Origin of the sequence: uncultured Merdimmobilis sp. (genome assembly GCF_902471145.1) — a bacterium.
Taxonomy (GTDB): Bacteria; Bacillota; Clostridia; order Oscillospirales; family Ruminococcaceae; genus Merdimmobilis; species Merdimmobilis hominis.
Window position 1 is genome coordinate 113,935 of sequence record NZ_CABRJC010000002.1, and the last position, 56,884, is coordinate 170,818.

At 57.4% G+C, this 56,884-nt stretch carries 53 protein-coding genes, 1 pseudogene and 1 other annotated feature (2 of these 55 running past the window's edge); of the genes and pseudogenes, 39 read left to right on the forward strand and 15 right to left on the reverse strand.

Features of this window, described 5'->3' with window-relative positions; translation table 11 throughout:
* From RDQ42_RS01935 to RDQ42_RS01945, 3 genes and pseudogenes are all read left to right on the forward strand, one after another.
* Positions 1 to 358 carry the 3' portion of a spore maturation protein gene (locus tag RDQ42_RS01935; RefSeq protein WP_231358694.1) on the forward strand. It extends 170 nt beyond the left edge of the window, so 358 of the gene's 528 nt are visible here — the last part of the coding sequence; the start codon falls outside the window, past its left edge; the stop codon is at positions 356 to 358.
* Positions 359 to 459: 101 nt separating this feature from the next.
* Positions 460 to 1,008 carry a GNAT family N-acetyltransferase gene (locus RDQ42_RS01940; protein ID WP_231358695.1) on the forward strand — a complete coding sequence of 183 codons (549 nt, stop codon included), beginning with the start codon at positions 460 to 462 and terminating at the stop codon, positions 1,006 to 1,008.
* Between the two features lie 17 nt (positions 1,009 to 1,025).
* Positions 1,026 to 2,110: pseudogene (locus RDQ42_RS01945) on the forward strand (hypothetical protein).
* 72 nt (positions 2,111 to 2,182) lie between these two features.
* Here the strand turns inward: RDQ42_RS01945 and RDQ42_RS01950 are convergent.
* The 4 genes from RDQ42_RS01950 to RDQ42_RS01965 form a co-directional block, all read right to left on the reverse strand.
* Positions 2,183 to 2,716 carry a hypothetical protein gene (locus RDQ42_RS01950; protein ID WP_054331991.1) on the reverse strand — a complete coding sequence of 178 codons (534 nt, stop codon included), beginning with the start codon at positions 2,714 to 2,716 and terminating at the stop codon, positions 2,183 to 2,185.
* A gap of 221 nt (positions 2,717 to 2,937) precedes the next feature.
* The gene (locus tag RDQ42_RS01955; protein ID WP_231358697.1) at positions 2,938 to 3,828 is read right to left on the reverse strand and encodes a DUF975 family protein; all 891 of its coding nucleotides are present in this window, start codon (positions 3,826 to 3,828) and stop codon (positions 2,938 to 2,940) included.
* A 16-nt stretch (positions 3,829 to 3,844) separates the two neighbouring features.
* Positions 3,845 to 4,039: a cob(I)yrinic acid a,c-diamide adenosyltransferase gene (locus RDQ42_RS01960; protein ID WP_231358698.1), complete on the reverse strand. Its 195-nt coding sequence runs from the start codon at positions 4,037 to 4,039 to the stop codon at positions 3,845 to 3,847.
* Positions 4,032 to 4,709: a histidine phosphatase family protein gene (locus tag RDQ42_RS01965; RefSeq protein WP_143117163.1), complete on the reverse strand. Its 678-nt coding sequence runs from the start codon at positions 4,707 to 4,709 to the stop codon at positions 4,032 to 4,034. The genes RDQ42_RS01960 and RDQ42_RS01965 overlap by 8 nt, the downstream gene beginning before the upstream one ends.
* A gap of 342 nt (positions 4,710 to 5,051) precedes the next feature.
* Between RDQ42_RS01965 and RDQ42_RS01970 the strand changes: the two genes are divergently transcribed.
* From RDQ42_RS01970 to rplL, 9 genes are all read left to right on the forward strand, one after another.
* Positions 5,052 to 5,744, forward strand: coding sequence for a helix-turn-helix domain-containing protein (locus RDQ42_RS01970; RefSeq protein WP_054331987.1), 693 nt, complete (start codon positions 5,052 to 5,054; stop codon positions 5,742 to 5,744).
* A 264-nt stretch (positions 5,745 to 6,008) separates the two neighbouring features.
* Entirely contained in the window at positions 6,009 to 6,530 is a 522-nt protein-coding gene (locus tag RDQ42_RS01975) for a nitroreductase family protein (RefSeq protein ID WP_231358699.1), read from the forward strand.
* Positions 6,531 to 6,603: 73 nt separating this feature from the next.
* Entirely contained in the window at positions 6,604 to 7,914 is a 1,311-nt protein-coding gene (locus RDQ42_RS01980; protein WP_195254501.1) for a hypothetical protein, read from the forward strand.
* A 25-nt stretch (positions 7,915 to 7,939) separates the two neighbouring features.
* Entirely contained in the window at positions 7,940 to 8,632 is a 693-nt protein-coding gene (locus RDQ42_RS01985) for a response regulator transcription factor (RefSeq protein ID WP_071427414.1), read from the forward strand.
* 36 nt (positions 8,633 to 8,668) lie between these two features.
* Positions 8,669 to 10,132 (forward strand): HAMP domain-containing sensor histidine kinase, encoded by a 1,464-nt coding sequence (locus tag RDQ42_RS01990; RefSeq protein WP_071427413.1) that lies wholly within the window; start codon positions 8,669 to 8,671, stop codon positions 10,130 to 10,132.
* 94 nt (positions 10,133 to 10,226) lie between these two features.
* Positions 10,227 to 11,165 (forward strand): DUF1385 domain-containing protein, encoded by a 939-nt coding sequence (locus RDQ42_RS01995; protein WP_054332061.1) that lies wholly within the window; start codon positions 10,227 to 10,229, stop codon positions 11,163 to 11,165.
* Between the two features lie 51 nt (positions 11,166 to 11,216).
* Entirely contained in the window at positions 11,217 to 12,143 is a 927-nt protein-coding gene (gene prmC, locus RDQ42_RS02000) for a peptide chain release factor N(5)-glutamine methyltransferase (RefSeq protein ID WP_083386406.1), read from the forward strand.
* A gap of 81 nt (positions 12,144 to 12,224) precedes the next feature.
* Positions 12,225 to 12,391, forward strand: a sequence feature (ribosomal protein L10 leader region).
* Positions 12,392 to 12,414: 23 nt separating this feature from the next.
* A complete protein-coding gene (gene rplJ, locus RDQ42_RS02005) occupies positions 12,415 to 12,936 on the forward strand; it encodes a 50S ribosomal protein L10 (RefSeq protein ID WP_054331981.1) in 522 nt (173 codons plus the stop codon).
* Between the two features lie 99 nt (positions 12,937 to 13,035).
* Positions 13,036 to 13,410: a 50S ribosomal protein L7/L12 gene (gene rplL / locus RDQ42_RS02010; protein WP_054331980.1), complete on the forward strand. Its 375-nt coding sequence runs from the start codon at positions 13,036 to 13,038 to the stop codon at positions 13,408 to 13,410.
* A gap of 219 nt (positions 13,411 to 13,629) precedes the next feature.
* On the opposite strand, the gene RDQ42_RS02015 is transcribed toward rplL, so the two are convergent.
* From RDQ42_RS02015 to RDQ42_RS02025, 3 genes are all read right to left on the reverse strand, one after another.
* Entirely contained in the window at positions 13,630 to 15,015 is a 1,386-nt protein-coding gene (locus RDQ42_RS02015) for an ABC transporter substrate-binding protein (RefSeq protein ID WP_054331979.1), read from the reverse strand.
* A 61-nt stretch (positions 15,016 to 15,076) separates the two neighbouring features.
* Positions 15,077 to 15,901 (reverse strand): carbohydrate ABC transporter permease, encoded by an 825-nt coding sequence (locus RDQ42_RS02020; RefSeq protein ID WP_054331978.1) that lies wholly within the window; start codon positions 15,899 to 15,901, stop codon positions 15,077 to 15,079.
* Complete coding sequence (locus RDQ42_RS02025; protein WP_082398648.1) at positions 15,901 to 16,818, reverse strand: carbohydrate ABC transporter permease; 918 nt, start codon at positions 16,816 to 16,818, stop codon at positions 15,901 to 15,903. Before RDQ42_RS02025 ends, RDQ42_RS02020 begins: the two co-directional genes overlap by 1 nt.
* Positions 16,819 to 17,680: 862 nt before the next feature.
* On the opposite strand from RDQ42_RS02025, the gene hrcA reads away from it, so the two are divergent.
* The 10 genes from hrcA (at position 17,681) to RDQ42_RS02075 (ending at position 26,854) form a co-directional block, all read left to right on the forward strand.
* Positions 17,681 to 18,706 (forward strand): heat-inducible transcriptional repressor HrcA, encoded by a 1,026-nt coding sequence (gene hrcA / locus RDQ42_RS02030; protein ID WP_231358701.1) that lies wholly within the window; start codon positions 17,681 to 17,683, stop codon positions 18,704 to 18,706.
* 19 nt (positions 18,707 to 18,725) lie between these two features.
* Positions 18,726 to 19,259 carry a nucleotide exchange factor GrpE gene (gene grpE, locus RDQ42_RS02035; protein WP_308588186.1) on the forward strand — a complete coding sequence of 178 codons (534 nt, stop codon included), beginning with the start codon at positions 18,726 to 18,728 and terminating at the stop codon, positions 19,257 to 19,259.
* Positions 19,260 to 19,316: 57 nt separating this feature from the next.
* Positions 19,317 to 21,173, forward strand: a complete 1,857-nt coding sequence (dnaK, locus tag RDQ42_RS02040) for a molecular chaperone DnaK (protein ID WP_071427411.1) — start codon at positions 19,317 to 19,319, stop codon at positions 21,171 to 21,173.
* Positions 21,174 to 21,372: 199 nt separating this feature from the next.
* Complete coding sequence (gene dnaJ, locus RDQ42_RS02045; RefSeq protein ID WP_054331974.1) at positions 21,373 to 22,542, forward strand: molecular chaperone DnaJ; 1,170 nt, start codon at positions 21,373 to 21,375, stop codon at positions 22,540 to 22,542.
* 155 nt (positions 22,543 to 22,697) lie between these two features.
* A complete protein-coding gene (locus RDQ42_RS02050; RefSeq protein ID WP_054331973.1) occupies positions 22,698 to 23,288 on the forward strand; it encodes a DUF3841 domain-containing protein in 591 nt (196 codons plus the stop codon).
* The gene (locus RDQ42_RS02055; RefSeq protein ID WP_231358703.1) at positions 23,231 to 23,806 is read left to right on the forward strand and encodes a DUF3841 domain-containing protein; all 576 of its coding nucleotides are present in this window, start codon (positions 23,231 to 23,233) and stop codon (positions 23,804 to 23,806) included. Before RDQ42_RS02050 ends, RDQ42_RS02055 begins: the two co-directional genes overlap by 58 nt.
* A 60-nt stretch (positions 23,807 to 23,866) precedes the next feature.
* A complete protein-coding gene (gene prmA / locus RDQ42_RS02060; RefSeq protein WP_054331972.1) occupies positions 23,867 to 24,817 on the forward strand; it encodes a 50S ribosomal protein L11 methyltransferase in 951 nt (316 codons plus the stop codon).
* Between the two features lie 4 nt (positions 24,818 to 24,821).
* Positions 24,822 to 25,544, forward strand: a complete 723-nt coding sequence (locus RDQ42_RS02065; protein ID WP_071427409.1) for a 16S rRNA (uracil(1498)-N(3))-methyltransferase — start codon at positions 24,822 to 24,824, stop codon at positions 25,542 to 25,544.
* Positions 25,525 to 26,082 carry a hypothetical protein gene (locus tag RDQ42_RS02070; protein ID WP_231358704.1) on the forward strand — a complete coding sequence of 186 codons (558 nt, stop codon included), beginning with the start codon at positions 25,525 to 25,527 and terminating at the stop codon, positions 26,080 to 26,082. The genes RDQ42_RS02065 and RDQ42_RS02070 overlap by 20 nt, the downstream gene beginning before the upstream one ends.
* A gap of 73 nt (positions 26,083 to 26,155) precedes the next feature.
* Positions 26,156 to 26,854 carry a response regulator transcription factor gene (locus RDQ42_RS02075; protein WP_071428414.1) on the forward strand — a complete coding sequence of 233 codons (699 nt, stop codon included), beginning with the start codon at positions 26,156 to 26,158 and terminating at the stop codon, positions 26,852 to 26,854.
* A 142-nt stretch (positions 26,855 to 26,996) separates the two neighbouring features.
* On the opposite strand, the gene spoIID is transcribed toward RDQ42_RS02075, so the two are convergent.
* The gene (gene spoIID, locus RDQ42_RS02080; protein WP_231358706.1) at positions 26,997 to 28,043 is read right to left on the reverse strand and encodes a stage II sporulation protein D; all 1,047 of its coding nucleotides are present in this window, start codon (positions 28,041 to 28,043) and stop codon (positions 26,997 to 26,999) included.
* 108 nt (positions 28,044 to 28,151) lie between these two features.
* On the opposite strand from spoIID, the gene RDQ42_RS02085 reads away from it, so the two are divergent.
* Positions 28,152 to 28,985 carry a hypothetical protein gene (locus RDQ42_RS02085; RefSeq protein ID WP_054331969.1) on the forward strand — a complete coding sequence of 278 codons (834 nt, stop codon included), beginning with the start codon at positions 28,152 to 28,154 and terminating at the stop codon, positions 28,983 to 28,985.
* Positions 28,986 to 29,089: 104 nt separating this feature from the next.
* Here the strand turns inward: RDQ42_RS02085 and RDQ42_RS02090 are convergent, their stop codons facing one another.
* Together RDQ42_RS02090 and RDQ42_RS02095 are read right to left on the reverse strand one after the other, a co-directional pair.
* Positions 29,090 to 29,887, reverse strand: a complete 798-nt coding sequence (locus tag RDQ42_RS02090) for an SDR family NAD(P)-dependent oxidoreductase (RefSeq protein WP_231358707.1) — start codon at positions 29,885 to 29,887, stop codon at positions 29,090 to 29,092.
* A 154-nt stretch (positions 29,888 to 30,041) separates the two neighbouring features.
* Positions 30,042 to 30,758 carry a hypothetical protein gene (locus tag RDQ42_RS02095; protein WP_231358708.1) on the reverse strand — a complete coding sequence of 239 codons (717 nt, stop codon included), beginning with the start codon at positions 30,756 to 30,758 and terminating at the stop codon, positions 30,042 to 30,044.
* 233 nt (positions 30,759 to 30,991) lie between these two features.
* On the opposite strand from RDQ42_RS02095, the gene RDQ42_RS02100 reads away from it, so the two are divergent.
* From RDQ42_RS02100 to RDQ42_RS02110, 3 genes are all read left to right on the forward strand, one after another.
* Positions 30,992 to 32,182, forward strand: coding sequence for a PLP-dependent aminotransferase family protein (locus tag RDQ42_RS02100; protein ID WP_231358709.1), 1,191 nt, complete (start codon positions 30,992 to 30,994; stop codon positions 32,180 to 32,182).
* Between the two features lie 58 nt (positions 32,183 to 32,240).
* Positions 32,241 to 33,260 (forward strand): tryptophan--tRNA ligase, encoded by a 1,020-nt coding sequence (gene trpS / locus RDQ42_RS02105; protein WP_231358710.1) that lies wholly within the window; start codon positions 32,241 to 32,243, stop codon positions 33,258 to 33,260.
* 160 nt (positions 33,261 to 33,420) lie between these two features.
* Positions 33,421 to 34,137, forward strand: coding sequence for a hypothetical protein (locus RDQ42_RS02110; protein WP_231358711.1), 717 nt, complete (start codon positions 33,421 to 33,423; stop codon positions 34,135 to 34,137).
* A gap of 55 nt (positions 34,138 to 34,192) precedes the next feature.
* Here RDQ42_RS02110 and gltX read toward each other — a convergent pair whose 3' ends face one another.
* Positions 34,193 to 35,656: a glutamate--tRNA ligase gene (gene gltX, locus RDQ42_RS02115; protein ID WP_231358712.1), complete on the reverse strand. Its 1,464-nt coding sequence runs from the start codon at positions 35,654 to 35,656 to the stop codon at positions 34,193 to 34,195.
* 354 nt (positions 35,657 to 36,010) lie between these two features.
* Here gltX and RDQ42_RS02120 point away from each other — a divergent pair, with 354 nt between their 5' ends.
* Positions 36,011 to 38,332 carry a SpoIIE family protein phosphatase gene (locus RDQ42_RS02120; protein ID WP_054331963.1) on the forward strand — a complete coding sequence of 774 codons (2,322 nt, stop codon included), beginning with the start codon at positions 36,011 to 36,013 and terminating at the stop codon, positions 38,330 to 38,332.
* Between the two features lie 183 nt (positions 38,333 to 38,515).
* On the opposite strand, the gene RDQ42_RS02125 is transcribed toward RDQ42_RS02120, so the two are convergent.
* The gene (locus RDQ42_RS02125; protein ID WP_054331962.1) at positions 38,516 to 39,841 is read right to left on the reverse strand and encodes a D-alanyl-D-alanine carboxypeptidase family protein; all 1,326 of its coding nucleotides are present in this window, start codon (positions 39,839 to 39,841) and stop codon (positions 38,516 to 38,518) included.
* A gap of 306 nt (positions 39,842 to 40,147) precedes the next feature.
* Between RDQ42_RS02125 and RDQ42_RS02130 the strand changes: the two genes are divergently transcribed.
* Entirely contained in the window at positions 40,148 to 40,816 is a 669-nt protein-coding gene (locus RDQ42_RS02130) for a metallophosphoesterase family protein (protein ID WP_054331961.1), read from the forward strand.
* Positions 40,817 to 40,945: 129 nt separating this feature from the next.
* Here RDQ42_RS02130 and RDQ42_RS02135 read toward each other — a convergent pair whose 3' ends face one another.
* Complete coding sequence (locus RDQ42_RS02135) at positions 40,946 to 44,656, reverse strand: phosphoribosylformylglycinamidine synthase (RefSeq protein ID WP_308588189.1); 3,711 nt, start codon at positions 44,654 to 44,656, stop codon at positions 40,946 to 40,948.
* Positions 44,657 to 44,745: 89 nt separating this feature from the next.
* On the reverse strand, positions 44,746 to 46,032 hold the full coding sequence (gene mtaB, locus RDQ42_RS02140) for a tRNA (N(6)-L-threonylcarbamoyladenosine(37)-C(2))-methylthiotransferase MtaB (RefSeq protein ID WP_054332059.1): 1,287 nt from the start codon (positions 46,030 to 46,032) through the stop codon (positions 44,746 to 44,748).
* 441 nt (positions 46,033 to 46,473) lie between these two features.
* Between mtaB and RDQ42_RS02145 the strand changes: the two genes are divergently transcribed.
* From RDQ42_RS02145 to RDQ42_RS02195, 11 genes are all read left to right on the forward strand, one after another.
* Entirely contained in the window at positions 46,474 to 47,634 is a 1,161-nt protein-coding gene (locus RDQ42_RS02145) for a D-alanyl-D-alanine carboxypeptidase family protein (RefSeq protein WP_054331960.1), read from the forward strand.
* 106 nt (positions 47,635 to 47,740) lie between these two features.
* The gene (locus RDQ42_RS02150) at positions 47,741 to 49,075 is read left to right on the forward strand and encodes a glucose-6-phosphate isomerase (RefSeq protein ID WP_308588191.1); all 1,335 of its coding nucleotides are present in this window, start codon (positions 47,741 to 47,743) and stop codon (positions 49,073 to 49,075) included.
* Between the two features lie 71 nt (positions 49,076 to 49,146).
* Complete coding sequence (locus RDQ42_RS02155) at positions 49,147 to 49,557, forward strand: hypothetical protein (RefSeq protein ID WP_054331959.1); 411 nt, start codon at positions 49,147 to 49,149, stop codon at positions 49,555 to 49,557.
* Positions 49,558 to 49,662: 105 nt separating this feature from the next.
* A complete protein-coding gene (locus tag RDQ42_RS02160) occupies positions 49,663 to 50,553 on the forward strand; it encodes a diaminopimelate dehydrogenase (RefSeq protein ID WP_054332058.1) in 891 nt (296 codons plus the stop codon).
* A gap of 340 nt (positions 50,554 to 50,893) precedes the next feature.
* Positions 50,894 to 51,454 (forward strand): DUF3793 family protein, encoded by a 561-nt coding sequence (locus RDQ42_RS02165; RefSeq protein ID WP_308588193.1) that lies wholly within the window; start codon positions 50,894 to 50,896, stop codon positions 51,452 to 51,454.
* Positions 51,455 to 51,484: 30 nt separating this feature from the next.
* Positions 51,485 to 51,916, forward strand: coding sequence for a flavodoxin (locus RDQ42_RS02170; protein WP_308588195.1), 432 nt, complete (start codon positions 51,485 to 51,487; stop codon positions 51,914 to 51,916).
* A 512-nt stretch (positions 51,917 to 52,428) separates the two neighbouring features.
* Positions 52,429 to 52,929 carry a DUF177 domain-containing protein gene (locus RDQ42_RS02175; RefSeq protein WP_054331956.1) on the forward strand — a complete coding sequence of 167 codons (501 nt, stop codon included), beginning with the start codon at positions 52,429 to 52,431 and terminating at the stop codon, positions 52,927 to 52,929.
* Positions 52,930 to 52,953: 24 nt separating this feature from the next.
* Positions 52,954 to 53,136 (forward strand): 50S ribosomal protein L32, encoded by a 183-nt coding sequence (gene rpmF / locus RDQ42_RS02180; protein ID WP_074026312.1) that lies wholly within the window; start codon positions 52,954 to 52,956, stop codon positions 53,134 to 53,136.
* 155 nt (positions 53,137 to 53,291) lie between these two features.
* The gene (locus RDQ42_RS02185) at positions 53,292 to 54,578 is read left to right on the forward strand and encodes a DUF512 domain-containing protein (RefSeq protein ID WP_308588232.1); all 1,287 of its coding nucleotides are present in this window, start codon (positions 53,292 to 53,294) and stop codon (positions 54,576 to 54,578) included.
* A gap of 80 nt (positions 54,579 to 54,658) precedes the next feature.
* Positions 54,659 to 55,981, forward strand: a complete 1,323-nt coding sequence (gene der, locus RDQ42_RS02190) for a ribosome biogenesis GTPase Der (protein ID WP_231358719.1) — start codon at positions 54,659 to 54,661, stop codon at positions 55,979 to 55,981.
* A gap of 112 nt (positions 55,982 to 56,093) precedes the next feature.
* A complete protein-coding gene (locus RDQ42_RS02195) occupies positions 56,094 to 56,687 on the forward strand; it encodes a hypothetical protein (RefSeq protein WP_308588197.1) in 594 nt (197 codons plus the stop codon).
* 34 nt (positions 56,688 to 56,721) lie between these two features.
* Here the strand turns inward: RDQ42_RS02195 and RDQ42_RS02200 are convergent, their stop codons facing one another.
* Positions 56,722 to 56,884, reverse strand: partial view of a biotin transporter BioY gene (locus RDQ42_RS02200; protein ID WP_054331953.1) — the final stretch only. Its footprint extends 413 nt past the window's final position; 163 of the gene's 576 nt are visible here — the last part of the coding sequence; its start codon lies off the right edge, out of view — the gene reads right to left on this strand; its stop codon occupies positions 56,722 to 56,724.

The window sequence follows — 56,884 nt, forward strand, 5'->3', positions numbered from 1 at the left end:
GATGTTCAAAGCTTCTGGGGCGCTGGATCTTTTCTGCTGCGCCCTGGCTCCCCTTGGGAATCTCCTGGGACTGCCAAAGGAGGTCCTCCCCTTGGCGATGCTCCGGCCCATCTCGGGCAGCGGTGCCATGGTGATCTTCCAGGATATCCTCTCCTCGGTCGGGCCGGACAGTTTTGCCGGACGGGTGGCTGGGGTAATGCTGGGTTCCACCGAGACCACCTTTTATACCATCGCTGTTTATTTTGGTGCAGCGGGTATTCAGAAGAGCCGCCACACCCTGCCCAGTGCCCTCTCCGCAGATCTGACCGGGTTTGTGATCAGCGCCCTTTTGGTCCGTCTCCTCTTTGGCGTAGCTTGACGCCGCCTTTATTTTTTGGGATACTATGGATAAGCGCAATCGAACATTACAAGGGAAAAAAGCGGCGCAAGCCGCTTTTTTGCAGTTTGGAGGGTTGTGAAATGACCAATGGTTTTCTAAGGACAAAGAGGTTGTTGTTCTGCCGCTGGGAGGCAGGGGATTTGCTGGAAGCGGAAGCGCTGTGGGGTGACCCCCTGGTCACCCGTTGGATTACCGCAACAGGCAGAATGACGGCGGAAGAGGTGGCCGACCGCCTCGCCCAAGAGGTGGAAAGGGACAAGCAGTTTGGGATCCAATACTGGCCTCTGCGGGAGCGCTCCACTGGGGAGCTGGCAGGCTGCTGCGGCCTGCGCCCTCACGGGGAAGGGGAGCTGGAACTGGGGGTTCACCTCCGGCCGGCGTTTTGGGGCCGGGGCCTGGGGGAAGAGGCCTGCCGGGCCGCCCTTTGGTACGCTTTTGTAAAGTGGGACATCCCTTCGGTGTTTGCCGGGCATAATCCCCACAACACTGCCTCCCCAAAGCTGCTGGAAAAGCTGGGCTTTTCCCCCATCGGGGAGGAGTTTTACCCGCCCACCGGTTTATACCATCCGTCTTACCGGTTGCAAAGAGGGGATTTTTTCTGTCCGGAAATCCCTGTGTATTTGGATTGATCAAGGAGGTTTTATCCATGGCATTTACGTTGCCCCGCTATCAGGAACCCGATTTTTCTGCCCTGGGCTTTGCCCCAGACGCCCAGTTTATCCCGGCTCCCCGAGACGGTGCCGCCCCTGAGCAGTACCATGCCACCACCATCTTCCCCGAGTATTTCAAGGTGGGAGGCAGGTGGCTCCTAGCCAAAGAGAGCAGAATGGACTGCGTGGCCGTCTATGAGGATGGAGCCATCGCTGTCCGGGAGTTCCGGCGGCTGAAACAGGGGGATTTGGTGGCGGTGGGCCGAGCCGAGGACGGTTCTCAAGGAATCTACGTTCACACCGCTCCCTTTGCCCGACCGGGGAAGGCAGAGGCTGAGGCGTTCTCTTTTCGCCAAGGCCGTTCCCGGGAGACTGCTTACTCCAAGGACTACGACTCCCTCTATGAACTGCTGGAGCATGAGAAGGAGCATGGCTTTGTCACTTGGGTCCTGGGGCCGGCCTGCTCCTTTGACAAGGATTCCCGGGAGGCATTCTCCAAGCTGGTCGCCGGGGGATATGTCCATGCCCTGTTAGCGGGCAATGCCCTGGCAACCCACGACCTGGAAGCCGCCTACCTGGGCACCGCCCTGGGCCAGGATGTCTACACCCAGGAATCCCGGCCGGGTGGCCATTACAACCACATCGACACCATCAACCGGGTGCGGCAGTACGGCTCTATCCCCGCTTTTATAAAGGGGGAGGGGATTGACAACGGCATCCTGTATAGCTGCGTCAAACAGGGGTCCCCTTTGTTTTGGCGGGTTCTATCCGAGACGACGGCCCCCTGCCAGAGGTCTACGCCGATGTCTATGAGGCCCAGAACGCCATGCGGGAACAGGTCAAGCGTTCCACCACCGTCATCAGCATGGCGACAGTGCTCCACTCCATTGCCACCGGCAACATGACTCCTGCCTACCGGGTGTTGGAAGATGGGTCGATCCGGCCGCTGTACTTCTACTGCGTGGATGTCTCGGAGTTTGCGGTCAACAAGCTGCGGGATCGGGGAAGTTTGGCGGTCAAGACCATGGTGACCAACGTCCAGGATTTTGTGGTCAATGTGGCCAAGGGCTTAAACCTGTAATGCTGTCGATGCATGAAAAACAAAAAAGGACCCGAAGGGACATCATGGCCCTTCGGGTCCTTTTTTTGTTTCCTACAAGATGCTGGTGACCAAAGCGGTCAGCGATTCGGCGGTCAATCCTTCGCTGCTGGTGAGGGAGTACCACATGCCGTCCCGCTGCCAGGAGGCGTGGAGGATGACATCTTCTTGGTCGCCCAGCACCGACACGGTGGAGGCGCCACAGGTGAGGCTGGATTCCCAGGGGAATTCCCCCGAGACCTCGCCAGGGGCTTCTTGCTCTGTAGAAGTGCGGTAGACCAGCTTGTCCTCCCCACAGGAGTAGGTCACCTGGGCGATGGTTTGGGCCACCAGGGCGTATTCCTCCACCTCATATCCGGTGGGCAGGGCCTGGGGGGTCTGCACCAGAAAATCAGCCGCGCCCTGAAGGGATTCCAAGGTGTCATATTGGATCACTGGATTGACCACCTGGACACCGGAGGAATTGGGGGAGGGCTCTGCCACCTGGGATCCAAAGGCCAGCAGCGCGGATGAGAGGAGTAGCACCACGGCGACAATCAACAATTTTTCACTGCGGAAATAGACTTCAAGGCCGGTGGGTTCTTTCATGTGGACAGCTCCTTTCCCCAATGGTTGGTAAGTCTTATGATACATAGAAAAAGTGACCAATTTTAGAAGATTTGCTCCCTTGCCGGAAAAATTCAGAAAAACGTAAGAATTGGCCCTCATTGAAAGGAGCGGGGAAGGCGGCCAGTTCTAGGCTGAATACCTGGCGAAAAGAATACCGCCCATTCCCCAGGAAAGGGGGATAGGCGGCAGATCGGAAGCTATTAGTCGGGCTGCGGGCCGAGATCGATGTAATCCTGGTCCACAATCCGCCCGGTGGGGGATTCCTGCCGGGGGATGAGATTGTCCCGCTCAATGAGATAGCGGGCGTAAATGGCCATGGAGGCGCCGGTGTAAGGGGCCACGTACAGGAGAGGGAGCACCAGGAGACACAGAAGGTACCACCCCAAAAAGGAGAGCTGGAATTGGGCCAGTTTGGAGAGCCTGCCCCGGGTGCCACGGACCGAGAGACGGATAACAGTGCCAACCCCCAAGTCTGGATCGGCACAGAGGAGATACCCGGCTAGGAAGTACCGGAAGGAACAGATCCACAGGGCGGCAAAGCCCAACAGAAGGAGGATGGAGCCCAAGGTGATCCCCGCGGCCGCCAGGGCATGGTCCGCAGCGGAGGCATCCGGCCGTGCGAGATAATCCCCAATGCCGGTAAACACCACCCCTGGCGACAAGCAGAGAACAGCCCAAAAGAACATGCGCACCGCGATGCCAAGCCGCAGGAAAAGGGATTTAAAAAAGAGACAGGGGGAGTCAAAGAAGAAGAAAAGGGAGGAAATTTCCCGGGGCTGGCCGCCGGTGAGCTGATACAGCCAATTGGTAACCCCCAGCTTAAGGGGAGTGAGAACCAGGAATCCCAACACGGCGAACACCCCGCTGATAATAACCGAGGGGATGGCCGCTGGGGGAAGATCCCGGCCCTCCAGCAGGTAGGCGAGAATTTCATAAAAGTCCGGAAGGCCAAAAAACACAGTGAACATGCTCTCCAGGATGGAGAAGAGCAGGGAGATGGCGCTGATCATCAGCACAACGGCGATGGCTCCGCCCCAGCGGTTCCCCAGGGCTTTTTTCGCGTTTTGTTTGGCCAAGGTGTTAAACTTCAAACCGATCACATCCTTATCAGCAGCACTTAGAATTCAATCCCCTTGCGGGGGAGAGGCCCATCGCCTCCAAGGGGGCCCGCTCCGAGGTGGGGCGGCGGCAGACCAACACCCTCATGCCCGCACCCCGGATGGCCTGGCCGATGGCGGCAGTGGTTTTGCTTTTGCTTTTGCCATCCCCAGCGTACGGGTGGACCAAATGGGGGCTATTCATCCCAGTCTTCCCCGCTGTCAAAGCCCATGATCCCGGAAAAATCCGCCAGTTCCGGCTCCACGGGGACATAGTTGTACACTTCGAATCCACCGTCCCGCATCCACATCTGAGGGGTCATCAAAACGGTGAACCCTTGGCCGTTGGGGGCCATCCAGTGGTTGTTATTCTGCCCGCGGGGCAGGGCGTATTCGCTCATCAGGGTCATGATCACCCCGCCGTGGGTGACAATGGCGGCGTTGGTGATCCCCTGATCCATCATGTCCCGGAAGATGGCGCCGATGGCCAGCTGCAGCCGGGCGGCAAATTCTTTGCTGCTCTCCCCGCCGGGCGGGGTGGACTTCATAGAGGATGCGATCCAATCCAGATAATCCGGGTCATCCTTGAGCTCCTCCATGGTCTTGCCTTCGAAGTCGCCGAAATTCCACTCCCGCAGATCCTCCACCACCGTCAGCATGGCGTTGGGGTAGAGGAAATCCGCCGTCTGGCGGCAGCGGAGCATAGGGCTGGAGTACACGGCCTCCACTTTGGGATATTCGTAGTGGGCCTTTAAGTCATCCAGTTGGCGGTAACCTTCGGGGCAGACGGGCAGGTCGGTGGAACCGATGTACTTTCCCTCCAAGTTGCCCTGGGTCATGCCGTGGCGGATAAAATGAACCTTGTATGTAATCATATGCTGCAACCTTTCTTTCTCCAGCGATAGGGTCTCACTGTCCCCCGGCCGCTGGAACGGGGGGCCAATCTATACAAATAGTAGTATAGTCCATCCGAAGGCGTTCAAACGCCGGTGGGAAAAAACAATGAAAACCGCAGAAAGTAGGGATCTAATCTTCCACTTTTCCACTTTTTTCGGTGGAAAATCCCCAATTTCCAGGAAGATCAGCCCAAGAAACCAGTGAAGATTGTGGGAGAATCGACAATTTTTGAATTTTTCTGCGAGTTCTTATTTACAAAATGGGACGAGTATACTATAATTTAATATACTTTGAGTGTATTTTTGCGGGGGTTATACATAATGAACACCGATTTTCCTAGAGTACTCACCCTCCTGCGCAAGGAGAGAAACATCAGTCAAAAGCAGGCAGCGGCCGAACTGGGCATCTCCCAGGCGCTGTTGTCCCATTATGAAAAGGGAATCCGGGAATGCGGCCTGGATTTTTTAATTCGCTGCGCCAACTTTTATGGGGTGTCCTGCGATTACCTGCTGGGGCGTTCGCCGGACCGGACCGGCACTACCTTGACGGTGGAGGATATCCCGGAGCCAGATGCCAGCGGCAAAGAGAACACCTTCCATCGCGGGGGCATCCTGCCGGTGCTCAACAAAAAGCTGATCGCCAATTCCCTGAACATCCTCTTTGACCTTTTGGGGAAGGCGGACAACAAAGCCCTCACCGGGGAGGTTTCCTCCTTCCTGATGCTGGCGGTGTACCGGATGTTCCGGGTGGTGTATTCCATCAACCCGAAAAACCAGCTGGGCCTCTTCACCGTGCCCGGCCAGGTGGCCCAGGGCTATGCCTCAGCGGCTATGCAGCTCTGTGAGGCCAATGCCTCGGCCATCGCCGGGGGGAATCCAGTGGAGAAGATGCCCCCGGTGGAACGGGTGGAGGATCTTGCCATCACCACCGAGATGCTCTCCCAGCACTACCCCTTGTTCGCCAGTTCCCTGCTCAATTTGATCCAGAATAGTGAAAACAAGATCAAAGGGTAGCAAAGGGCGGCACTTCTGGGAAAGATTCTTTGAATATTCTACCATTGAACTATGAAAAAAGTAAAGCGAAACCATGAAATTTTCGGGCGGCTCTCTTCCCATGGGAAAAGGGCCGCTGTTTTGCTGTTTTCCCCGCTTCCCACAAGGGAAAAAAGGATAGACAAAACATTGACAGCGAATCCCTGGCTGATATACTATAAATAGTATGGGTACCCATGCTTTTGGACTTCTGCCCCCTTTGCAGATAGAAAGGAGAGCCCCGTTATGAGTTTGTTGACCAATGAAACCATCAACCATATTTTAGACCGCCGGAGCATCCGCTCCTACAAACCGGAGGCCATCCCTGCCGACGTGGTAGAGACCTTGCTGACCGCAGCGGTGCACGCCCCCACCGCCCGCAACAGCCAGCCCTGGCAGTTTATCGTCATCGACGACCGGGCCCAGCTGGATAAAATCGTGGGCCTTTCCCCCTATACCAAAATGATGGCCCAGGCGCCCTTGGCGATCTTGGTGGCCGGCATGCCGGAGAAGTGCCCCGGCTACTGGGTGGACGACTGCGGTGCCGCCACACAGAACATCCTGCTGGCCGCTAAGAGCTTGGGGCTGGGTTCCTGCTGGTGCGGCATCCACGGCACTCCAGACCGGTGCGCGGAATTCGGCCGGGTGTTCGGCCTGCCGGAAGGGGTAGTGGCCTATTCGGTCATTGCCCTGGGATACCCCAACGAGGAAAAGCCACGGGCGGAAGGCCGGCTGAAACCCGAGATCATCCACCACAACAACTGGTAACAAGGGCTTGGTGCCGGAACAGGCTTCCGGCACCCCTTTTTCTCCCAGTCTGTATGAGAAAGGAGGCGCTGCAATGAACAAATCCCTTTTGGCGGCGGTAGCCGCAGGGGCGATTCTGCTCCTGTCGGGCTGCTCCCCCATCCAGATGGATGTGGAAGAACTGATGTCCCCCCCAAAGTTGACCGCAGAACAGGCCGAGATCGACAGCGCCCTGAAACAGGCATTGGGGGAGAACGTCAAGCTGAAATATCCCAAGTCCGGGGATTTTCGCTCTGCCTTTGTCTTCCACGATATCGACGGGGACGGGGAAGAAGAGGCCATCGTCTTCTACCAGTTGGACAGCAGCAGCACCACCTGGCTCACCGTCATGGACCGGACGGATGGTCAGTGGCGCTCCACCTACAGCTCCTCCGGGCTGGGGGATGACGTGGACTTCATCAGTTTTGCCAACGTCACTGACCCCCAACGGGAGGATATTGTCATCGGGTGGAGTGGCGAATCCCAGGGGGACAACAAGGTTTCCCTGTACACCTATGAAGATGGCCGTCTGCGCAGCATGTTCAAGGACAGCTACCAGCAGCTGGTGATCGTCCCCAGCGACGAGGAGGGGATGGACCAGCTGGTCCTTCTCACCTTGGGGGATTCCCAGAGCTCCACCGCCAAACTGGTTCGCAAGCGGGGCACCCGGGTGGCCCAGAGCAGCAAGGTGGATTTGAATGGCAAGGCCAGGGAGTTTGCCCAGATCGCCTATGGCAGCCTGCCGGACGGCACCAAAGCCCTGTTTGTGGATGAGATGGTCAGCGGCGGCCAGATGGCCACCGAAGTGCTGGCCATCCAAAATGGGGAACTGCGCAATTTGATGCAGGAGGATGAGGAGGAGACAAACTTCAGCGCCACCCGCCGGGATATTCAGGTGGAATGCATGGATGTGGATGGGGACGGCTATCTGGAAATCCCCACCGCTACCCTGATGCCTGGTTACCGGGAGCTTCAGGAGGGGGAGAGGCTTTACCAGGTCACCTTCTGCTCGATGGAAGATGGGGCCTTGGTGGAGAAGCAGACCGCGGCGGTCAACCTTTCCCAAGGGTATATGATCCGCTACCCCGACTCCTGGAATGGACGGGTGACGGTCATTGTCCAGCACGAGACCGGTGAGTGGATCTTTGTTGCCTATGATGGGTCTTTGGAAAATTCCCGGGAGGTGCTGCTGAAGATGCGGGTCTATTCCCAAAACGACTACCGGGACCCCTTTGATATGGAAAATTACCGATTGATAGATCGGAAAGGCATGTTTGAGTACTACGCCTACATTCCGCCGGAGAAGAACTCCCGCCTGGCCATCACCTATGACCAGTTGGAGCAGGAGCTCTTCCAGCGGCTATAGCATTTGGAAAGGAGATGACCCAGGGATGAGACGGATTCTTGTGGCAGAAGACGAGGATGCCATCCGGGACTTTATTGTGATCAACTTGAAGCGTTCCGGCTATGAGGTTTTTGACGCCCCCAACGGCAAAATTGCCTATGAGATGTTTGAGGAGAACCCCACCGGGTTTGATGTGGCCATCCTGGATATTATGATGCCGGAGATGGACGGCTTCACCCTATGTAAAAAAATCCGGGAGAAAAGCAGTTCCATCGGGATCATCATGCTGTCGGCCAAAACCCAGGAGATGGACAAGGTCAACGGCTTGATGCTGGGGGCGGATGACTATGTGACCAAGCCCTTTTCCCCTTCAGAGCTGGTGGCCCGGGTAGACGCCATACACCGGCGGGTGACCATGGCCAGCCAACAGCAGCAGACTTTTGAGATCACCTCCGGCCCTTTTGTCATCAACCAAAAGAGCCGGACCCTGACCAAAAACGGCAAGCTGATCGACCTGACCCAGGTGGAGTTCCAGATTATGGAATATCTTTTGAAAAACCCCAATGTGGCGCTGGAGCGGTCGGACATCCTCAGCCACGTTTGGGGGGAAAATTACTTTGGCGACATCAAGATTGTGGACGTCAACATCCGCCGGCTGCGGATGAAGATTGAAGAGGACCCCAGCAGCCCCCAGTACTTGACCACCGTTTGGGGCTTTGGGTACAAGTGGACGGTATAAGCAAAAGGCCATAAAAAGCGGGAGGAGGGGAAGCCGGTGGCAGTCAAAAAAATCACCAAGCGGTGGCTGTTCAACAACCTGGGGGTCATTTTGGTGATCCTGCTGGCGTTGGAAGTGGCTTTTGCCATCGGCGTGCGGGGCTTCTTCTACTCCAGCGTGGAGCAGAGCGTCAACTCCCAGGCCAACTATATTACCTCCATGCTCAAAAGCTATTCAGAGGACAGCTCGGTGACCTTCTCCACCGAGGTGCGCCGGATGGTGGAACAGTTTGGGGAGAAGGATAAGATGGAGTTGATGGCAGTGGACATCAATGGCAATGTCATCATCACCTCCAGCGGCTTTGAATCCACCGAGAAGATGTATATGCCCGATTTTGAGGAGGCCATTGTCTCCTCTGACATGCGGGGGCAGTTCCGAGGGGTCATCAACAACGAGAACGTGCTGGCCATCACCGTCCTCTCGCCGGTCAACGATGAGAGCTTGGCCGCCATGCGGTTTGTGGTCTCCCTTTCTCGGGTGGATGAACAGATCGTGGTGTTTATCGCCATCATCACCCTCATCGGGGTGGCGATCATCTTCTTTGTCATCCTATCCAGCTCCTACTTCATCAACTCCATCGTTATACCGGTAGGGGAGATGGGAAAAACCGCCCGCCGGATCGCCCAAGGGGATTTTAAAGCCCGCTTGGAAAAGAAAAACGACGATGAAATCGGCGAGCTGTGCGACATCATCAACTACATGGCCGAGGAGCTGGCCACCTCCGAGGCGCTGAAAAACGACTTTATTTCCTCGGTCTCCCACGAGCTGCGCACCCCCTTGACCGCCATCAAAGGCTGGGGGGAGACCCTGGCTTATGGGGATGACATCGACCGGGATACCCTGCAAAAGGGGATGCATGTGATTTTGAGCGAGACCGACCGCCTCTCCTCCATGGTGGAGGAGCTCCTGGACTTTTCCCGGATGCAGAGCGGCCGCCTCAAATTGGTCAAGACAAAAATCGACCTGCTGGCCGAGCTGGGCGAAGCGGTGATGATGTACACCGAGCGGGCCAAGCGGGAAGGGATTGCACTCATCTACGACGAGCCGGATGTGATGGCGCCGGTGTTTGGGGATAAAAACCGGCTGCGGCAGGTGTTTGTCAACGTCATCGACAACGCCCTCAAATATTCCGACGAAGGGGATACGGTGACCATCACTGCGGTGCTGGATAGCCACAACTTGGAGATTTCAGTGGCCGATACCGGTTGCGGCATCAGCCCTCAGGATCTGCCCAACATCAAACGGAAATTTTACAAGGCCAACTACACCCGCCGGGGCTCCGGTATCGGCTTGGCGGTGGCGGATGAGATCATCGCTATGCACGGTGGCACCATCGACATCCACTCAGTCCAAGGGGAGGGCACCACAGTGGTGATCACCCTGCCCCTAGCGGGAAAAAACACCGAGGACACCACCCTGATCAGCGGGGAAACACCTCCCTTTGACCAACAACAATTCTAGGAAAAACGAGATTCTACCCAGCCGGTTTTGGATATGGCGGTGGGGTAAGCCGGTGCGCCCGGACAATCGTTTGGAAATGGAGCAAATAGAAAACATGGAACAAAAACAGCCAAGCAAAAAGACGTCCATCGGCGGGCAGGCCCTGATTGAAGGGGTGATGATGCGCGGGGTGGGGATCACCTGCCTTGCGGTGCGCCAAACCGATGGGACCATTTACACCGAACAATGGGGCGATGGGGAAGACTCCCGCCCTTGGTATAAACGCACACCGATTATACGTGGAGGATTTAATTTTATCGAGATGATGGTGCTGGGCTACAAATGCCTGATGAAGTCCGCCGAACTAGCCGGCTTTGAGGACGAGGAGCCATCCGCCTTTGAGAAAAAACTGGCTTCCCTGCTGGGGGACAAGTTCTCCACGGTGATGACCTATCTGGTGGTGGCGCTGGGCGTCGCCTTGGCCATGGGCTTGTTTGTGGTGTTGCCTGCCTTTGTGGCAGGGCTTCTAGCTAAGGTGATCCATTCCCAGTTGATTCTCACCGTTGTGGAGGGGGTCACCAAAATCGGCCTGCTCATCGCCTATCTGGGGCTGGTGGCTCAAATGGATGAGATACACCGGATGTACCAGTACCACGGTGCGGAACACAAGACCATCGCCTGTTATGAGGCTGGGGAGGAGTTGACCCCCGCCAATGTGAAGAAACACACCCGCTTCCACCCCCGATGCGGCACCAGCTTCCTGCTGATCGTCCTGGTTATCTCCATCCTGGTGTTTTCCATCCTGCCCCGGGGCGGCAGCCTGTGGATCACGGTGGGCCTAAAACTGCTGCTGATGCCCTTGGTGGTAGGCATCGCCTATGAGATCATCAAGCTGGCTGGCCGGTATGACAATTGGCTGACCCGCCTCATCTCCAAGCCCGGCCTGTGGCTCCAGCGGCTGACCACCAAAGAGCCAGACGAGAGCATGATGGAGGTGGCCATTGCGGCCATGAAGCCCTGTATCCCCAAGGAGGAAGGGCTGGACAACTGGTAACATCGCTGCCCCCAAACTTTGGGGGCAGTTTTTGTGAGGAGGACACGACCGATGGAACAGCGAGACAGCAGTGCTTTGGAAATCATGCGCCGGGAACTGGGCGCCCATCCCAAACTCCGCCAATTGCAGCGGGAAGCCATTTTGCTTTTGGAGGAAACGGTCGGGGAGAGCGCCGGCTTTGAAGTCCGCCAATTGCTCACCGCTGCCTGTGGGATTCCAGGGGCGATGCTAGGCCCTTGTGGGGAGCGGGAAATCCCCGAAGAAGAGGCAGCCCGGTTTTTCTCCTGGGTGGAGCGCCGCCTGGGAGGGGAGCCTCTTCAGTATATTCTGGGGGAGTGGGAATTCTATGGCCTGCCTCTGCGGGTGGGCCCCGGCGTCCTCATCCCCCGGCCGGACACCGAAACTGCGGTAGAGGTGGCCCTGGAATTTCTCCAAGGACGGGATCGGCCAGTGGTAGCCGACCTGTGCAGCGGCAGCGGGGCTATCGCCCTCGCCCTGTGGAGCCAATGCCCTGGGGCAGAGGTCTACGGGGTGGAGCTCTCCCCGGAGGCGCTGCCCTACCTGCGGGAGAATGTATCAGCCCTCTGCCAAGGGGACAGGATGCCAGTGCAGCTGATCGCGGGGGATGTCCTAAGGGGAGTGGAGCTGCCCCCCCTGGACCTGCTGATCTCCAACCCCCCCTATCTGACGCCCCAGGAAATGGAGGAGCTCTCCCCCGAGGTGGAGCGGGAACCCTCTATGGCTCTGCTGGGCGGAGCCGACGGCCTCCTCTTCTACCGGGAGATCACCCGCCGGTACCGGGACAGCATCAAGCCGGGAGGGGCGCTGGTTTTTGAAGTGGGATACCGGCAGGCGGACCAGGTGATGGGGATTCTCCAGGCTGCGGGGTTCTGCCAGGTGGGTTGCCGCAAGGATCTCGGGGGAATCCGGCGGTGCGTCTTTGGTTTTGTCCCTGGTGGGGAAGGCATCGGGCGGTAGGCCGTACAACGGGGGAAAATTTGATTTTTCTGCGCTGGAATGGAGAAAATCCCTTGACAAAGATATAGAAATACACTATACTATAAAAGCTGTCACAATCCAAAGACAGCAGGCGTCTGTTTTACAGACTGAAATGGGTGACTCCGGCCTGCCGAGGAAGATGATGCAGAACAACTGGATGTAAGTTCAGAACATTGTTTTGTAAGCTCTTTCCGCGGTTTGGCGGGAAGAGCTTTTTTGGTATAGAAGGTTTTCCAGGAGGTGAAAAGATTTGGCAAGCGAGAAAGTTATTGCTCAGAAACAAGAGATCGTCGCAAACCTGAAAGAGAAACTGACAGGCTCTGTCGCCGGTGTCCTGGTGGATTACAAAGGCATCAACGTTGCAGAAGATACCAAACTCCGCAAAGAGCTGCGTGAGGCTGGGGTTGACTACACCGTTGTAAAGAATACCCTGCTGAAATTCGCCATTGACGAGGTTGGCTTCGGCGCTTTGGATGCACATCTGTCCGGCACCACCGCTCTGGCTGTCTCCAAAGAGGATCCGGTTATCGCTGCAAAAATCCTTGCGAAATACGCGGAGGATTCCAAAGGACAATTCAGCATCAAAGCTGGTTTCCTGGATGGCGAAGTGATCGATTCTGATAAGGTGATCGCCGTTGGCAAGCTGCCCTCCAAGGAGCAGTTGCTGGTTCAGTTGCTCAGCGTCCTCAATGGCAACATCAGAGGTCTGGCTGTCGCCCTGAACGCTATCGCGGAGAAGGGCCAGGAAGAGGCTCCCGCCGTCGAGGCATAATCCCACAGGTATGTGGCACCGTGGTTGGGCAGGTTCGCCCAGCGCAATCGTTTGGGCAGAGCCCAACACATGAAAATAAGATTATAGGAGGTAGCTGACATGGCTTCTGAGAAAATTACTAAATTTGTAGAAGAAATCAAAACTCTGACCGTTCTGGAACTGTCCGAGCTGGTGAAAGCAATCGAGGAGGAGTTCGGCGTTTCTGCTGCTGCTCCCGTTATGATGGCTGGCCCCGCTGCCGCTGCTCCCGCTGCTGAGGAGAAAACCGAGTTTGACGTTGTTCTGGCTGAAGCTGGCGCTAGCAAAATGGGCGTCATCAAGCTGGTCAAAGAGATCACCGGCCTGGGCCTGAAAGAGGCAAAAGAGCTGGTTGACAACGCTCCTAAAGCTATCAAAGAGGGTGTTTCCAAAGCTGACGCTGAGGACATCAAGAAGAAACTGGAAGACGCTGGCGCTAAAGTCGAGCTCAAATAGTTTTGCTTCTCTATCTTATAGCCTTCTTAAGCAGCCCGCCATTGGCGGGCTGCTTTTTTGTGGAGTACTTGCGCTGCCCTCTAGAACTTCACAGATAAACCCCTTGGAAGAGAGAGCCGTTGTGTGTCCCTGCGCCGACTGGGAATTTCCGCGGTAAAAGCAAAGGAAAAATAAAAAAGGCAAGCCCAACGGGCTTGCCTTTTTTTGAGTAATTTACAACTACTTCGCGGTTTCTGTGGTCTCGTTGTAGTTGGTGATAGCCGCGTTCACAGCTGTGGCGACATTTTTAATGCAGTCTTCTGGGGTTTGCTGGCCCATAAGGACGAGCTCCATATTTTCCTCAAATTTGGCTCTGGCCTCAGGGAATACACCCAGCAGAGCACCGCTTGTGAACTCGTTGGTGGGGGTGTTGTGCAGCTGGTTGATGGCGGTGGTGAAGTTGGGGTTCTCTTCCAGGTAGGTCTTCATCGACTCAATCTCATAAGACTTGACATTGGTTGCAAAGTAACCGGTACCCTGCATCCAAGCGGCCTGGGCCTCGGGGGAGGAAGCATATTTTACAAATTCCCAAGCAGCGTTCTTGCGGGCCTCATCTTTATTGTCGATGATCCACAGGGAGCCGCCGCCGATGATGACGCCGCCATCCTCTTTTTCGCCGATCCGAGGCATATTGCCGGTGCCAATTTCAAATCTGCCGCCTACGCCTTTGATGACCGAGGCCAGCTGGGCAGTGGAATCCAGGTACATGGCAGTTCTGCCGGCGATGAAAGCATTGCGGGTGTCGTCGGTGTTGCGGCCAAAGTTGCCTACAAAGCCGCTGTCCACTAAGTCTTTCCAGGTCTGGACCACGTTGAGGCCAGCGCCGTTTTCGTCAAAGACCACTTTAGTGGCGTTGGCGGTACGGCCGTTGTTGTTGTCTGCGTAGAACTCGCCCTGGACGGCGATCAGCTGTTCAAAGAACCAGCCGTAGATGGCCATGGAGAAGCCGTACTGGGTGACCTTGTCACCGTCTTTTTTGGTCAGCTTCTCTGCGTATTCCAGCACCTGGGCGAAGGTCTCGGGAGCCTTTTCCGGATCCAGGCCAGCCTCTTTGAAGGCGTCCTTGTTGTAATACAGAAGAGGGGTGGAGGAGTTGAAAGGCATGGCGTACTGCTTGCCGTCCACCGAATAGTAGCTGACCAGGTTGGGCTCAATATCCTCTTTGTTGAAGGACTCGTCCGCCGCAATGAAATCCTCCACAGGGACGATGTAGCCGCTATCTACCATAAATTTGGAACCGATATCATAGACTTGTACAATGTCGGGGCCGGAGCCGGAACCGTCGGTCATAGCGGATTTCAGCTTGGTGAGCTCATCGTCATATTTGCCCTGGTACTGGGCGGTGACATGCACTTTGTCCTGGGATTCGTTGAAATTCTTGATCATCAGGTCGACCTGTTCACCCATGACGCCGCCCATGGCATGCCAGAATACGATCTCGGTGGTGCCGGATTCGGAACCGCCTGTGGAGCTGCCGCTGGACGAGTTACCGCCGCCGCCGCAGCCGGCCATGGAGAGTGTCATCGCGGCTGCCAGCACAGCAGCCAGAGTTCGTTTGAGTTTCATGTTGATCCTCCTTTAATTTGTGTATGATGGTACGCCGCCTATGCGGCGTGGAAGCCCGAAATTAACCCTTGACTGCCCCGGCGGTCAACCCGGCGACCAGCTGTTTCTGGCCTAAGATAAAGGCCAGGATAGAAGGGGCAAGAACCATGATGACGCCAGCCATAATCGGTCCGAAGGCGTTGCCCTCGGCGTTTTGCAGCATGCCCATACCGATCTGGACAGTGCGGTACTCCTTGCTGTCGGTGACCAGCAGAGGCCACAGGTACTGGTTCCAGGACTGGAGGAAGGTGTATACCCCCAGGGCCCCCAGAGAGGGCTTGGTCAGTGGAAGGGCGATGCTGATAAAGAACCGGAAGGTGGAACAGCCGTCAATCTTGGCGGCCTCATTGAGCTCGGTGGGGAGCTGTAAAAAGGCTTGGCGCATGTTGAAAACACAGAAAGCGGAGGTCAGGTAGGGCAGGATCAGCGCTTGGTAGCTGTCGGTCATGCCCAGGCCGCTGATGGTCAGGTAGTTGGCGATGATGATGGCCTGGCTGGGGATCATCATGGTGCAGAGCATCAGCATAAAGATGGCCTTTTTGCCTTTGAATTCCAGGATGGAGAAGGCGTAGGCGGCCAGTGCGCCGGTAAACAGCTGCCCGATGGTGACCACAGTGGCCACAAACAGGGAGTTGAGGATGAACCGGAAGATGGGGGCCATCCGCAGGGCATCGGTGTAGTTTTGGGTATAAAGGCCGCTGGGCAAGAGCCGGGGCGGGTACTGGAAGATCTCGCTGGGGGTCATCAAGCTGACGCTGAACGCGTACAGGATGGGAAGGACGATACACAGAGCGACCACGCAGTTGACTGCCAGCAGGATCCATTTGGTGGATTTGTTTTGTACCATTAGTAGGTCACCTTCTTTTCAAGACGGAACTGAACCAAGGTCAGCGCCAGGATGATGAAGAACAGAATTACCGACTCCGCGCAGGCGAGGCCGAACCGGTTGTTGAAGAACGCCTCCTGGTAGATGGAGTAAACGATGACATAAGTGCTCTGGCCAGGGCCGCCCTTGGTCATCAAGTTGATCTGGGCAAAGGATTGGAAAGAGTTGATCACATTGATGATGAGCAGGAAGAACAAGGTGGGAGAGATGCAAGGCAGGGTGATAGAGAGGTGCTTGCGGAAGAACCCAGCTCCCTCCAGGGAGGCGCTTTCATACAGTTCCGGCGGGACCGATTGAAGGGCGGCCAGGATAAAGATAAAGTTGAGGCCGATGTTCATCCACACGGTGACCATCACCACCGAGAAGAGGGCCCACTTGTCCGAGATCAGCCAGCCGATGTCGGTGCCCAGCAGGTAGTTCAGAATGCCGATGGAGGGGTGGAACACAAAGATGAAGATGATGGACGCCGCCGCCGAGGAAATGGCCATGGGCAGCGAATAGATCGTCCGGAAGAGGCCGGTGCCGGGGATTTTCTCATTGGCCAGTACACCGGTGATAAATCCGGCCGCGATGGAGAAAAAGACCACCATCAGCGAGTATTTAACGGTGACAAATAGGCTGTTGCGAAAGGCTTCCGAAGTGAGCAGGCTGGTGAAGTTGGAAAAGCCCACAAACTTGCTGATTTCCCCCTTGGGGGTGGTGGAATGGAGGCTTAAAAACAGCGTTTTGGCAAAGGGGAAAAACACAAAACAACAGAAGAGGATGAGGGCGGGGGTTATGTACAGATAAGGTTCAATCTTCTGGAAAGGCGTTTTGTGTATGGCGTTCTTTTGGGGGTTCTGCGGGGATGTTTTCGCGGCAACAGCCGACTTTTTCATAGTTGATGTTCCTCCTTGGCAAAGCGGCCGGCTAAGCGGCCCGTTTTGGCTGAAAAAAAGCAATATAAAACTGGCCGTTGATGGGGAAAAGGACAGCTATATTGCAAAAATATGGTATAACAACGGCTAATGGCATTCCGTTTTCTAAATTATAGCATAGGGTTTTGTGAATTTCAATTCAATCCTTTACAACTTGCTCACAGTTTGTTCCGGAATTACCCAAATTTTTGAAAAAAAGATCCGCAGATTGTAAATTTTTTTGACGGTTTTTCACTATTTTGTTGAAATACTTTGTTTTTAATGCAAATATTTGGCGATGTTAATTGGTAAAAAACACGAATCTTTTCTCTTGTGAAAATTGACAAAAGATTAACTGAGTGGGCCAATTTTCTGCCTTTTATTTATAAGGTGAATGCTGGTGGTCTCCCTTGACTGGGCATGTACCTATGGGGAAAAAACTTCCAGGCCCGCCCTTATATTTGTTGTAGCAGGTTGTCCTATCCGCAGGGCTTGCCCTGATTGTAGCATATCCCTGTGGGGACAAAGGGGGAAAACCGCCGCAGCCTCCACACGGAATTGGAAATTTTAACTAGGGGGATGAGGACTCCTACAATCATTGGCTAAAATACGGAAAACACCAGGGAAACCGCAGTATCCTTCCCCATGATGGCCCACAGTGCGCATAAGGGGGAAAGAGCTGGTGAACACTACATCTGGCAGAGAGAATAAATGAGTGCTAAATAATTTATGAATTATTTATGAAAGCTATTGACTTTCAGGAATTGGAATGCTAAATTATAGTTGTTAGCAGTCATACAGAAAGAGTGCTAAATCCAATACCAGAGAAAAGAGGCGATGACAGATGCAGATGGATGACCGAAAGATGCGGGTTCTCACAGCTGTCATCGAAGTGTACACCCACACCGGCGAGCCAGTGGGCTCCAAACTGGTCTCTGAGCAGATGGACGTCTCCTCCGCCACGGTGCGCAACGAGATGGCTGCCCTCTTCAACATGGGCCTTTTGGAACAGCCCCACACCTCCGCTGGGCGGCTGCCCAGCTACACCGGGTACCGCCTGTATCTGGATCAGCTGATGCAAACCCTCCCCCTCACCCCCAAAGAACGGGGCGGGGTGGACGCCCTCTTCAATGTGCGGGACCCCGATCCCGACAAGCTGCTGGAGGACGCGGCCCAGGCGCTGGCCCAGTTTACCGGCTGCGCCGCTTTTACAGCCACCATGCCCCCAGAGGCGGTGACAGTGAAACAGGTGGGAATCCTCCCCTCCCGCAGCAAAGCGGTGGTGATTTTGATCATCGCATCCAACGGGGTGGTGAAAAGCCGGGTTTGCCGGCTGGATTTCGCCTTGACCCCGGAGCTTTTAGAGATTTACAACCGGTTTGCCACCGCGACGCTGGTGGATAAATCCCTGGGGGAAATCTCCAAGATTTACCTCAATTCGGTGGCGGTGTCCTCCGGCGGGTACGCCCGGGTGCTCACCCCCATACTAAGTGGTGTCTATGACCTCTGCCAGGAGATCAGCCAGGGGCAGTTCGCCCTCAGCGGCGAGGCAAACCTCCTCAGTTACAAAGAATTCCAGCCTATCGCTTATGAGGTGCTGGAGTTTTTGGGGGATCGGAAGAATGTCCTGTCCCTGGTCCAAAAGGCCCAAGGCCGCACCACAGTGACCATCGGCCGGGAGAACAGCCACCCGGTGCTGTATGACAGCGCGGTGGTAGTCACCCGGTACCGAATCGCCGGTGGGGCCACCGGGGCGGTGGGGCTTATCGGGCCTGTCCGCCAGAACTACGCCAAGATGATCCCCTATTTGGAGTATTTCTCCGACACACTGGGCTCCCTCTTGGCGGAGACCTATGATGAACAACAATAATCCGAAAGGGGAAAGATACTTGGATACGAAAAAACAAGATCCACAGGTGGAAGATACCGAGCTCCCACAGGTGGAAGAGGCCGAAAGCAAGCCCCAGGAGGCGGCGGAGGAACCCACAGCGCTGGAACAGCTGGAAGAAGAATACCGCCAGCTCAACGACCGCTACTTGAGAACCCTTGCGGAGTATGACAACTTCCGAAAGCGGTCTTCCAAGGAGCGGGAAGCCATCTACCCAGAGGCGAAAGCCGATACGGTAAAGGAGTTCCTCACCGTGGCGGACAGCTTCTCTCGGGCGTTGAGTTTTGAATGCGCTGACGCCGAGTTCAAAAAAGGGATGGAAATGATCCATACCGCCCTGTTGGGGGCGTTTCAAAAGTTGGGGGTGGAGGCTTTCGGGAAACCGGGAGAGACCTTCGACCCCAGCCTGCACAACGCCGTGATGCATGTGGAGGATGATTCCCTGGGCGAAAATACCATCGCCGAAGTGTTCCAGGAGGGATACCGCATGGGGGATAAAGTCCTTCGCTACGCCATGGTGAAGGTGGCAAATTAACGGTGCATACTTCTAAAATTTAGATATATCAATTGAAACATCAGGAGGAATTGAGCTATGAGTAAAATTATCGGCATTGACCTTGGTACCACAAACTCTTGCGTATCCGTCATGGAGGGCGGCGAGGCCGTTGTTATCGCCAATGCGGAAGGCGCCCGCACCACCCCCTCGGTAGTTGCGTTTTCCAAAACCGGTGAGCGGATGGTAGGCCAGGTGGCAAAACGCCAGGCCATCACCAACCCGGATCGGACTATCAGCTCCATCAAACGCCACATGGGCAGCGATTATAAAGTGTCCATTGACGGCAAATCCTACTCCCCCCAAGAGATCTCGGCTATGATCCTGCAAAAGCTGAAAGCGGATGCGGAGGCTTATCTGGGTGAGAAGGTCTATGACGCGGTTATCACCGTCCCTGCTTACTTCACCGACGCCCAGCGCCAGGCCACCAAGGATGCAGGCAAAATCGCCGGCCTGGAAGTGAAGAGAATCATCAACGAGCCCACCGCTGCGGCTTTGGCGTACGGTGTGGACAAAGAGCAGGATCAGAAGGTCATGGTCTATGACTTGGGCGGCGGCACCTTCGATGTCTCCATCATCGAGATGGGCGACGGGGTACAGGAAGTTCTGGCCACCGCAGGCAACAACCGGCTGGGCGGCGACGACTTCGACGAGCGGATCATGAACTACCTGATCAGCGAGTTTAAGAAGGAGTCCGGCGTGGACCTGACCGGCGACAAGATGGCTATGCAGCGGCTGAAAGAGGCTGCCGAGAAGGCGAAGATCGAGCTGTCCGGCATGACCACCGCCAGCATCAACCTGCCCTTCATCACCGCCGATGCCACCGGCCCCAAACACCTGGATCTCTCCTTGACCCGCGCCAAATTCAACGAGCTGACCGCCGACCTGGTGGAGGCCACCATGAACCCGGTTCGCCAGGCGATGAGCGACGCTGGCCTGAAACCCTCTGATATCGACAAGGTCCTGCTGGTGGGCGGTTCCTCCAGAATTCCCGCGGTTCAGGATGCGGTCAAAGGCTTCATGGGCAAAGACCCCTTCAAAGGCATTAATCCTGATGAGTGCGTTGCCATTGGCGCAGCCATCCAGGGCGGCGTTTTGGGCGGCGAGGTCAAGGGCCTGCTGCTGCTGGATGTCACCCCCCTGTCCCTGGGCCTGGAGACCCTGGGCGGCGTAGCCACCAAGATCATCGAGCGCAACACCACCATCCCCACCAAGAAATCCCAGATCTTCTCCACCGCTGCCGACGGCCAGACCTCGGTGGATATCCATGTGCTCCAAGGCGAGCGGGAGATGGCTAAGGACAACAAGACCTTGGGTATGTTCCGGTTGGAGGGCATCCCCGCCGCTCCCAGAGGGGTTCCTCAAATCGAGGTGACCTTCGACATCGACGCCAACGGCATTGTCCATGTCACCGCCAAAGATTTGGGCACCGGCAAGGAGCAGAACATCACCATCACCTCCTCCACCAACATGAGCAAGGAGGACATCGAAAAGGCCGTCCACGAGGCAGAGCAGTTTGCCGCCGAGGATAAGAAGCGCCGTGAGGAAGTCGATACCCGCAATGCCGCCGACCAGATGGTGTTCCAAACGGAAAAGACCATCAAAGACCTGGGCGACAAGATCGACTCCGTGGATAAATCCGAGCTGGAGAGCAAGATCACCGCGCTGAAGGAGGCCTTGAAGGGCACCAGCACCGAGGAGATCAAAGCCAAACAGGAGGATTTGCAGAAGAAATTCTACGAGGTTTCCGAGAAGATTTACAAGGCGGCTGCTCCCCAGGGCGATCCCACCGGAGGCGCAGGTTTTGACGGAAATGCAGCTGGCAACGCCGGAAGCACCGGGGCCGGTGACGGCTTTGTAGACGCGGACTTCAAAGAAGTAGACGACGAAAAGTAACCGGATAACACAACAAAATAAGGCTTGCGGGAATGCTTCCTGCAGCCTTATTTTGCTGAACGGGAGGGAATCTTTCCCCCGCCGTAGCAAAACCGGCCCGGTTGTGCTATACTAGAGGCATCTGCTGTCAGCAGAAGAAAGCCCCTGGTGCCAGCACACCTGGATATGGCTACATTTTTAGACAAAAGGGTGATCGAGTTTGCCGGATAAAAGAGATTATTATGAAGTCCTTGGGATCCAGAAGGGCGCCTCGGACGACGAGATAAAAAAAGCCTACCGAAAGTTGGCAAAGCAATACCATCCCGATCTCAACCCCGGCGACAAGGACGCCGAGGCGAAGTTTAAGGAAGTCAATGAAGCCTATGAAATCCTCTCTGATAAGGAGAAGAAAGCCCGCTACGACCAGTTCGGCTTTGCTGGGGTGGACCCCAGCTATGGCGGAGGGCAGGGCGCTTACGGCGCCGGTGGCTTCGGGTTTGACGACCTGGGGGATATTTTTGAATCCTTCTTTGGGGGAGCCGGCGGCTTTGGCGGCTTCGGCGGGTCTACGCGGGCCCGCAACCCCAATGCCCCGTTGCGGGGGAACGATGTCAACATCAGCCTGCCCCTCTCCTTTATGGAGGCGGCTTTGGGCTGTAAAAAAGAAATCAGTGTCACCCGGTTGGAGGGCTGTGCCACCTGCGGCGGCACCGGGGCCAAACCCGGCACCTCCCCGGAGACCTGCCCGGACTGCCGGGGCACCGGCCAAGTGCGGGTACAGCAACGCACCCCCTTTGGGGTGATTCAGACCAGCAAGACCTGTCCCAAATGCGGCGGCACAGGCAAGGTGATCAAAGACCCTTGCCCGGACTGCAAAGGCCAGGGGCGGATCCGCCGGACCAAAAAGCTGGAGGTCAGCGTGCCAGCCGGCATCGACGACGGCCAGACCTTTGTCCTGCGGGGCCAAGGCGACCAGGGGATCAACGGCGGCCCGGCCGGCGATGTGAACATCACCGTATCGGTGCGGCCCGACCCGCTGTTTGAACGGGATGGCTACGATGTGTGGTGCGACATCCCCATCACCTTCACCCAAGCGGCGCTGGGGGATGAGATCGTCGTCCCCACCATCGACGGCAAGGTGAAGTACAACATCCCCGAGGGCACACAGCCCGGCACGGTGTTCCGCCTGCGGAACAAAGGCATCAGCTATGTCAACGGCCGGGGCCGGGGCGACCAGTATGTCCGGGTCAACTTGGAGGTGCCACGCAACCTGAGCGGCAAACAGAAGGATGCCCTCAAAGAGTTTGAAAAACTCTCGGGGGATAAAAACTATGAGAAGCGCAAAAGCTTCTTCGAGCGGCTCAAAGACGCGGTAAAAGGCGACGAGTAAACGGTATAAAGCAATATAGCAGCGGGGGTTCTGTTTAGAGCCCCCGCTGTTTTTTAGCCCCCAAATGAAAGAGGAGACCAAGGGCGGCCCCCTTGTTTCCCGCGGGCTTTTCCCGTATAATAGCGATAGAGCCTGCATGGGCTGGGGAGGACAGTATGGAACAGATCAAAGTTTGGACCAAACAGCATAAAAACGTGTTGGAAGAGCTGAAGAAGACCGGGCGCTACACCGCCAAACGGCAGTACATCGCCATGGATATGCAGGAGCATGCGGATCTGGTTCTGGAGGCTTACGACTGGCTGGTCAAGCATGGGCCGGACGCGGGCAACCGCCCGCCAGATGCGGATTACCCAGTGTGGGTCTCTTTTCAAAGCGAGGCGACCATGCTCCCCAGTGAAGGGACGGTCATCCTGGAGCTGGAGCTGGATCCTGCCATCATCACCCCTGTCAACATCGAAAAATGGGGGACCATCCTCAATTATTCGTATATCCCCAAGGACCCCCAGGACGCCAAGCGCCATCGGGCGCTCCTGGAGGAGTACGGGGTCAGCGACGCCAAAGCTTACATGTCCCAGTTTTACCCGGAGATCAAGCGGGAGATTGTGGACAGTTGGGACCGGCTGTTTGACGACAGCATCATTTTGGGGAATAAAGCAAAATATGGGACTATCTGGGAGGTGAAATGGGAATGGGTGACCAGCGTGGCACAATACGGCTCTACACCTGTCAAACCGACGCGGTGCTAGAGGCCATCCGGCGGGATGGCGTCTGCTTCTCCAAAGAGGAGTATGTCCGCCGCAAATACGAGGAAAGCGCCCCCATTTTTTTAACCGCCTACCGTTGGTTTGTAGGGGAGGCCCAGCGGTTTGTCCCCAAACCCCCAGGGGCCCAGTTCCCCTATTGGGCGTTTCAGGATTTGTACAGCATGGATCAAAGCGGCGGCCATGTCCTAGCCTTGGATGTCCCCCGGGAAGAGGCGGTCCTATTTGACTTATATGACTGGAATAAGATCGTCTGCCTCAAGTACCTGGGGGAGACAGAGAAGGAAGAAAAGGCATTCCACCAGATGCTGGCCCAGTGCGGCGCCAATGAAAACCAGGTGATGCTCACCGCCTTTTACCCTCAGTGGAAGCAGGAGATCTTAGAGAGTTGGGGGCGGCTTTTCCGCCACCACGAAAGGATCAAGGCTGGGGACAACACCAGTGTGGGAAGCGTCCAGGCCGGGCTGTGGCAGATCAAAGCGGAGTGGATCGCCCAGCGGTGATCCTATTTGCAAAACAAGGACCGGCGGCTGCAGCCGCCGCAAGATAGAGGAGGCATCCCTATGGATTGGACCGAAGTAAAAATCAACATCCCCACCCGTTGGGTGGATGGGGCGTCTGCCATCGCTCAGATGGTGGTCCCCTACGGCATTTACATCGAGGATTATTCCGATTTGGTCACCGAGGCGCCCAAAATCGCCCACATCGACCTGATCGATGAAGAGCTGCTCCAAAAGGATCGGGAGCATGCGGTGATCCACATCTATATCAGCCCGGAGGAGAACCCCGCGGAAGCGGTCTCCTTCCTCCACGAGCGGCTGCAAAGCGAGGGAATCCCCCATGAGATCGACACCGAGAGCGTCCAAGAGGAAGCCTGGGCCACCGCCTGGAAAAAGTATTACCACCCCATCAAGCTGGGCCAGCACCTGGTCATCTGCCCTTCTTGGGAGGAGGTGGACTGCGCCCCCGACGAGGTGAAGATCACCCTGGACCCGGGCATGGCCTTCGGCACCGGCACCCACCACACCACCCAGCTCTGTTTGGAACAGCTGGAGGAAAATATCAAGCCTGGCTGTTCTATCCTGGACATGGGGTGCGGAAGCGGCATCCTCTCCATTGGGGGGATTCTGCTGGGCGCAGCCAATGCCACAGCCGTGGACATCGACCCGGTGGCAGTGCGCACCTGCCAGGAGAATGCGGCGGTAAATGGGGTCCATGCTGACCGGTACCGGGCCCTTTCCGGCGACCTGGTGCGGGACAAAAAGCTGCGGGAGGAGATCGGCTCTGGCTACGACATTATCACCGCCAACATTGTGGCGGATATCATCATCGCCCTGGCCCCCACCTTTGACGGCTTTTTAAAGGACGACGGGGTGCTGATCACCTCCGGCATCATCGCCGAGCGCCACCAGGATGTGGTGGAAGCTCTGGCAAAGGAGGGGTTCTACCCAGTGGAGACGGTGGAGCGCAAAGGCTGGGTGGCCATCACCTTAAAAAAAGCCGGGAAGGAGTAGGCCTATGCCCCGTTTTTTCAGCGAGGAAATTGAGGGGGATCGGGTGTTCCTCCGGGGGGAGGACGCCCGCCACATCCAAAAATCCCTGCGGATGCAGCTGGGAGACCCCCTCACCGTCTGCGATCTGGGGGGGACTGACCTCTCCTGCCGCATCGAGGAGTTTTCCCCTGACCTGGTGACGGCCGCCATTTTGGAGCGCCGCCCCAGCGAGGCAGAGCCCACCGTCCAGGTCCGGCTGTACCAGGCTCTCCCCAAGGGGGATAAGCTGGACTTGATTGTCCAGAAGGCGGTGGAGCTGGGGGTCCATGAGATCATCCCGGTGCTGACCAGCCGCTGTATCTCCCGCCCCGACGGCAAGAGCATGGAGAAAAAAATCCAGCGCCTTTCCCGCATCGCCCTGGAGGCCGCCAAACAATGCGGCCGGGGCATCGTCCCAAAGGTGGGGGCGCTGCGCAGCTGGGAAGCGGCTTTGTCCGAGATGGGGGAGGCTCCCCTTGCCATTCTCTTTTATGAGGAAGCCACCGCTCCCCTGCGGGAGATGCTGCAGGGGGCGCCGGAGCAGGTTTCCATCCTCATCGGGGCGGAAGGGGGCTTTTCCCGGGAGGAGGTGGAGGAGGCCAAAGCCAAGGGCCTGCTGGCCGCCAGTTTGGGCAAGCGGATTCTCCGGTGTGAGACCGCGCCTTTGGCCGCCCTTTCGGTGCTGATGTATGAAACAGGAAATCTATAGCCCCCCCAACGAGGGGGAACGGTACCAAAACCCCTGGTGGCTCCCCATTCTGGCGGTGTTTTTAGCGGCCAGCGCCCTGCTGCTGGGGCGGTTTCTGGCCGACCATTATGTAAAACCGGCCCTCCCCAAGGAGAGTGTCTTGGCGGCTCAGCTCCAATCGGAGGAGGGGCAAGACCTGTTGCAGCTGGCCTCCGATCGAAACACTTATACCTTGCTCCTCTACTTTGTCAGCGGGGAGATCCAGGCCGCCTTTGACAAGGGTTATATCCCCGGCCCGGAAGATCTGCGGGTCTTCGTCGCCTCCGCAGGCCTCGCCCACCAAAATGGGGTTTCCATAGAGGCGGTAGAAGTGGGGGAGGAGGGGATTGCCCTCACGGGGACGGCGCCCGGCTCAGAAGAGGCTGACGCCTTTCTGCTGGGGCTGCAAAGCCAGGGCTTTTTGGCCTCCTATCAGTCCACCGATCCGGGGGAGGCGTTCCGGTTCACCGTTTTTCTCTCCCTGCCCCAGCTGGAGGAAGCCCATCTTTTTGTCCGGTGAGGGAGAAGGGGGCTTTTTTGGATAGGACCCTATGGAATACGGCCGCGCGGGCGGCGGAATCGAGGCGCTAGCAATGGCAAAACTCATCTACATCACAGAGGACGACGACAATATCCGGGAGCTGCTGCGCTGCACCCTGGAATCCTATGGGTACCGGGTCCAGTGCTTTGACGGCGCCGCCGGGATGTTTGACGCCATCCGCGGGGAGCTTCCTGACCTGATCCTCTTGGACATCATGATGCCTGGCATGGACGGAATGGAGGCGCTGCGCATCCTCAAAAACGACCAGAGGACTGGGCCGGTGCCGGTGATCATGCTCACCGCCAAATCCGGGGAGGTAGACAAGGTCACCGGCCTGGACCTGGGGGCGGATGACTACATCACCAAGCCCTTTGGCCTGCTGGAGCTGACTGCCAGGGTGCGGGCCGCCCTGCGCCGCAATCCTTCGGGGGGCGGAAAGGGGGAAAACATTCTCACTGCGGCGGATATCACCTTAAATGTGGACAGCCATGAGGTGTTCCGGGATGGCACTCCCCTGGAGCTGACCCTCAAAGAATTTGAACTGCTTAAGCTCCTCATCCTCAACAGCAACCGGGTGGTCCCCCGGGAGAACCTGCTGGGGGAGATTTGGGGCTACGACTACATGGGGGAGACCCGTACCCTAGACATGCACATCAAAACCTTGCGGGCCAAGTTGGGGGACGATGCGGACAACCCCCGGTACATCAAAACGGTGCGGTCGGTGGGGTATAAATTCATCGCCAAACCCTAGCGGGACAAGGGGAGCCGCTGTGGAAAGCCGCCCTCTTGCCCCACAAGAATGGCCGGAAGCCCGGGAATTTCCTTTGCCAGGGGAGTTCACGCTGTTTTCCGATATTAAAAAAGCATCCCTGCCAAGGGATGCTTTTTCCGTTCTATGGCTGTTCCTCGCTTTGGGCGGCGGAGAGTTTGGCCCCGGTGAAGTAATGGGTCAAAATCTCGTCAAAGGTGGCCCCTTGGCGGGCCATATAATCTGCCCCGTATTGGGAGAGGCCCACCCCGTGGCCGTACCCTTCCACCTGGAAGGCAAAGGTCCCGTTTTGGAAAGACACGGTGAAATCGGAGGATTTGAGGCCCAGCACCTGGCGGACTTCCTTGCCGTGGAGGATTTGGTCCCCCACCTGGATTTGTGTCACATAGCCGGAGTCGGAGCGTTCCTTCACCACAAACCAATCCTCCTGGCTGGCGGGGAAAGTGAGGCTGGGGTAAGCGGTGGAAAATAGAGCCCGCACCTCCTTGGGGGTAAAGGTTTCGGTGGTGGCAAAATCCGGGGCCAACAGGTCCCCTTCGCTCTCCACCGGAACGAGATAGGGCACTGAGGCGGACCAGACGTTGACGGCATCCTCTGTCTCCCCGTTGGAGGTGGAGTGGTATGCCGCCAGAATGGGCTGGCCGTCGTAGGTGAGGACATACCCCAGGGTGGAATCCGCCGCTTCACAGATCTTGGACCAATAGAGCTCAAACTGATCGCCATACCGTTCCCGGGCCATCTCCTCGGTCATATAGCCCTTGCCGTGGTCAGGGTCGGCGGAGAAGTCCGCATTTTGAATCACCGGATCGGGGGAGAGGCGGGAGAGGTTCTGCCGGTAGAGGGCATAGGTGTGGGCGGCCACCGCCTGGGCTTTGAGGGCCTCCAGGTGAAAGGAAGGGGGCATCTCCGCCGCAACTGCCCCCCGGACATAATCCTGCACCGACACCGTCTCCACCTTGCTGGTGGCGGTGTTGTAGATGGCAAAGCTCTCGGCGTCGGCCACTGGGCGGGTGGTGGTAACCGGGGCGCTGGAGGCCTCCCCCTGTACTTCCTGGGTGATATGGGAGGGGGACTCCACCGGTCGGCTAACCGGTGGAGAGCGCAGCACCGAAAGGGGGATGAGCACCACAAGCAGGATAAAGGCCAGAAGAAAGGCGAGTCCGATGCGCATCGGCAAAACCTCCTTATCTCAAAATTGACTTTTTACATAATTTGGAGTAAAATTGCGTTACTAATTGGGGTTTTATGTCCGCTTTGTCGTGGGAAAGGGGGAGAAAAGATGCTGTTTTATGGGGTTATCACCTTTTTATGTGCGGTGCTCTGCATCCCTTTGCGGATTTACATGGAGCTCCAGTGCATCGACCCCTTTACCGGGTTTTATGAAGGGGGCACGGCCCTGCGGTGGTTGTATGTCCTCCTGGTGGGGGCGGCCATCCTCTGTCTGCTGCTTCCCAAAAGGGAGAGCCGCCGAAATGTAAAGCCTGTATCGGGCCGTATCTGCCTGCTGCCCGCTGGAATATTGTTGGCCCTCTCGGCTGCGGCCAGCGCCTGGAGTACTTTGGGCCAGCTTCTGGTTCAGGTATGGAACAAAACAGGGGCCAGCCTGTTGATAGGTACCGTGGTGTGCCTGGTGGCTGCGGCGGTGAGTTCCTTGGTTTTTGGAGGCTTGTTTTTCTTCGGCAGAAGTCGGCAGAACGGATTCCAGCCGCTGCTTCTCCTGGCCCCTGTGCTGTGGATTCTTCAGCTGCTGATCCAGAGGTTTTCCCAGTTTACAGCGCTCTCCTCCATCTCGGATCAAAAGATTTTTGTGGCCTTTTTAGTGTTTTCCTGCCTATTCCTGTTGTTCCACGCCCGGGCTGTGGGCGGGGTGGACCCGGATCGGGGACGGCGCTGGTCGGTCCCCCTGGGCTATGGGGTGTTCCTGCTGGGCGCTCCTCTGGCGGCGGGGATTGCCGCAGTCCGGTTTGCGGGCATTGGGGCATACCCCACCTTGAGCGATGTTGATCTCCTGTTGGTTGCCAGTATGGCCTTGTACGCCCTTGTCTATAGTTATACCGTAAGCCGGGAGCAGTATTTAGTCGAACAGTCGGGGCGGATGCTCCACAGGGAGTAAAAGGGCGCCTTTTTCGCCCTGTGGCTGACGGGCGGCACAACTGTATAAAAAAGGACGGCCCCATAGGGAGCCGTCCTTCTTGATTATTTCGATCAGACTTTGGTTTAGGTTCTGTTGGCCCAGTCCACCATGTCGCCATAAACCGGAGTAGGCAGGCCGAAGCCACCGCTGACCGCCATGATCTGGCCGGTGGTAAAGGCGGATTCGTCCGAGGCAAAGTAGACCACAGCTGCGGCAATCTCCTCTGGTTTGCCCATCCGGGGGATAGGGGTGTGCTTCATAAACATGGCGTTGAACTCGGGGCTCATATTGCCAGAAACCGCTTCGGTGGCAGTCATGCCGGGGAGCACGGCGTTGCAGCGGATACCACTGCGGGCCCCCTGGACGGCCAAGTTCTCGGTGATATAGTTGATGGCGTTTTTGCTGATACCGTAGGCAATGCGGGCCAAATCCGGGTACAGGCCGCCAATGGAGGAGATATTGACGATGCTGCCGCCCCCGTTTTTCTTCATCACTGGGATGACCCTTTGGGTGCTGAGGTAGACACTGGCCAGGTTAGTCCGCAGGATACCCATAAACACTTCAAAGTCGGTGTGTTCCACATCGAAGTCGTGTTTGGGGTCTCCGGTGCCGAAGTTGTTGACCAACACATCCACCCGGCCTTCTTTTTCCACCACTTCATCCACCATGGTGGCATAGCTCTCCTCCCGGTAGGCGTCGTTGAAGACCGCCCGCACCCGGTGGCCTTCCAGGCACAGTTCTTTGGCCTGGGCCTCGGCCTTTTCCAAGTTGCGGGCCGCCATGTAGACGACGGCGCCCTCTTTGGCGCAGGCTTTGACAATCTCCCAGCCGATGCCGCGGGTGGAGGCGGTGACCAATACCACTTTATTTTGCAATCTCATTCGGTTACACTCCTTGTTGATCATTTCGTTACTAAGATGTCCCAAATCCCACCGTTTAGTAGGGCAAAGGAATAAAAATAAGCGGGGCCCTTTTGGGGCAGCGGTATAAAAATTGGCGGGGAGGAACGCGTTCCTTCCCGCCGGTGGGTTGATATTAGAATACAAGCATCATGGGAACATTGTGCTCCATGCAGAAATTGCTCAAGGCATAGTAGACAGAGTAGGCTTGTTTGGCCCGCTCCTCCAGGATGCTGGCATCTTTGTAGGTCTCTTTCCAGGAGAGGATCTCCTCAGGTGTGGCCTTCCAGCAAGCTTCGTTGAGCTCCAGGAGCTGCTCGTGCTGCCGCAGGCTGGATGCCATGGGGATCACCTTGCCGCTGGGGCACTGGGCGGTGAAGGTAAAGGGCACATCCACCGGCAAAGAGAGCTGGGGCCCGGTGATGATGGCCGAATAATGGGGTTTGTAATCTTTTTCGTCCACATACTTGCGGTACACCGGCTCCTTTGTCCAGTCCCAATCCTCGCCCAGGCGATGCAGGGGGGCTTTGCGGCCCATTTCCACATGGAGGGCCCAGATGATGAGGGCGCCGAAATTCTCCCAGGAGAGGCGGTCGGTGGCGTAGTCGCCATTCAGGTCCTCGGCCCAATCAACCGGGCAGTTGTGGTGGGCCTGGATCTGGCCGGTGATGTACTCTTTCCACTGGAGCACCACTTCGCCAGTCTCCTCGGCGCTGATGGGCAGGTTGCACAGTTCGGTCATCCGCTCGCCCTCGATGCCGGGTTCTTTGCCTTTGGTTTTCTGCTCCTCAATATTGCACCAGTTATGGGCATAATAACGGCCCAAAGAGCCGCAGTAAATATCAAGTGCCATAATAATCCTCCGCTATCTTTTAAAATCATTGACTTTTTTCAAAATTGAGCCATACTAACAGTATAAAGTTTCTCGGGGAAAAAAGCAATCTTTCTGCTACATTTTACAAACCAGACACGAAAATCCGTTTTTCTATAGTTTCGCGCTTTACAATGTTAAATTCATTTGATACAATGGTCGCGGAACAAAATCGCTGGGGAAAAGCCACCCATCGTTAGAAAGAGGTGTTTTGCATGAACCTAACCTTCTCCGACCGGATATCCGGCGTCAAACCATCGGCCATCCGGGAAATCCTAAAGCTTTCCACCGACCCGGGCATCATCGCTTTCTCCGCCGGGAACCCGTCCCCCGACGCCTTCCCAGTGGAGGCCATCGCCCAAATCACCGCCAAGGTGCTGCGGGAGAACCCGGTGGGGGTTCTGCAGTACTCCCTCACCGAAGGGTACCCTCCCCTGCGGGAGGCCCTCAAAACCTGGATGTACACCCGCTGCCACGCCCTGCGGGAGTTTGACGACCTGGTGGTGGTGGCCGGCGCCCAGCAGGGAATCGACCTGATCTGTAAAACCTTCTGCAACGAAGGGGATGTGATTCTCTGTGAGGATCCCTCTTTCATCGGCTCCCTCAACTGCTTCCGCTCCTATGGCGCCAAGCTGAAGGGGATCCCCATGGATGGGGACGGCATCGACCTGGCCCTTTTGGAAGAGGCCCTGAAGACCACCCCAAATGTCAAGCTTTTGTACCTGATCCCCAACTTCCAGAACCCCACCGGCATCACCATGAGTTTGGAGAAGCGAAAGGCGGTCTACGCCCTGGCCAAACAATATGGGGCGCTGATTCTCGAAGACAACCCCTACGGCGACCTGCGGTATGAGGGGGAAGACGTCCCGACCCTTAAATCAATGGATGAGGACGGCATCGTCCTGTACTGCGGCAGCTTTTCCAAGGTGCTGTCCCCCGGCCTGCGGGTGGGGTATGTGCTGGCCCACAAGGATATCATCCCCAAAATCACAGTGGGTAAACAGTGCACCGATGTCCACACCAACATTTTGGCCCAGCACATCTGCGAGCGGTATATGGCTGAATACGACCTGCCCGCCCACATTGAGGACCTGCGGGTGTTATACCGCAAAAAACGGGATTTGATGCTGGATTCCTTGGCCAAATACCTGCACCCCGCAGTGACTTTCACCCATCCCCAAGGCGGCCTGTTTATCTGGTGCACCCTGCCCGACGGGGTGGATATGATGGCCTACGCCGCCGAAGCGATCAAACGGGGGGTGGCGGTGGTGCCGGGAACTGCCTTTTTGGCAGATGAATCCGCTTCCAGCCAGTCCTTCCGGGTCAATTTCTCCACCCCTTCCGAGGAAGCCATCGTCAAGGGCTGCAAAATCCTGGGCGATCTGAGCCGGGAGTGGATTGGCTAATTTTTGATTCCCCTGCCAATGGATGGCGGCAATGAACAATCAACAGGAGGCAACTGCTATGGAACAACAACTCACAGCTCCCCAGCCGGAGCGCAAGAAACGGATTTTTTCTGGAATCCAGCCCACCGGCGTCATGACCTTGGGCAATTATTTGGGGGCGGTGCGCAACTGGGCCCAGCTGCAGGAGGATTACGACTGCACCTACTGCATTGTGAACATGCATGCCATCACCGTCCGGCAAGAGCCGGCAAAGCTGCGCAAAAACACTCTGGACGCCTACGCCTTGATGCTGGCCTGCGGCATTGACCCAGAGAAGAGCATCGCCTTTATCCAAAGCCATGTGCGCACCCATGCGGAACTGGCCTGGGTGCTGAACTGCTACACCCAGTTTGGCGAACTGAGCCGGATGACCCAATTTAAGGATAAATCCGCCAAGCACGCCGACAATATCAACGCCGGCTTGTTTGACTACCCGGTGCTGATGGCCGCCGACATCCTTGCCTATCAGGCGGACCTGGTCCCGGTGGGCATCGACCAGAAACAGCATCTGGAACTGGCCCGGGATATTGCCATCCGGTTCAATAACCTCCACGGCAATGTGTTTACCGTGCCGGAGCCTTACATCCCCAAAGCGGGGGCTAAAATCATGAGTTTGCAGGAACCCACCAAGAAGATGAGCAAATCGGATGAGAATGTCAACGCCTTCATCACCATCCTGGATGATGAGGACACCATTATCCGCAAATTTAAACGGGCTATCACCGACTCGGAGGCGGAGGTGGTCTACCGGGAGGGGAAGGATGGCATCAACAACCTGATGAACATCTACTCGGTGATCACCGGCAAGAGCTACGATGATATCGCCAAAGAGTTTGAAGGCAAAGGCTACGGCGACTTCAAGCTGGCCGTTGGGGAGACGGTGGCTGACGCCCTCAAGCCGGTTCGGGAGCGGTTTGCTGCCCTTCAGGCGGATAAATCCTACCTGGAATCCTGTTACCGCCACGGCGCGGAGCAGGCCCTTGCCATCAGCGCCCGCACCTTGGACAAAGTGTATAAGAAGATTGGATTTTTGCAGTAGTCTATAGAAGAAAGAATTCCGCCGGGACAGGGTTCCGGCGGAATTCTTTCATCCTAAGGGAATCTGCGTTTTTTGCTTCCCATCCTGTAAAGAGTTGCCTTTTCTGGCGATTTCCATTAGAATGAGGAAAAAGGCAGGAAATTGGAAAGGGTGTGAAAAGATGAAGAAAGCATTGGCGGTTTGTCTGGCACTGTTCCTGTTGGCGGGGTGCAGCGGCACAGGAAGATCCTCCTCCCAGGAGAGCAGCGCTTCCGCCGGATCCCAGGGGGAAATCCTTTCCCGGGAGGAGCCCCGCGAAGAGCTGCCTTCCATGGATGAGCGGCAGCAGGAGTACGCGGAGAAGTACCTCTCCCCCCTCGCCTATTCCGGTTTCTTCTGGCGGGAATATACCGGCGACCCCGCCCAGCTGGGGAAGAAGCTGGACGAGGAGGGGAATGTGGTGGGAAGCGACCTCCTCTTTATGCTGTTTGAGGACTCCTTCACCCAGGAGGAGCGGGAGGAGTTGTATGCCCAGTATCCCGATGGCATTTACCCCCAAGAGGCGGTGGAGGAACCGCTGATTTCCCACTTCGGCTGGACGGCGGAACAGATCCGCTCCCAATTGTCGGAGAGCTACGACCCCCAGGCCGGGACTTATCGTTACCTGGGCGGCCGGGGCGGCGGGCCGGTGTATTATGTTGTCACCGGCAGTTCAGCCCAAGGGGATATCCTCACCCTTGACTATGAGGTCTATGGGCTGGGCGGCGGTGAGGATCTGGAGGATTACCTTCTCAACATCCAGGCCCAGCTGACCATCCAGGTGGATGGAGAGGATTTTGTCTACCAGGCCAACCACATCCAATGGGAACGCCCTGACCCTACCGCCAGGGATAACTAGCACGATAAAAAAGGCCCCGAAAGCATCTTGCTTTCGGGGCCTTTTTGTGTCTTTTTTACTTGGTGAGCTGTTCAATGCCCTTGTGGATGCGGGCCAGGGATTCCTCTTTGCCCAGCATGGCGCAGATTTCAATGCCGCCGCCGGGGGTGAACTGTTTGCCGCTGACGGCGACCCGCACCGGCCATAGCATGTAGCCGTTCTTCACGCCCAATTTAGCGATCAGGTCGAAGAGGGCGGCGTGAATGTGCTCTACGTCAAATTCCGCTTCGGGGATGGCTTCCAGCACAGGGAGGGCAGCTTTGAGGGCCTCCAGGGAGGTCTCCTCATTGGTCTTCATCTTTTTGCTGATGTACAGCTCGTTGGAGTACGCGGGCAGGGCGTCGATGAAGTCCAGCTGCTCAGGAATGTCCTCCAACACCTCGCACCGGGCTTGCAGCACCTGGGCGATGAGATGGGTGTCCACATCCGCCTTGGAAACCCCTTTGCGGATCCAAGGAAGGGCCTTTTCATGGAACTCTTCGGGGGTGAGCTTGCGGATGTACTCGCCGTTGATGTACCGCAGCTTCTGAGGATCGAAGATGGCGGGGGATTTGCTGATCCCCTCGATGTTGAAGTTCTCGATCATCTCCTGGAGGGTGAAGATCTCCTGGTCGCCCTTGGGGCTCCAGCCCAGAAGGAGGATGTAGTTGAGGATGGCCTCTTTCAGGTAACCCTTTTCAATCAGATCTTGGTAGGAGGCGTCGCCGTTGCGCTTGGAGAGCTTGTGGGTGGCGTCCTTCATGACCGGAGGGGTGTGGATGTATTTGGGGATCTCCCAGCCAAAGGCCTCATACAGCAGGTTGTACTTGGGGGCGCTGGAGAGGTACTCGTTGCCGCGGATGACATGGGTGATCTCCATCAGGTGGTCATCCACCACATTGGCAAAGTTGTAGGTGGGCATGCCGTCAGTCTTGATGAGCACCTGGTCATCAAGGGTGTTGTTCTCCACCGTGATGTCCCCGAAGATCTCATCGTGGAAGGTGGTGGTGCCGGTGGTGGGAATGTTCTGCCGGATGACATAGGGGATGCCGGCGTCCAGCTTAGCCTGGATCTCCTCTTTGGAGAGGTGCAGGCAGTGCTTGTCATATTTGGGGGCTTGTCCCGACGCCTTCTGCAGCACCCGCAGTTCCTCCAGCCGGCCCTTGTCGCAGAAGCAGTAGTAGGCGTGGCCGGATTCGATCAGCTTCAGGGCATACTCCTTGTAAATGCTCATCCGCTCGCTCTGGACATAGGGGCCGTAAGGGCCGCCGATGTCGGGGCCTTCGTCCCAGGTGAGGCCGGTGTCTTTTAAGGTGTTGTATATAATATCAAGAGCGCCTTCGACAAAGCGTTCCTGGTCGGTATCCTCAATTCTCAGGATCATTTTTCCGCCAGTGCTTCTCGCAGTCAGATAGCCGTACAGTGCGGTGCGCAGGTTGCCCACATGCATGTAACCAGTGGGGCTGGGCGCAAATCTGGTGCGTACGCAGTCATAGTTCATTCTTGTTGCCGCCTTTCTTTCATAGAGTCGGCGGATGGCAGACATCCACCGCAGTACCTATTATAGTACCGCTTTGGCTGCGGCCTTGTCAAGAAAAACCCGGGATTTTGGGGGAATTTCCTCCCCGTGGGGAAAACGGGGGGAAAACGGTTGGCGCCAGGGGTCAAATGCGGGGGAGTTCTCCGAAAAAATCCCCAAAACCAATGGGGAAAAGTGGAAAAACCGACAGATTCCGCATTTGGGAGTGACTATAATGGATTATACAAATTGTAATAAATACAACTGATTATTCTATGCCAGCAATTTTGGATGTATGCGGCGGTGCCCGCTGCATGGAAAAAAGGAGGAAGCAGCGTGAACAACAGAACCGATGTGGTGGGTATTTCCCTTTGGGATCGCCTGCGCCAGGAGCTGAAAACCTACCGTTTCGCGGTGGAGATGCTGGTGACGGCGGCCGTGGCCTTTTTAATGGCCAACGCCTTTCTATTTGGGGATATCGCCCCCTTTGGGGTAGCGGTCACCGCCAGCAGCAAACAGAAGAATGTGCCGGCGGCTGCCTTGGGGGCTATTTTGGGCTACTGCTTCTCCAGCAACCCGGCGGGGAATATGAAATACGTCGGCGCAGTGGTGCTGGCCTTTGCCATCCGGTGGCTGGTGGCCACCACGCCGGCCCTGCGGTGGAACGCCATGCTGGCGCCGGTTGCCGCCCTAGTTGCCATGGGAATCCCCTCGGTGGCGGTGACGGCGGTCAGCGGGTTCTACCTCTCCGATGCGCTGGTCACCCTGTCGGAAAGTGTGATCGCTGCAGGAGCCGCCTATTTTTTCACCCGCAGCCAAGGGGCGTTGGACCTGGGCCTCGCCAATGCGGACAAGAATGACATCACCTGCTTGGTAATTACATTTGGGATATTGGTGATCGCTTTATCTGGATTGGAAATATTTGACGTGTCGGTGGGCCGGATGCTGGCCTTGGTGGTGCTGCTGGTGGCTGCCTACACCGGCGGTGAGACGGCGGGCTCCATCGCGGGGATCACCGCGGGCATAGCCGTGGGGATGATGGGTGGCTCCTACGGTTACCTGATGGGGGCGTATTGCCTCAGCGGTTTGGTGGCCGGGCTCTTTTCCCCTACTGGGCGGCTGGGGACAGCGGCTTCGGTGACCATCGTCTGCGCCATTGCCACAGCGGTCTCTCAAGGGGGGAGCCCCAGCGCCGTGGTGGAAGCCGCAGCTGCTTCGGTGGTATTTGTACTGCTCCCCGCCCGGTGGCTGGCCCGGGTGAGCCCGGAGGCACGCAAAGGCCCTGGGGTGGATGAAGCGCTGTTCCAAGCCCTGCTGGAGCAAAGACTCCAATCGGCCAGCCAGGCCCTGCGGGAGATCGCTGAGACCACCCACCAGGTCTCCGACCGGCTGGAGTCAATGCAGGCCAGCGACATCTCCACCGTCTATTCCAAGGTGGCAGACCGGGTCTGCAAGCGGTGCGGCATGAAAAACAAGTGCTGGCAGATCGCCTACAACGACACCATGAACTGCCTCAACGATGGCCTTGCCATCCTCAAGAAAAACGGGGTGATCCTGCGGGAGGAGCTGGCGGAGCCCCTGGCTCAGCGATGCTGCAAGCCGGATGAGTTCCTCGCCTCCCTCAACTACGAATACGGGGAGTATATCAAGAAAATCGGCACCCAGCGCAAGGTCTCCCAGGTGCGCTCGGTGGTCACCGACCAGTTTGAGGGGATGGCCTTATTGATGGAGTCGGTCTCCCGGGAATTGGGGGAGATCGCCGGCCAGGACCGCAAACTGGGGGCAAAGGTGCTGGAGTATTTTACAGGGAAAGGGGTGGAGCCTACTATGGCCTCCTGTTACCTGGACCGCTCCGACCGGATGACTGTTCAGGTGCTTCTCTCCCCTTATAAATTGGCCCGGATTGACAACCAGACCACCGCCTTGGACCTCTCTGACCTGTGCAACCGGGAATTTGACCTGCCTCAATTGGAATCCGCTGGCAAGCAGGTGGCCCTCACCTTTACCGAGAAGGCAGCCTATACCCTGGCTTGGGGCGGGGCACAGCGGTCTTGCGGCCAAAGCCGCCTCTGCGGCGATTGTTATGAGCAGCTGACCGACGGCCGGGGCAATGGGTACATCGTCCTCTCCGATGGGATGGGGAGCGGAGGTGCGGCCGCGGTGGATTCCGCTATGACAACCGGACTCCTCTGCCGGTTAATCCAGGCGGGGGTGGGGTTTGACGCCGCCCTCAAGATGGTGAACTCCGCGCTGCTGGTCAAATCCGGGGAAGAATCTTTGGCCACCATCGACGTGACTCAAATCGACCTGTACACCGGCCGGGCCGACTTCTACAAGGCGGGGGCAGCCCCTACCTTTGTGGTCAAATCCGGCAGGACTGGGTATGTGGAGTCCACCTCCCTGCCTGCGGGCATCCTGCGGGGGGTCAGTTTCGAGAAAAGCACCATCGGCCTTAGGGAAGGGGATATGGTGGTGATGGTCTCCGACGGGGTGACCGCCACCGGGGTAGACTGGATTCCCTCGGTCATCGACCAGTACCGGGCTGCCGGGGTGGAGGAAGTTTGCCGGCAGCTGGTGCAGACTGCCTTCGACCGCCGGATGGACGGGCGGGAAGACGACATATCCGCTGCCGGCTTCCTGTTGGAGAAGGGGGTTTGAAGATGCTGTATGCCATCTATTATTGGGTTGCCCATAGCATCCTGCTGGAAGGGGGATCGATTTCCATTCTTGTTATAGGGCCGGTGAAATTCACCGGCTGGGCAGGGAAAAGGATAAGACCCATAGAAAAAGAGCCGCAATCGCGGCTCTTTTTGAAAAAACATCCAGAAATTCTACATATAGTTATAGATTTTTCCGCCGGCGCACAGGTTTGTACCGCCGTTTCCCCTTCTGCTGCAAAAACATCAGCCCCACATAGCAGAGGGTGGAAAGGACTGCAAAGACCACCACAAACTTAAACCAATAGGCCCGCAGCATGGTGGAGAGAAGGTCTACATAAAAGAGGAAGATGTTCCGGTCTACATTTTCCATCGAGACCAATTCCACCTGGCCCAGCTCTTCCCCAGCCAGTGAGAAGTGGAGGTACCCCACAAAATCCCCCTTTTTAATAGGGGCTTTGATGTAGTTGGGCAGTTCATATTCGGTGGTTAAGCTGGCCACGTCGATGTCGTCGGGGATCAGCGCCTGGAACCGTTCGCCGCTCATCAGTTTGAGATGGTCCTTGTTCCAGGAGAGCTTGAGGGGGACTTCCACCAGGCTTTCCCCCTGCTCGGTGATGGTTTTGACCCGAAAGGTCGAGAACACCCAGTCGTAGAGCTTCTGGGTCTCCTCCATAGCGATGTTGGTGTCCCCCTCCATGGGGGCGCCCATCACCACCATCAGATACGAGTATCCATCTCGGGAGGCGGTGGTGACAATGCACCGGCCCGCTTCTTCGGTGGTGCCGGTTTTGACCCCGGTGATATAAGGATAGTAATAGCCGCTGCCTTTCACCATCATCTTGTTGGTGGTGTTCCAGTACAGGTTCTGGCCTTTGATGTTGAGGCCGCCATCGTAGAAGGTGGTGGAGACAATCTCCGCAAAGTCCGGGTTCTGCATGGCGTAGCGGGTGATTAAGTACATGTCTTTGGCGGTGGTGTAGTTGTCCGCCTCATGAAGGCCATTGGCGCTGGAAAAATGAGTGCCGGTGCAGCCCAGCTCCTGGGCTTTCTGGTTCATCAGGTCATAAAAGTAATCCAGGGAGCCATCCCCTACATAATCGGCCAAAATCACCGCCGCCTCGTTGGCGGAGGGGAGCATCATCGCATAGAGGAGTTCCCGGGCGGTGAGGGTGTCCCCCCGATACAGGCCACCCAAAGAGATGCCGCCGTACTGGGCGTTTTTCTCGCTCATCATCACTTCCAGATAGGGCTTGAAGGTGATTTCGGTGCCATCCAGGTCGTCGATGTTTTCCAGCACCACGATGGCCGTCATGATCTTGGTCAGCGAAGCGGGATACATCTTCGCATCGGCGTTTTTTTCATAGATCACGTTGCCGGTGTCCAGGTTGACCAAATAGACCGCCTTGGATTGGACGTCGAACAGGGGCTCATACTGGGCATAGGCGGGGATGGAGGAAAAGAGCAGGCAGATGATCAAAAGCAAGGGGAGAAAACGAAATTTTTTCATGGTATGGGAACCTCACTTCCATAAAAGCCGTTTATCGGAAATGGCAGAAAACCAGCTGACGAAAATTCAAATCCAGGCTGGAAACCGTCGCAAATACATGGTACAATAGCCACAGCAAAGCCGTGGCATTCGAAGAATTGCTTGCAGGGCGAAGCACTTTGCGGCAAGAGCCGCACCGCAATTCTTAAAGTTTGTGCAGACTTTGTGGTACAATAATCGGGACCCCCGCAGGGGGCGGGTACGATCCTATACCCTTTAGTATACCAGAAAAACCCGGATGGGTAAAGACAAAGGAGCGGTTAGCAGATGATCTATCTGACGGGGGATACCCACGGCGGGATGGAGCGTTTTCAATCCAAAGAGGCAAAACAGCTGAAAAAGGGGGATACCCTCATCATCTGCGGGGATTTCGGCTTTATCTGGGACGGCTCCAAGGGGGAAGAGAAACACCTCAAATGGCTGGGCAAGCGCCGGTATACCATCGCCTTTGTGGAGGGAACCCACGACAACCTGGACCGGCTGGCCGCCTACCCGGAAGAGGAGTGGAACGGCGGAAAAATCCACCGGATTTCCGGCAACCTCATCCATCTGATGCGGGGGGAATGTTACCGGGTGGAGGGCAAAACCATCTTTGCCTTTGGCGGCGGGGAGAGCCCGGACATTGAGCTGCGCCGGGAAGGGGAAAGCTGGTGGCCCCAGGAGATGCCCACCCAGGAGGAGATCGCCCATGGGGAGGAGTCCCTCGCCCAGTTGGGCAACCGGGTGGATTTGATCGTCACCCACGAGTGTTCGGGGCGGCTGTACCGGTTTTTGAATCCCCAAGGGGAGCGGAGCAACCTGCTGGGGGCCTTCTTCGACCGGGTCAGCGAGAGCTGCGAGTACCGGCTTTGGGCCTTTGGAAGCTGCCATCTGGACAAGAGGATCCCGCCCAAAACCCGGGCCCTTTTTCAGGAGATCGTCCCCTTTGAAGGGTAACGGACTATCCCGTTTAGTCTACCCAATTTCCACCAAAAACTCTAGGGGGAAGTTGTAGCCGCAATCGAAATATTTTCTTTCAAAAAACCGCCGGGGGCTAACAGCCCCCGGCGGTTTTGGGTTTATTGGTTATTTGGTGTAGTAGTCCACAGCGCCCTCAAACAATTTCATATCGTAGTTGCCGGGCACATTGCAGAAGGTGCCGCCGCTGAACCGCTCGGAGTGGGCCATCTTGCCCAGAACGCGGCCGTCAGGGGAGAGAATGCCCTCGATGGCGTCCACCGAACCGTTGGGGTTGTAGCGGGTATCCAGGGTGGGATTGCCGCAGAGATCCACATACTGGGTGGCGATCTGGCCGTTTTGGGCCATCTTCTCCAGCAGCTGGGGGCTGGCGACAAACCGGCCCTCGCCGTGGGAGATCGGGATGGTGTAGACATCCCCCACCTGGGAATGCATCAGCCAGGGGGAATTGTTGGAGGCGATGCGGGTGCGGACCAGCTTGGCCTGGTGGCGGCCGATCCGGTTAAAGGTCAGTGTGGGGCAGGTCTCGTCCATGTCCACGATCTCACCGAAGGGGACAAGGCCCAGTTTAACGAGGGCCTGGAAGCCGTTGCAGATGCCCAGCATCAGGCCGTCCCGGTTTTTGAGCAGGTCGTGGACCGCGTCTTTGATCCGCGGGTTGCGGAAGAAGGCGGTGATGAACTTGCCGGAGCCGTCGGGTTCGTCGCCGCCGGAGAAGCCGCCGGGGATGGCGATGATCTGGGACTGGTGGATCAACTCCTCAAAGGCGGCAACCGATTCCTCGATATCCTGGGAGGAGAGGTTTTTGATCACAAAGGTGGTGGCGCTGCCGCCGGCCCGTTCAAAGGCTTTGGCGGTGTCGTACTCGCTGTTGGTGCCGGGGAATACAGGGATCAGCACCCGGGGTTTGGCGATCTTTGATGCGGCGTGGAATTCCTTATTAGCCGCAAAGGAGTGGGTGGGCACCAGGATCTTGGGGGTGGGGAGCTGGGCGGGGAAGATGGGGGCCAGCTTGTTCTCCCAAACCTCCTGGGCCTTGCAGAGGTCCACGGTGGCGCCGTTGACCTTTACGGTGAAGTCCTCGGTGGTATGGCCCAGGAGAGGCAGGCCGTCGATCTCCTCTGCAGTTTCCAGCACAAAGCCGCCATAGGAGGTCTTAAAGAGGGTGTTTTCGTCCTGCTTCTCTGCGAAGGCAAAGCCGATGGAGTTGCCGAAGGCCATCTTGCTGACGGCGGCCGCCACGCCGCCGATGCCCAGGGTGTAGGCGGAGAGGACCTTCTTCTCAGAGATCAGCTTTTCGACGGTGTCAAACACCTTTTTAACCGAGTCGAAGCAGGGCAGGCCGTTTTTGTCAAACTCCGGCTGGAGCAGGTAGACCGGGCTACCGGATTTTTTGAATTCGCCGGAGACCACCTTGTCTACCTGGGCGGTGGAAACGGCGAAGGAGATCAGGGTGGAGGGGACGTCGATGTCCTCAAAGGTGCCGGACATGGAATCCTTACCGCCGATGGCCCCAATGCCCAGCTCCAGCTGTGCCTTCAAAGCGCCCAACAGGGCGGCGAAGGGCTTGCCCCAGCGGGCGGGGTCATCCTTGACCTTGCCAAAGTACTCTTGGAAGCTCATCCAGCAGTGGCGGTAGCTGCCGCCGGCGGCTACAATTTTAGCCACCGACTCCACCACGGCCAGCATGGCGGAATGATAGGGGGACACCTCGCCGATGTAGGGGTTGAAGCCCCAGGCCATCAGGGAGGCGGTGTTGGTCTCGCCGGTGAGGACGGGGATCTTGGCTGCCATGGCCTGGGCGGGGGTCAGCTGGTGCTTGCCGCCAAAGGGAGCCAGCACAGTGGCCGCGCCCACCGAGGAGTCAAACCGCTCCACCAGGCCCTTCTGGGAGCAGACGTTCAGGTGACCCAAAACCTTGGGCCATTTTTCCTCCATAGGCAGGGAAGCGCCGTGGGCTTTCTCGGAGAACTGAGGGGCAGGAACCGCAACGGTGGTGTGTTTCACCGCGCCGTTGGAGTTGAGGAACTCCCGGGAGAGGTCCACGATGGTGTTGCCGTTCCAGGTCATGGAGAGGCGGCCCGTGTCAGTGACCACCGCAACAGGGGTGGCCATCAGGTTTTCCTTGGAAGCCTCGGCGATGAACTTGTCCACATCGCCGGCGGCGACCACGACGGCCATCCGCTCCTGGCTTTCGCTGATGGCAAGCTCGGTGCCGTCCAGGCCGTCGTATTTCTTGGGGACGGCGTCCAGGTTGATGGAGAGGCCGTCGGCCAGCTCGCCTACGGCCACCGACACGCCGCCTGCGCCGAAGTCGTTGCAGCGCTTGATCATCCGGGTGACCTCACCATTGCGGAACAGCCGCTGGATCTTGCGCTCCTCGGGGGCATTGCCCTTCTGGACTTCGGCTCCGCAGCTCTCCAGGGATTCTACCGTGTGGCTCTTGGAGGAGCCGGTTGCGCCGCCGCAGCCGTCCCGGCCGGTCTTGCCGCCCAGCAGGATGACCACATCCCCGGCTTCGGGGACCATGCGGACTACATTTTCCGCAGGGGCCGCGCCGATGACTGCGCCCACCTCCATCCGCTTGGCCACATAGCCGGGATGGTACAGTTCGGTCACGTGGCCGGTGGCCAGGCCGATCTGGTTGCCGTAGGAGCTGTAGCCCGCCGCGGCAGTGGTGACAATTTTGCGCTGGGAGAGTTTGCCCTGGATGGTATCCTCCACCGGGGCGAGGGGGTCGGCCGCACCGGTGAGGCGCATGGCCTGGTAGACATAGCTCCGGCCGGAGAGGGGGTCGCGGATGGCGCCGCCCAGGCAGGTGGCCGCACCGCCGAAGGGCTCGATCTCAGTGGGGTGGTTGTGGGTCTCGTTCTTAAACATCAGGAGCCAGTCCTCCAAAACCCCGTCGTGGTCCACCTTGATCTTTACCGAGCAGGCGTTGATCTCCTCCGACTGGTCCAGGTCGGTGAGAAGCCCCTGTTTTTTCAGGGCTTTTGCGCCGATGGTGGCCAGGTCCATCAGGGTGATGGGGCGGTCTTTGCCGGCGTACAGGGTCTCCCGCAGGGAGAGATATTCCCGATAGGTGTCCTTGATGTAATCGCAGTCGATGGAAACGTCGTCGATATGGGTGGAGAAGGTGGTGTGGCGGCAGTGGTCGGACCAGTAGGTGTCGATCATCCGAACCTCGGTGATGGTGGGGTCCCGCTTCTCCTCATTTTTGAAATAGTTCTGGCAGCATTTGATGTCGTCCAGATCCATGGCCAGGCCGTACTGGCGGATGAACTGGGAGAGCTCCTCCTCCGAAAGGGCGGTGAATCCGCAGAGGGTTTCCACCGTCTCGGGGATGGCGTAGTTGGTGTCCAAGGTCTCCGGTTTTTCCAGGGAGGCCTCCCGGCTCTCCACCGGGTTGATCAGATAGGCCTTGATGCGGGCAAAGTCGGCGTCGGAGACCTCCCCTTCCAGCAGGTAGACCTTGGCGGAACGGACCACCGGGCGGTCCTTCTGGGTGGAAATCTGGATGCACTGGGCACAGGAATCGGCCCGCTGGTCAAACTGGCCGGGGAGGTATTCCACCGCGAACACCCGGCCATTGCAGGCGGGCAGCTCATCATAGGTGTCATCCACCTGGGGCTCGGAAAAAATGGTGCCCCGGGCGGCGTCAAAATCCTCCTGGGAGATTCCCTGCACGTCGTACCGGTTGACAAGGCGCAGGGAGGTGATGGAGTCGATGGACAGGGCGGAGGTGATGTCGGAAAGGGCACCGGCGGCCTCCACGGCAAATTCGGGGCGCTTTTCCACATAGATTCTGGTAACAGACATTCCAAACTCTCCTTACTACTCATTTATGGTCGGTTGAGGGGATGGGGAACACAGATAAATTCGGCGGATGCCGAAGGGATAACATAGGGTTACAGGATGCGGCCGATGCAGTGGTCAGCCTCGGCCCCGGTGATCTCCACCCGGAGGATGGCGCCGGTGACATCTTCATCCGTCTTTACAAAGACCGGGGTATAGTTTTTGCTGTACCCGTGGGTCAGGCCGCCAGTTTGGGTTTCAAACAGCACCTCCTGGACGGTGCCCACCTGGTTTTGGAGGAACTCCTGCCGGGTCTTGCCGGTGGCGGCGATGAGCCGGGCGCTGCGTTCCTCCTTGACCTGCGGGTCCACCTGGCCGGACATCCGGGCGGCGGCGGTGCCCTCCCGGATGGAGTAGGAGAAGACATGGGCCTTGGCCAGGCCGATCTCCTCTACGAACTGGAGGGTGGAGGCAAATTCCTCCTCGGTCTCGCCGGGGAAGCCCACCATGATGTCGGTGGTGATGGAGGGGTTCTCAAACAGCTCCCGGATTTTGCCCACCATCCGGCGGTATTCGGCGGTGTCGTATTTGCGGTTCATCCGCTTGAGGGTGGCGTCGCACCCGCTTTGCAGCGCCAGGTGGAACTGGGGGCAGAGGCGGGGATAGCGGGCCATCTCCTCCAGGTCTTTGTCGGTGATCATCTCCGGCTCGATGGAGCCCAGGCGGACCCGCTCGATGCCGTCGGTGGTGCAGGCCAGGGCGATGGCGTCGGTCAGATGGCCGCCGAAGTCCTTGCCATAGGCCGACAGGTTGATGCCCACCAGGACGACTTCTTTATAGCCGGCGGCGGCCAGCTCGGTCAGCTCCAGCTTCAGATCCATCAAAGGTTTGGAGCGGACCGGCCCCCGGGCATAGGGGATGATGCAGTAGGCGCAGTAGCGCTCGCACCCGTCCTCAATTTTGATGGAAGCCCGGGTCTTTTCAAAGAACTTTCCGGCCTTCATGTCCTCAAAGGCTTCCCCTTTTTGGTGGGCGGTGATGTTGACCACCCGGCTGCCGGTTGCCAGGCACTCCCGGATGGCGGGCAGCAAGGAGGCCCGGTTGTAGGAACCGGTGATGACGTCCGCCTCAGTAAAAGCCTCTGCCGCGTCGGGGAAGGCCTGGGGGAAACAGCCGGTCAGCGCCACCTTAGCGGCGGGGTTCTGCCGCTTTAGCCGGCGCAGGATCTGGCGGGTTTTTTTGTCCCCGCTGGAGGTAACGGTGCAGGAGTTGACCACGTAGACGTCGGCGATATCGGTGGGCTCCACCAAATCAAAACCGGCGGCGGCAAACTGCTGGCTGAGGACCTGGGTCTCATACTGGTTGACCTTGCAGCCCAGGGTATAAAAAGCGATGCGCATAGCAATCATCCATTCTGCCGCTTCGCGTCGGCGCTCATAATAAAAGGGTTCCTCCCGTCACGCGAAGCAGAGGGCTGGCGAGAGGTTTTTTCCCGCCCCGGCAGGGCTGTAGAGGCCGCAAAACCCCGGGTTTCGCGGTTTTTCACAGCTTGTCCCCGATATAATCGGGTGAGCGGGAGCAAAACAAGCGGCCCCGATGCCGAGACCGCGAATTTCTTACCTCTAAATTATACAAAATCCCCCGTGCAATTACAAGACGCAGCCAGCCGAAATAATCCCCCTGAACGGGGGCGGTTTCTAGGTAAAACGATCAATCCGGCGGGGGAAAAAACGTCGCTTTTGCAAAATTTTCCCCACAATCTGCCGCGGAAGGGAAAGCCGTTCTCGCGGCGGCGGGGCGAGCATACACTGTACCGAGTTTTGAATCGACGAGGTGAGCGTATGAAACGAGCGATCCGGCAATGCACAGCGGCCTTTGTCGCCGCGGCCCTCTTGCTGGCGCAGGCCCTGCCCGTGTGGGCACAGCCGGGCGCGGTGGGGGATATCCCGGCAAAATCGGGCATTTTGGTGGAACAGAACACCGGCAGGGTGCTCTACGAACTGAACGCGGACGAAAAGATGCACCCGGCGTCCATCACCAAGGTGATGACCCTCCTTCTGGTGATGGAGGCCTTGGATGGCGGCAAAATCAGCTTGGAGGACAAAGTGACCTGTTCCCCCAACGCCAACAGCATGGGGGGCTCCCAAATCTGGCTGGAGGTGGGGGAGGAGATGACCGTCCACGAGCTGCTCAAGGCGACGGCCATCTCCAGCGCCAACGACGCGGCCTGCGCTCTGGGGGAACACCTAGCCGGCAGCGAAGACGCCTTTGTGGACCTGATGAACCGCCGGGCCCAGGAACTGGGGATGACAAACACCCATTTTGAAAACACCAATGGCCTGGACGCCGACGGCCACCTGAGCACCGCACGGGATATCTCCATCATGTCCCGGGAGCTCCTAAAACACGAAAAAATTAAAGAGTACACCACCGTCTGGATGGATTCCCTGCGGGACGGCAAAACCCAACTGGTCAACACCAACCGGCTGATCCGCTTTTACAAAGGGGCCACTGGCCTGAAGACCGGAACCACCGACGGCGCGGGAAGCTGCCTTTCCGCCTCCGCCACCCGCGGGAACCTGAGCCTGGTGGCGGTCACCATGGGCTCCAGCACCAGCGACGAGCGGTTTAACGCCGCCCGCACCCTGTTGGATTACGGCTTTGCCAACTATGAAGCGGTACAGCCGCCATCCATCCAAGAACAGCTGACCCCAGTGAAAGTTTTGGGCGGTGTAGAGCGCCAGGTGGAGGTCCAGTTTGTGCCTCCTATGCCAGTTGTGGTGGAGAAGGGCGGCGGCAGTTCCATCACCCAGGAGATCCAGCTGGCCGAGGATGTCCACGCCCCGGTGGAGCAGGGGGAGGTCCTGGGTTCGGTCACCGTTTTGGTGGAGGGCACCCCGGTGAGCCGCTACGACTTGACCGCGGCCAGCGGCGTGGAGCGGATGACTTTCCTCAAGGGCCTAGAAACCCTGTGGGAGGCCGCCAGTCGGATGAATTCTTAAAAATCTGTGAATGATCAACAAAAACAGGAGAATTATCACTTTTAAACTTGAAAAATTTGCTGGAATACGCTAAACTATGGATAAGGCAAAACGAGGAGGAAGTTCTATGGCGACTAAGCTGAAAGAACAGTATCTGAAAGGCTTCCTGAGCCCCGAAGATTTTGACGCAATCGCCGCCCAAGCGGTGGCGGCCCACCAGACGCTCTGCAAGCGCACCGGCCGGGGGAATGATTTTCTCGGGTGGCTGGATCTGCCGGCGGAGTATGACCGGGATGAGTTTTGCCGCATCCAGATGGCTGCCCAAAAAATCCGGCGGGACAGCGACCTGCTTGTCGTCATCGGCATTGGCGGCTCCTACCTGGGGGCGCGGGCGGTGATTGAGCTTTTGGGCTCCCCGCTGTACAACAGCCTTGCCAAGGATTCCCCCCAGATCTATTTTGCCGGCAACAATATGAGTTCCAGCCAGCTGTGCCAGCTCCTCTCCCTCTGCGAGGGGAAACGGGTGTCGGTCAATGTGATCTCCAAATCCGGGACCACTACCGAGCCTGCCATCGCTTTCCGGGTATTCCGGGAGTACCTGGAGCACCGGTACGGCAAACAGGAAGCCCAGAAGCGTATCTACTGCACCACCGACCGCAGCCGGGGCACCCTTCACGACTTAGCGGTTCGGGAGGGGTATGAGCGGTTTGTCATCCCCGACGATGTGGGGGGCCGGTACTCGGTTCTCACCCCGGTGGGGCTTCTGCCCATCGCCGTCAGCGGCGGGGATATTCAGGCGCTGATGGACGGCGCCGCCACTGCCCGGGAGGAGTTGTCCGCCCCGGATTTTGGCGGCAACAGCTGCATCCGTTACGCGGCTATCCGCAACCTTTTCTACCGCAAAGGGCGAAAGGCGGAAATGCTGGTCAGCTACGACCCCAGCTTTTCCATGATGGCGGAGTGGTACAAACAGCTCTTTGGGGAGAGCGAGGGCAAGGAGCACAAGGGACTTCTCCCCACAGCGGCCACCTTCTCCACCGACCTCCATTCCCTGGGCCAGTTCATCCAGGAGGGTAGCCCCATCCTCTTTGAAACCATTGTGGATTTGGGGGAGCCGGCTGAGGAATTCATTCTCCCCAAAGAAGAGGAGAATTTCGACGGTCTCAACTTCCTGGCCGGCTGGAAGCTCTCAGAGGTCAACCGCAAAGCCATGGAGGGCACGGCCTTGGCCCACCGCTCCGGCGGGGTGCCCAGTGTAGTGCTGGAACTGCCCCAGGTCAACGCCTTTGAGACGGGATATTTCATCTACTTTATGGAAATGGCCTGTGCCGTCAGCGGCTATCTTTTGGGGATCAACCCTTTTGACCAGCCGGGTGTGGAGGCATACAAGAAAAACATGTTCGCCCTGCTCGGCAAACCCGGTTACGAGGAACTGCGGCAGCAGCTGGAAGCACAGCTGTAATGCCCACAACAAAACAGGAAGGTACCCGCGCCAGCGGTTACATAATACCACCAAAAAGGGAGGAAAACACCATGATTAAATTGATTGTAGGGAATAAGGGCTCCGGGAAAACAAAAAAACTGGTAGACGGCGTCAACGCAGCGGTCGCAAAGGATCACGGTGCGGTTGTTTGTGTGGAGAAAGGCTTGCAGCTGACCTATGACCTGAGTCATAAGGCCCGCCTTGTGGACATTGAGACCTATGACATCAGTGGATTTGATGCGTTCTATGGCTTCCTGGCCGGCATTTTGGCGGGGAATTATGACATCACTGACATGTATGTGGATGCAACCCTGAAAATCGGCGGAAAAGACCTGGAAGGCCTGGCCAAGATGATCGACAAGCTGAACAAGCTGACCAAAGACAGCGAAGTGGAATTGGTGTTTACCGTATCCTGCGATCCCTCTGAGCTCCCTGAGAGCCTGAAAGGTTATATCGCATAATCTCCCGGTTGAATAAGAAACAAAAAGGACGGTGCAAAAGGGGAATCCCCTGTGCCCCGTCCTTTTTTGCGCCCAAATGGGGCGAGCAAAAAGGAGTTGTTTTTCATGATTAAGACAGCGGTGATCGGCTATGGAAATGTGGGCAAGGCCGCCGTGGAAGCGGTGCTCGCCTCCCCAGATCTCTCGTTGGTCGGGGTAGTACGCCACAGCGGCGGAGGGCTCTCCGGCCTGCCGGGGGTGGCGGTGGCGGATTCGGTGGAGAACCTGCCTCAAAAGCCCCAGGCGGCGATTTTGGCCCTCCCCTCCCGGATGGTGCCGGAGGCGGCGGTGAAGCTGCTGCGCAAGGGCATCGCCACAGCTGACAGTTTTGACATCCACGGGGATATCCCTCAGGTGCGGGCCAGGCTGGATCGGGTGGCTAAGGAGAACGGAGTGGCAGCCATCCTCTCCGCCGGATGGGACCCGGGCCTGGATTCGGCAGTGAGGGCCTTGCTGGAAGCATCCGCCCCCCGGGGCATCACTTACACCGACTTCGGGCCGGGGATGAGCATGGGCCACACGGTTGCGGTCAAAGCGATCACCGGGGTGAAGGATGCCCTCTCCCTGACCGTCCCTTTGGGAACCGGACTTCACCGGAGGATGGTCTATGTGGAGCTGCTGCCGGGCGCGGAACTGGGCCGGGTGGAGGAGGCCATCCGTGCCGACCCCTATTTTATCCACGACGAGACCCACGTCATTCCGGTGGAACGGGTTGCTGACCTGATGGACCGGGGACATGGAGTCCACCTGAGCCGCAAAGGGGTCAGCGGCCAGCGGGACAGCCAGAGGTTCTCCTTTGATATGGCCATCGACAACCCCGCCCTCACTGGCCAGCTGATGGCTTCGGCGGCTCGTGGGGCAGTGCGGCAGCAGCCGGGGTGTTACACGATGATTGAAATTCCGCCTATCGACCTTCTGCCCGGCGGCCGGGAAGACCTGGTGCGGCGGCTGGTTTAAATCCAAAAGGGCTGGAACTGCTCCCCGGCAGGGGCGGTTCCGGCTTTTTTAACGGTGAGACATTGGAATTTGGGGTCGGCTGTACGTGAGTTCAAACGGTTTGGGATTCTGCTGTTCTGACCGGCGGCTCCCCCTACCGGTCTCAAGGAATCCAAACCGGGGATGCACAGGCTCACAGAAAAATTTTGGGCGGTAAGGGAGGTTTTTCCTTGACAAGGAGAGGAGGACATGGTATAGTGAATATGGGGTTAGCAAATGCTAACCAATTTCGGCGGCAAGCAGCCGTTTTCTTTTTCCCATATAGTTAGCTTTAACTAACCACGAGAAAGGAGTCCCCACCATGGCACAATCCTTTGATCAATTGTTGGCGCGCCACTGTGCCCCGGCCTTAGCGGGAATTAAGCCGGCTAATCTGGTCTCCTGTTCCAAAGCGGACTACCCCCATCTGCCGGACCTGCTGGAAGAACAGGGCCCGAAGCTGGAGGAGCGGGGCATCCGCCTGGATGTCCTATGTCAGTGCGACCGGCGGTTCCTGGTGCTTGTCTACCGCCCGGAGGCACTGAAGCGGCACCTGGCGAAGAGGGCTGTCGCAAAGCTATTGATTAAAGCGGGCTATGATCCTGGGGCTGGGGTGGACGCCTGTTTGCACCGGCTCAGGCACCGGATGGAGGGCCAGGAATTCCCGCATGAGGTGGGGCTGTTCCTCGGGTATCCGCCGGAGGATGTGGCTGGGTTCTGCCGGTACTGCGGCCAGAAATACAAATACTGTGGCCACTGGAAGGTCTACGGTGACGTAGACCAGGCCAAGGCGTTGTTTGAACAGTATGACCGCTGCCGGGATTCCCTGTGCCGCCGGGTGGGGATGGGGCTTTCCATTGTGCAGATTTTTCCCGTGGTATAAAACGAACATTGAGACAACAGGAGGCTGTATATGAACAAAATAGCAATTGTATATTGGTCCGGTACCGGCAACACCCAGGCCATGGCCAGCGCCATCGAAGAAGGGGCCAAAGGTGCCGGTGCGGAGGTGTCCCTTCTTCCGGTAGGCCAGGCGGACGCCGGCATCCTTCAAGGGTTTGACGTGTTGGCTTTCGGCAGTCCCGCCATGGGCGGCGAAGTCTTGGAGGAAGGGGAGTTCGACCCCTTTTTTACCTCCATTGAAGGCGGCCTCTCCGGCAAAAAGGTGGCCCTCTTCGGCAGCTATGGCTGGGGGGATGGCCAGTGGATGCGGGATTGGCAGGATCGCGTCGCTGTGGCTGGGGCAGTCCTCTACCGCGGGGAAGGGCTGATCGTCAACGAGACCCCCGATGCCTCCGCCTTGGAAAACTGCAGCGCATTCGGGGCTGGGTTGGCAAGCTTCTAATTTTTTTGTTTCCCCCTTTGGATGTTTACCCATTTGTCTTTTGTGGCTCTTGCAACAAAAGCACTGTCTGCCGGGGCTGAAATTCCCCTGGACAGGATGCAGCGGTTCCGGGAAGCGGCCGATGCGTGAGAATAGCCGGGAACAGATCCCGCCGCCTGGCAGGATTTTCCCGGCTATTTTCCATTTCTTTGCCAATACTAGACACTGCCCTGGCAGAAAGGCCGAGGCGGTTTTTTCTCGGGGAAAGTGCCCCCTTTGGCACTGTTTGGGAAAAAGGGGGCGGATTCATACGAAATTACCAAAACAAACCCGCAAAAAATGCCGGTATTCTCCCAAAAAACGGGGCAATCTCTCTTGACAAACCACGTCTGGCTTACTATAATATTTGAGTAGCATTTGGCTGCAAAGGGTGATTTCTGCCCTTTTTGGCCAGCAGAAAAGTCCGTGGTTCTTGCGATATGGGTATGGCATCCGTCGCTTGGGGTACCAGCCGAAGGGAGCGTCGTATCAAAATGATTGATTTGGGCCGTATTTTTGATATCGAAGGGGAGTCGCTGGCATTTGAACGCCAGCTGGACCTCTCCCAGGTGAGTCAGTGGGGTCAAAGGCCGTTTCAGTCGCCGGTTAAGGTCACGGGCAGTGTGGAAAACAGGGCGGGTATTGTCACCTTGCGGTGCGAAGCCAGCTTTGTGCTCACCACCATCTGCGACCGCTGCCTCACCCAGTCCGATCGGCCCACCGTCTATCGTTTTGAGCATGTACTGGCGCGTGAACTCAACGACGAGGACAACGACGATTTTATCGTGGTAAAAGACGGTTTGCTGGATTTGGACCAGCTTGTCACCTCCGACATCCTCCTTGAGCTACCAATCAAGGCGCTGTGCCGCGAGGATTGCAAGGGTCTGTGCCCCATTTGCGGCGCCAACCTTAACGAGACAACCTGCGGGTGCGGCAAACAGTCCATCGACCCCAGATTGCAGGTCTTGCAAGACCTTTTGAACAACCAAAACTAGAAATAAAATAAAGGAGTGCTGAACATGGCAGTACCGAAGAGAAAAGTATCCAGAACCCGCAGAGACAAAAGACGTTCCAACGTTTGGAAGCTGGAAGCCCCTGCACTGTGCAGATGCACTCAGTGCGGCGAGCTGAAGCTCCCCCATAGAGTTTGTGGAAACTGCGGTTTCTACAAAGGCAGAGAAGTTATCAAAATCGAGGGCTAGTTGCATAGCTTCAAAGGATAGAGGGGGGACGTGTTTCCGCCTCTATTTTTTTGCTTTTGGGCGGGCATAACCTTTTCCACTGCGGCAAAAGCTAAGGAATAGTACGCTTCTTTTTAAACAAGGGGGGATTTCCACTGGCGGTCACCATCCGTGAAATCGACAAACATTCCCACGCCCAACGGGCGGGGATTCAGACAGGGGATACTTTGGTATCCATCAACGGCAACCCCATCGACGACGTGCTGGATTACCGGTTCTATATGACCGACCGCCAGCTGCAAATCGAACTGCTGCGGCAGAACGTCCCCTACATCGTCAAGGTCCACAAAGGGGAGTACGACGACCTGGGGCTGGAGTTTGACACCTATTTGATGGACAAGCAACAGAACTGCAAAAACAAATGCATCTTCTGCTTTGTGGACCAGACCCCCAAAGGCATGCGGGAGAGCTTGTATTTTAAGGACGATGATGCCCGGCTCTCCTTTTTGTTCGGCAACTACATCACCCTGACCAATTTGGAGGACCGGGACATCCAGCGGATCATCCGGATGCGGATCAGCCCCATCAACATCTCGGTCCACACCACCAACCCCCAGCTGCGGGTGGAGATGATGAAAAATCCCCGGGCGGCCAGCAGCTTGCGGTATATTCAAATGTTGACCGAGGGGGGGATTAAGGTCAACACCCAGCTGGTCCTCTGCCCCGGCATCAACGACGGGGAGGAGCTCTCCCGCAGCCTGCGGGATTTGGGCGCTCTGGGGGAAAACCTCCAGAGCATCGCCTGCGTGCCGGTGGGGCTCACCGATTACCGGGAGGGCCTTTACCCCCTGCGGACCTACACGGCGCCGGAGGCCGCAGCGGTGATCGACACCATCGACGCCTTTGCCGATGAAGTCCAAAAAGAGCGGGGCGTCCGGGTGGCCTACCCCTCTGACGAATTCTTTCTGCTGGCCGGGCGGCCCATCCCCCCGGTGGAGTACTACGGGGAGTTCGACCAGCTGGACAACGGCGTGGGCCTGATGGCCCAGTTGGAACAGGAGTTTACGAGCGCCTGTTCCCTGTGCGATCCGTGTCCTCTCACCCGGAAGGTGTCCATTGCCACCGGTGTGCTGGCCTACCCCCTTCTCTGCAAACTGGCGGGGAAGGCCCAGGAGCTGTTTCCCGGCCTGACCGTGGAGGTCCACCGGATTGTCAACGACTATTTCGGGCACAACATCACCGTGGCGGGCCTTATCACCGGCACCGACCTGATGGCCCAGCTAAAGGGAAAAGACCTGGGTGAGGCGCTTTTGATCCCAAACGTGATGCTGCGCCACGAACAGGATATGTTTTTAGACGACGTGACCCTTGAGGAGGCCCAGGCCGCCTTGGGCACCCCGATACAGGTTGTGGAAAACGACGGCTTTTCGGTGCTGTCCGCCATGACCGGACAGGAGATTTAACCAGCCTGGTTTTCCCCCACCCCCACGGGGAGAAGTGGAAAACCCGCCGGGAAAATCCCGGAAAAAGGAGGCATGACACCATGGCAAAACCCATTATCGCAGTGGTGGGGCGGCCCAACGTGGGCAAATCCACCCTGTTTAACAAATTGATCGGCCAGCGCCTCTCCATTGTGCAGGACACCCCCGGCGTCACCCGGGACCGGATCTACGCCCCCTGCGAGTGGAGGAACAAAGAGGTGATGCTGGTGGACACCGGCGGCATCGAGCCCCGGGCGGACGATGTGATCCTCTCCCAGATGCGGCAGCAGGCCGAACTGGCCATCCACAGCGCCGACGTGATTGTTTTGGTTACCGACCTGCGCTCCGGCGTCACCGCCACCGACCAGGACGTGGCGGGCATGCTGCTTAGAAGCGGCAAACCCCTAGTCCTTGCGGTGAACAAATGCGACACCATCGGCGACCCGCCAGCGGAGTTCTACGAGTTTTACAACCTGGGCCTGGGGGATCCTATTGCAGTCTCTGCCGCCCACGGACATGGCACCGGCGACCTGCTGGACGCCTGCTATGAAAAAATAGACTTTGACAAGGCGGAGGACTACGACGAAGAGTTCGTCAAGGTGGCGGTGATCGGCAAGCCCAACGTGGGCAAAAGCTCCCTCATCAACCGGGTGGCCGGGGAGGAGCGGGTGATTGTCTCAGATATCGCCGGAACCACCCGGGATGCCACCGACACGGTGGTGGAAAACGAGTTCGGCAAATACGTCTTCATCGACACCGCAGGCATCCGGCGCAAGGCCCGGGTGGAAGAGGAGATCGAGCGCTATAGCGTTCTGCGGGCCTATATGGCGGTGGACCGCTCCGACGTCTGCGTCATCGTCATCGACGCCACTGTCGGCTTTACCGAGCAGGATTCCAAGGTGGCCGGCTATGCCCACGAGCAGGGCAAAGGCTGCGTGGTGGCGGTCAACAAGTGGGACGCCATCGACAAGGACGACAAGACCATGGACGAGTTCCGCAAAAAGCTGGAGGTGGATTTCAGCTTTATGTCCTATGTGCCCTTTGTATTCATCTCTGCCCTCACCGGCCAGCGGGTGAACAAGCTGTTTGAGATGATCAACTACGTCTTTGAGAAAAACGCCATGCGCATCTCCACCGGGCGGCTCAACGACCTGCTGGCCTATGCCACTGCCCGGGTGCAGCCCCCCTCCGACAAGGGCAAGCGGCTGAAAATCTACTACATGACCCAGGCGGCCACCAAGCCCCCAACGTTTGTGGCCTTCTGCAACAACAAGGAGCTGTTCCACTTCTCCTACCGGCGGTATTTGGAGAACCAGATCCGGGAGACCTTCCAGTTGGACGGCACCCCCATCCGCTTCATCGTCCGGGAGCGTGGGGACAACTAAACAAACACCAAAAAAGCGATGGGCTCCTGGGTCCATCGCTTTTTTGATGCCTGCGCCTTTTAAACAGCAAGAAAAAATGATATTCTTTCCATAAGGAGTGGAGGAATGTCATATGCGGTTTACAGCTTTGTTGCTTTCCCTTGGAATCTGGTTGTTATCTCCCCAGGGAAAGCCGGAAAATGGCTGGGTTTCCCCACTGGGGCTGAAGGGGATGGGCCAAGGGAAAGCCCAGGTTCGGGTCTGCACCGAGGAAGAAGCGGCGGAATTTTATATCCAGCATCAATGGATGATGCCGGGCGAGGCCGAAGAAAAAGCCGCCTGCTTATATGAGGACGGCTTCCGCCAGATGGAATACACCGCTGAACATGATTTTGGAGACGGTAATACTGTTGTGGCGGGGACGAGAGTTTTGTGCGGCGTGTCCCAGGGGATTCCCTTCTTTGAAGAGGTGCTGTTGGAGCGGACGGAAGGGGAGAATGAAAAGGGAAGCTTTGATGAGGACTATGTTCTCACAACGATTTCCTCGGATAAACAGTCCCTGCAAATTCAGGCTAGAGGAACGTATGAGGTGGTAGTGGATAATTGTTTAACTGGTTCCGTCGGCCTTGATCTGGAGGTTTTAGGTTTTGAATGTTCCCATACAGCGGGAGGAAAGACCTATTACCATAAAAATGCAGCATGGGGGAAAACTTGGACCAAAAGCTAACTGGTGTTGGTTCCAATAAAAAAGGGGGGCTATGCTAGCCCGCCTTTTTTTGTGGGGGAAAATTCTCCCTCCTCCGAAAGAGGACCCGGCGCACTGGATAGGCGATGGCAGACGCCGCGAGGATTTTCACCCCATCCCCCGGAAGAAAGGGGAGCACCCCGGCCGCCAGCGCTCCAGGCAGGGAGAGGGAGGCTTGC

Bases quoted from the DNA above. Each gene is read 5' to 3' on its own strand.
- RDQ42_RS01940 (WP_231358695.1), top strand. From the start codon at position 460: ATGACCAATGGTTTTCTAAGGACAAAGAGGTTGTTGTTCTGCCGCTGG.
- RDQ42_RS01950 (WP_054331991.1), bottom strand. From the start codon at position 2,716: ATGAAAGAACCCACCGGCCTTGAAGTCTATTTCCGCAGTGAAAAATTG.
- RDQ42_RS01960 (WP_231358698.1), bottom strand. From the start codon at position 4,039: ATGAATAGCCCCCATTTGGTCCACCCGTACGCTGGGGATGGCAAAAGC.
- RDQ42_RS01965 (WP_143117163.1), bottom strand. From the start codon at position 4,709: ATGATTACATACAAGGTTCATTTTATCCGCCACGGCATGACCCAGGGC.
- RDQ42_RS01970 (WP_054331987.1), top strand. From the start codon at position 5,052: ATGAACACCGATTTTCCTAGAGTACTCACCCTCCTGCGCAAGGAGAGA.
- RDQ42_RS01975 (WP_231358699.1), top strand. From the start codon at position 6,009: ATGAGTTTGTTGACCAATGAAACCATCAACCATATTTTAGACCGCCGG.
- RDQ42_RS01980 (WP_195254501.1), top strand. From the start codon at position 6,604: ATGAACAAATCCCTTTTGGCGGCGGTAGCCGCAGGGGCGATTCTGCTC.
- RDQ42_RS01985 (WP_071427414.1), top strand. From the start codon at position 7,940: ATGAGACGGATTCTTGTGGCAGAAGACGAGGATGCCATCCGGGACTTT.
- RDQ42_RS01995 (WP_054332061.1), top strand. From the start codon at position 10,227: ATGGAACAAAAACAGCCAAGCAAAAAGACGTCCATCGGCGGGCAGGCC.
- prmC (WP_083386406.1), top strand. From the start codon at position 11,217: ATGGAACAGCGAGACAGCAGTGCTTTGGAAATCATGCGCCGGGAACTG.
- rplL (WP_054331980.1), top strand. From the start codon at position 13,036: ATGGCTTCTGAGAAAATTACTAAATTTGTAGAAGAAATCAAAACTCTG.
- RDQ42_RS02015 (WP_054331979.1), bottom strand. From the start codon at position 15,015: ATGAAACTCAAACGAACTCTGGCTGCTGTGCTGGCAGCCGCGATGACA.
- RDQ42_RS02020 (WP_054331978.1), bottom strand. From the start codon at position 15,901: ATGGTACAAAACAAATCCACCAAATGGATCCTGCTGGCAGTCAACTGC.
- RDQ42_RS02025 (WP_082398648.1), bottom strand. From the start codon at position 16,818: ATGAAAAAGTCGGCTGTTGCCGCGAAAACATCCCCGCAGAACCCCCAA.
- hrcA (WP_231358701.1), top strand. From the start codon at position 17,681: ATGCAGATGGATGACCGAAAGATGCGGGTTCTCACAGCTGTCATCGAA.
- dnaK (WP_071427411.1), top strand. From the start codon at position 19,317: ATGAGTAAAATTATCGGCATTGACCTTGGTACCACAAACTCTTGCGTA.
- RDQ42_RS02050 (WP_054331973.1), top strand. From the start codon at position 22,698: ATGGAACAGATCAAAGTTTGGACCAAACAGCATAAAAACGTGTTGGAA.
- RDQ42_RS02055 (WP_231358703.1), top strand. From the start codon at position 23,231: ATGGGTGACCAGCGTGGCACAATACGGCTCTACACCTGTCAAACCGAC.
- prmA (WP_054331972.1), top strand. From the start codon at position 23,867: ATGGATTGGACCGAAGTAAAAATCAACATCCCCACCCGTTGGGTGGAT.
- RDQ42_RS02065 (WP_071427409.1), top strand. From the start codon at position 24,822: ATGCCCCGTTTTTTCAGCGAGGAAATTGAGGGGGATCGGGTGTTCCTC.
- RDQ42_RS02070 (WP_231358704.1), top strand. From the start codon at position 25,525: ATGAAACAGGAAATCTATAGCCCCCCCAACGAGGGGGAACGGTACCAA.
- RDQ42_RS02075 (WP_071428414.1), top strand. From the start codon at position 26,156: ATGGCAAAACTCATCTACATCACAGAGGACGACGACAATATCCGGGAG.
- spoIID (WP_231358706.1), bottom strand. From the start codon at position 28,043: ATGCGCATCGGACTCGCCTTTCTTCTGGCCTTTATCCTGCTTGTGGTG.
- RDQ42_RS02085 (WP_054331969.1), top strand. From the start codon at position 28,152: ATGCTGTTTTATGGGGTTATCACCTTTTTATGTGCGGTGCTCTGCATC.
- RDQ42_RS02090 (WP_231358707.1), bottom strand. From the start codon at position 29,887: ATGAGATTGCAAAATAAAGTGGTATTGGTCACCGCCTCCACCCGCGGC.
- RDQ42_RS02095 (WP_231358708.1), bottom strand. From the start codon at position 30,758: ATGGCACTTGATATTTACTGCGGCTCTTTGGGCCGTTATTATGCCCAT.
- RDQ42_RS02100 (WP_231358709.1), top strand. From the start codon at position 30,992: ATGAACCTAACCTTCTCCGACCGGATATCCGGCGTCAAACCATCGGCC.
- trpS (WP_231358710.1), top strand. From the start codon at position 32,241: ATGGAACAACAACTCACAGCTCCCCAGCCGGAGCGCAAGAAACGGATT.
- RDQ42_RS02110 (WP_231358711.1), top strand. From the start codon at position 33,421: ATGAAGAAAGCATTGGCGGTTTGTCTGGCACTGTTCCTGTTGGCGGGG.
- gltX (WP_231358712.1), bottom strand. From the start codon at position 35,656: ATGAACTATGACTGCGTACGCACCAGATTTGCGCCCAGCCCCACTGGT.
- RDQ42_RS02125 (WP_054331962.1), bottom strand. From the start codon at position 39,841: ATGAAAAAATTTCGTTTTCTCCCCTTGCTTTTGATCATCTGCCTGCTC.
- RDQ42_RS02130 (WP_054331961.1), top strand. From the start codon at position 40,148: ATGATCTATCTGACGGGGGATACCCACGGCGGGATGGAGCGTTTTCAA.
- RDQ42_RS02135 (WP_308588189.1), bottom strand. From the start codon at position 44,656: ATGTCTGTTACCAGAATCTATGTGGAAAAGCGCCCCGAATTTGCCGTG.
- mtaB (WP_054332059.1), bottom strand. From the start codon at position 46,032: ATGCGCATCGCTTTTTATACCCTGGGCTGCAAGGTCAACCAGTATGAG.
- RDQ42_RS02145 (WP_054331960.1), top strand. From the start codon at position 46,474: ATGAAACGAGCGATCCGGCAATGCACAGCGGCCTTTGTCGCCGCGGCC.
- RDQ42_RS02150 (WP_308588191.1), top strand. From the start codon at position 47,741: ATGGCGACTAAGCTGAAAGAACAGTATCTGAAAGGCTTCCTGAGCCCC.
- RDQ42_RS02155 (WP_054331959.1), top strand. From the start codon at position 49,147: ATGATTAAATTGATTGTAGGGAATAAGGGCTCCGGGAAAACAAAAAAA.
- RDQ42_RS02160 (WP_054332058.1), top strand. From the start codon at position 49,663: ATGATTAAGACAGCGGTGATCGGCTATGGAAATGTGGGCAAGGCCGCC.
- RDQ42_RS02165 (WP_308588193.1), top strand. From the start codon at position 50,894: ATGGCACAATCCTTTGATCAATTGTTGGCGCGCCACTGTGCCCCGGCC.
- RDQ42_RS02170 (WP_308588195.1), top strand. From the start codon at position 51,485: ATGAACAAAATAGCAATTGTATATTGGTCCGGTACCGGCAACACCCAG.
- RDQ42_RS02175 (WP_054331956.1), top strand. From the start codon at position 52,429: ATGATTGATTTGGGCCGTATTTTTGATATCGAAGGGGAGTCGCTGGCA.
- rpmF (WP_074026312.1), top strand. From the start codon at position 52,954: ATGGCAGTACCGAAGAGAAAAGTATCCAGAACCCGCAGAGACAAAAGA.
- der (WP_231358719.1), top strand. From the start codon at position 54,659: ATGGCAAAACCCATTATCGCAGTGGTGGGGCGGCCCAACGTGGGCAAA.
- RDQ42_RS02195 (WP_308588197.1), top strand. From the start codon at position 56,094: ATGCGGTTTACAGCTTTGTTGCTTTCCCTTGGAATCTGGTTGTTATCT.